Source organism: Streptomyces sp. NEAU-W12 (assembly GCF_026242095.1).
Classification (GTDB): Bacteria; Actinomycetota; Actinomycetes; order Streptomycetales; family Streptomycetaceae; genus Streptomyces.
The window spans coordinates 1-44,225 of the sequence record NZ_JAPJDM010000039.1 but is presented as its reverse complement, the minus strand read 5'-3'; the positions used below and the strand labels follow the sequence as shown (position 1 = coordinate 44,225).

Here is a 44,225-nt window from a genome sequence, read left to right as displayed (position 1 = left end):
CCGACCGGCCCCGCACCACCCGGAGCTGACGCGCCGCCCGCCCGTGCCCGAACCCGACGCAGCCGCCCCCGGAGGACGGCTGAAGCCCACGTCCGTCAGAGGTCCCATGATCAGTGACAACCCGGCCGCCCCGGAGCGGCACCGGCCGCACCCCCACACCCACTCGTCCGTGCCATCGGCGCTCGACGAGGACCAGGAGCTCGAAGTCGACGAGCCCCCGGGGTGGCAGCCGATCTGGAAGCGCCCCCGGAAGCCGAAGTCGAAGGCCGCGAAGAAGGCGGATGGGCGGCGGTGTTCTCGATCCACAGCAGCGTCCACTCGACACCGGAGCGCCACCCGGGCTCCGCGCTGTCGTAGCGACCTTCGGCGTCGGCGCGGGTGTTGGCGGCGAGGGCGCGCAGGTCCTTCTGCAGTCCCTGCCGCTTGGCCGTGTCCATGGCCTGGATCATTACGGCCCAAAGGGGGCGGGTCAGGAGTCGGTGATGTGGTCGAAGCAGCTCAGCGGCGGCGTCAGCTCCTGAGCGCACCCGCACAGCGTGCACAGCTGCGTCCCCGGGTTCTCCGCGACGTCCAGGGCCTGCTGCACATCGAGCAGCGGCGCTCCCTCGGGTGCCTCTTCGCAGTCCGGCGCGTGCAGCACGCCGCAGGTAGGGCCCCGGCCCTCACGCATCTTCGCCAGGACCCAGCCCGAAGGCCGGCGCTCCCCGAGGATCTTGCGAACCACCGACGTCGGCGGAGCCGGCGGAAGAGGCTCGGTGGGGACCTGGTCGTAGTCGACGCCGTCGACCGGCCGCACATGGTCGGGCGCCCGGACCCACACCCGGTACTCCGCCGCCTCCACCCCGCCGTCCTACTGGTGAAGGGGCAGTATCCGGCCCATGCACTATTCGCGCCCGGTAGATGGTGCATACATCCCGCGTGGCGCTGGTAGTGGGCTGCTGACGAGCCTGCTCAGCCCGCGCCCCTCGATCATGTTTCGGCGGGCCTCTTGACGTCAGGTTCCTTCCGTGAGCGCACGGGGACGTGGCGCCTGGCGAGGCTGTGCAGGAGAAGGCGTGCCGTCAAGATCGGCATCTGGGTGACCTGCCAGTAGCCACCCGAACGGGGGCGCTTCACTCGTAGTGAACCACCGGCGCGCTGTCCCCCGTGCGAGCTACACGCGGATGGCACTGTGAGGTGACGCCCCTCGGGGTCCGAATCCGTAGGATTTTCAGGTTCGCGGATGTTGACCGCGCTGATTGAGGGGGGACGTTCATGAGAAGACCCGGGTGGCTGACCGCGCTCGTCTTAGCAGTGACGCTGCTGACGGCAGGGATGGCGGAGCCGGCCGAGGCGGCGGGGGAGGCGTGTGCCACGGCTGGATCGAACTTCGCCAGCCAGACGATCGCGGAGAACACGGCGGCGTTGCGGATGGGATGCGCCCGCGACGCGGGAGCGCTGCGGTCGCTGGCGAACAGCGACACCGACATGGTGGCCGCCATCGACTTCAACACCGCGCAGCGGCCGGACGAGTGGCAGCGGCAGATGCGGCAGATGGTCGACACGGTGCGTGCCGACAAGGACAAGGGACTCACGCTCAGCGAGTCCTTCGACCTGCAGGCGCAGAAGAGCAACGTGGACTTCTACGACCGGCAGAGCGACGTCCGGTTCGACGGCAGCATCCGCGTCGTCGGCGACAGCCTCGTCATCGTCATACCCGCGGGCGAGGTGAACGCTTCGTCGAACTGGTGGCAGAAGATGATCGCCATCGCGGTCGGCTACGCGGTGTGGGCGGTGGCCCTTGAGGTGTGCGAACTCTCCTTCGGCCCCGCCGCGCCTTTCGCCGTACCGATCTGCGCGGCCGTCTCTGCCGGACTGGCCGGGCTCACCGGTGACCTGCTGAACTCCTACTTCGACGGGCGGTCGATGGGCGACGCGGAGGTCTGGAAGGAGGCGATCGCCGTATTCGTGGCGAGCGCGGTGGTCGGGTTGGGCTCGGCGGCCCGCGAGAGCCTGAAGGCATGGGCCGCGGAGGGGATGGCCTGGGTGGTCGAAGCGGTGGGGAAGACCGCGCGGAACATCAGTACCCGGCTCGGCTCGTGGTCGTCGACCCCGCTGGAGTACATCCGTAACCTGTTCACCCCCGACTTCGCGCAGAGCGTTAGGTTGGCCATCGAACGAGTGCTCCAGGGCCAGCGAGCCACCGCCTGGCCGTCGACGATCCGGGTGATGGTGGTCGGCGACTCGATCAGCCAGGGCCACGAGGGCGACTACACCTGGCGCTACCGGTTGTGGCAGTGGTTCCAGGAGAACAACGTCTCGGTCGACTTCGTCGGTCCCTACCACGGCACGTTCACCCCGGACCAGCCCTCCCCGCCGAAACCGCCGCCCTTCGTCGGTGAGAAGCCGGCGGACCAGGGCATCCGCGTCGACGGCGGTTACGCGGCCGGGGTCGCCTTCGACAGCGACCACTACGCGCACTGGGGCAGGCAGGCCGCCCAGATCAAGGACGACATCCGCCGGCAGGTCGAGACCTACCAGCCGGACCTCGTCCTGCTCGCGGCAGGCTTCAACGACATGGGCTGGTTCGTCAGCGACGAGAACGGCACCCTGGACAGCGTCGAGACCATCATCGACCAGGCCCGCGCGGCCCGGCCGGGGGTCGACTTCGCGGTGGCCACCGTGCCGCACCGGTCGAAGATCGGCGGCCGGGACGACCTGATCACCAAGACCGACAACTTCAACCGGCTGCTCGCGAACGCGGCCCCCCGGTGGAGCAAGGCCATCTCCCAGGTGGAGGTCGTCGACTGGCAGAAGGGGTACTCGTGTGCCCCCGCCGCCTGCCCGGCCGCTTACGACGGCCTGCACCCCAACGCCTTCGGCGAGTACCAGCTCGCCACCGCCTTCGAGCAGACCCTGCACGACCGGTACGACCTGGGCCGGGGGCCGATCCCCTTCCCGCCCGAGAACCTGCCGGTCCGTCCGACACCCGTGCCGGCCGGTCTGAAGGCCGAGTCCAGCCCCCAGGGCGTGACGGTCACCTGGGACCCGGTGTACGGGGCGTTCGGCTACGACGTGCGGTCGCGGATCGCCGGCCAGACGGCCTGGAGCGAGGGCCGCGTCAACAGCAACCGGACCGACACCACCTGGACCGTCGACGGCATCCGGTGGGAATACCAGGTGCGCACCGTCGGCGGTGACAACGTCAAGGGCCCCTGGTCCGGCACGGTCAGTGCGGTCGCCCACCCGAAGACGGCGCCGCCGCCGCGGATCCTCGCCAGCCGGCCCAGCGGCCAGGACGGCATCGAGCTCGAGATCGCGCCACCTGACTACCCCACCACCATCGACCGGTACGAAGTGATCCTCTTCGACAAGGACACGCCCGGTGCCTGGCTCACCGGCACCGGCTTCCGCGGCAACAGCGTCAAGGTCTACGGGCTGAAGCCGGGCCACCGCTACCTCGTCGCGGCGGCCACCTGGAACGCCGCCGGCGGCGGGCTGCCCGCACTGGCCCGGCCGGTGATGGTCGGCGGCGGCATCCCGGCCACCCCGACCGGCCTGCGGGTGACCACCGTCGATCCCACCACGGTGGAACTGGACTGGACCGGCGCGAAATCGGCGGCCGGCTACCGGCTGTGGGTCTCCAACGTCAAGGACGGCGGCACCACCCCGCCGGAGGCCGACGAGAACATCATCGAGGACACCCACCACGGCGTCGGCTTCCTGTTCCCGGGTGTGTGGAACTTCGAGTTCTGCGTGACGGCCGTCAACGGCTCCCTCGAGTCCGACAAGTCCAACTGCGTCATCCCGCCCCATCCCGACGGCAGCGCGCCGACCAACCCCGGCGACAGCGCGCTGAACCTCTCACCGAGCGCTCGCACCGCGGCGTCGGACGCGGTGGACATCGGTTCGCTCACCACCCTGAGGAACCCGGACGGCACGGGAAGTCCCGTCGCGGTCGGTGTCGGGGGCAACGGAGGTGACCGGTAACCCGGCCTCGGTGTCCCGTGGTGCTGTCGCGTGCGCGGCAGCACCACGGGACACCAGTGGCGAATCAGCAGACGGCGAGGAAGAAGACGTGCAACGCCACATGTCAAACGCCTGTGCGCGAACTGTTTTCGAGGTCCCGGTACGACGGCAGTCCCACGAGGTACACCCACCCCGTCTCGGTCTGCCGCCGTCTCCACAACCGCGCCACGACCTCCTGCTCCGAGTGTCCAAGCGCCGGGTCCCCGAGGCGAAGGCCGCCTTCCCCGTACCCGTGGCCCAGGCGGCCACCTTCGACGAGGCGCTCGCGGGCCGGATCGGGAAGGCCATCGCCACCGAGGGCCGGGCCAAGGGGTACAACAACGCCCTCGGTCCCACCATCGACCTGACCCGCACCTGGCACTTCGGCCGTCAGGCCGAGGCCATGGGCGAGGACCCGGTGCTAGCCGGACGGCTGGGCGCCGCCCTCACCGTGTCCATCCAGTCCCAGCACATGGCGGCCACCCTCAAGCACTTCGCCGCCTACACCCAGGAAGTCGACCGCTTCTTCATCGACACCAAGGTGTCCGACCGAGCGCTCCACGAGTACTACCAGGCGCCCTTCCGTCGCGTGATCGCCGCCGCCCCCGCCACCTCGGTGATGATGGCGTACCCGAAGATCAACGGCACGTTCGCGACACGGCACACCGGCCTGTTCGACGACCTGAAGAAGGGCATGGGCCTCCAGGGTTGCACCGTGCCCGACTTCTGGGCCGGGGACGACCAGGTCGCCGCCGCCCGGGCCGGCATGGACCTCGCCGGGCTCGGCCCCGGTGGTGTCCAGATCCCGGCGGGTTCCCTCACCGGCGGTGCGATACCGGCCGCCCGGCTCGACGACGCGGCCCGGCGCATCCTCGTCACCATGTTCGCGAACGGCCTCTTCGACCACCCCGCCCCCGCCCCGGCGGGCAACGTCAGCACCCAGGCGCACAAGGATCTCGCGCACGAGGCGGCCGTCGCCTCGACGGTACTCCTCGCCAACCGCTCCGCGGCCCTGCCGCTCACCAGCGCGGTGAAGTCGCTCGCCGTCATCGGCCCGGCCGGGTCCGACACCTTCACCGGCGTGTCCGGCTCCACATACGTGGACCCCGGGACCTGGACCACCCCGCTCGACGCGATCCGGGCCCGCGCCGGAAGCTCCCTCAAGGTCACACACGCCCAGGGAACCAAGGGCGACCTCCCCCTCACCACGGTCCCCTCCACCGTCCTGCGCACCCCCACCGGGGCGGCCGGCCTGAGGGCGAGCTACTACGCCAGTGCCGACGGCACCGGCACACCAGTCACGACCCGCACCGACACCACCGTCGACTTCACCACCGCCCCCGTCGAGGGCCTGCCGCAGGTGTGGTCGGCCAAGTGGACCGGCACGCTGACCCCGACCACCACCGGCCTGCACCGCTTCTCCCTGCTGCCGTCCGGGACAACCTCGCTGAAGATCGACGGCAGGACGGTCGTCTCCGGCACCCGCCAGATGGCCCGCTTCTTCCTCGGCCCCTACGACTACCCGCTCCAGGGAACCGCCGAACTGACCGCCGGACGCGCCGTCACCGTGGAGATCACCTACAACAACGTCACCGCGGAGCCCGGAACGTGCGGCCTGGCCTTCGGCCGGCAACCCGAGTCCCTCATCCCCGCCGCTGTGACAGCGGCCCGCGCGGCCGACGCCGCCGTCGTCTTCGTCAACCGGGTCGCCGGCGAGGGCATGGACCACGACGGATACGCACTGCCCGGAGACCAGGACCAGCTCATCGAGGCCGTCGCCGCCGCCAACCCCCGCACGATCGTCGTCCTCAACACCGACGGTCCCGTCGCCACCCCCTGGCTGAACGACGTGGAGGCCGTCGTGCAGGCGTGGTACGCGGGCCGCGGTGCCGGCACCGCCATCGCCGCCGTCCTCTTCGGCGACAGCGACCCGGCCGGCCGCCTCCCGGTGACCTTCCCCACCGACGCCACCCAGGGCCCCGGTACCACTCCCGCCAGCTACCCGGGCACGAACGGCACCGTCGCCTACGACGAGGGCATCGCCGTCGGCTACCGCTTCTACGACGCCAGGAAGCAGGAACCCCGCTTCCCCTTCGGTCACGGCCTTGTCCTACACGACCTTCGCGCACGGCTCCCTGGAGGCCACCTGCGACAAGGCCGCCCAGCAGGTCATCGTCGAGGTCACCGTGACCAACACCGGACGGCGCGAGGGCACCGAGGTCCTCCAGGTGTACGCCACCCTTCCCGCCTCGGCGGCGGCGGAGCCTCGCCGCCTGGTCGCGTTCCAGAAGGTCACCCTTCCAGCGGCCGGCTCCAAGCGACTGAGCCTGACGATCCCGGTCCAGGACCTCAGCGTCTGGTCGTCGGAAACAATGACGCTCACCCCGGGCGTCTACACCTTCGCGACGGCGTGTTCCTCCCGCGTCGTCACCGCACAGCGTGCCCTCACGCTCGGCTGACCACCGTCGGCCCCCTGGGTCGCGGGCGGCTCGTGTGACGGCTGCGCTGGTCTTCTGCGAGAACATCAGGAAGTAGGTGCCGTCGTGCTTGAGCATGGCCGGCGACTCGCCGCCAGGGGCGATCCCCTCGGCGACGAGCTCCTCGGCGGTGAGGTAGTCCTGGCTCAGGCGATAGACGTCCCCCTCGTGCAGCAGCAGGTAGCCGGTTCCGTCCTCGTCCTGGAAAGTGCCCACGTCCCACCTCCGGACGGAGTCGCCCCGGTGGGTCAGCTCGCCGAGGAAGGTGTACTCACCGTCGATGGTGTCGCTGACGGCCACGCAGATGCGGGGGTCCGCGTAGCCGGAATCGTCGGAGTGCATGTACATCATGTAGCGACCGGTGGAAGGGCACCGCATGACCTTGACGCGTTCACCGACGCGGCCGGGGCCCATCAGCCCATCAGCCCATCAGGCTGCATGGGGAGGACGATCCTCTCGAACCGCCGGTCCACCAGGTCGGCGGAGGAATAGCAGCTGAAGCCGGCGAACAGGTTGAGATCGTCGGTCTTGTACTCACCGAACAGGTAGTAGCGACCGTCTTGGTGCAGCAGGCAGGCCCTGTGGGCGTTCACCGTCTGCCCACGGTCGTCGAACCACGGTACCCCGCTCGTCACCAGTGGTTCGCTCACACCTTCTCCCCTGTGGACGCCGGACATCGACATTCGGCGACCGGCCCTTGCCGACACTGACGGTGTGCTGCCGTTCCGGACGACGCACCCCAACGCCTGAGCCATAAGCGGGCGTTGAGGGTTCGCCGCTTTGTCTTCGCTGACGATCGATGCTGACACGAACTGGCCGGTTAGGCCAGAGATGACGCATCGAGTACACGTAATGCCTTATTTGTCCCCCTTGGTGCGCACCTTGCGGCGGGAGTCCTGAAGCCAATGGACTCAACTCACACCGTTCTATTGACTTCCGCTCACTCACGGGTCGACAGTGCATTCCCATGGCGCCAGGGCTCGTCCCCCTACCGTGTTGCCCCGACCCTGCCGCCCCTCTGCGCGCCGCCCCGCCGCTCCCCGGCCTGGGGGCGCCAGCACCCCCACTCTCAGGGTGAGCCGGTCAACTCCACGTGGAAGCGCAGCGGTTCACCCGCATATCCAAAGGGACCTTCCATGGGAGATCGCGGCAGAACTCCAGAGGGAGAACGAGCGACGTCGTCTCGGTGACGGCCGCGTCGCCGGCGTGGGCGCTGTGTCCGCACGCGCCCAGGCCCCGCCGGTGGGGCCGAGTGTGACCGAGCGCGTCGTGGTGCCCGCACTGGGCACCTTCGACGGCTTCCATCCGACGGACGTCGCGAAACGGCGCGGGAAAGGCGCCCGTGCCGGAACGCAGGCACATCGGGTGGAGATGCGAGAGCCGCGCGGTCCGGTGGATCGCGCATCCCGATTCCCAAGGAGATGGCTGAGAAGCCAGGAGGTTTGTCATGTCACGCACACATCGGCGGCGAGTCCGCCGAGGGCCACTCGGCGCAGGTATCGCGGTCGCGACGCTGATCGCCAGCGCCGTGGTCCTGGTCCCCGCGTCGGCCGATCCCACGTCGGCCGACGGGACGTCCCCCGTCTCGACCGACGCGGTGCTCGCAGCGAGGCCGATGGAGAACCTCGGCCGTGGGATCGTGGCCGTCCGCTCCAGCGAGACCGAGGTTCTCGTCTCTTGGCGGCTGCTGGGCCTGGACCCGCAGGGCATCGGCTTCCACGTCGAGCGCTCGACTGGCAGCGGTGCCTGGACGCGGATCAACGACGAGGTCCTGACCGGCGGCACCAACTTTGTGGACGCCGAGGCGGACCTGAGCAAAGAGAATCGCTATCGGGTCGTTCCCGTCGTTGACGGCACGGCGCAGAAGGCCGACGGCGCGTTCACGCTGACCGCCGGCCACGCTGAGGAGCCGGTGATCCGCGTCCCGCTGCGCGACGGCGACGAGATCAAGTTCTCCTGGGTCGGCGACCTCACCGGCGACGGCGAGTACGACTACGTGGTCCTGCGCAGCGCACCCCGACCCGGGCAGAAGCTGGAGGCGTACGCCGGTGACGGCACGTTCCTGTGGGAGGCCGACATGGGGCCGAACAGCGCGGACCCCGGGTCGGCCACGCTGGGGACCGGCCACTGGGACGGTGTCACCGTCTACGACTTCGACAGCGACGGCACCGCCGAGGTCGCCGTGCGGGTCGCCGACGGGGTCACCTTCGGTGACGGCACCGTGCACTCCGAGGAGGACGACGTCCACCAGTCCATCGCCATCCTGGACGGTGAGACCGGTGCACCCGAGGCCACAGGGCCCGTGCCGGACGACTACATCGAGACAGGCCCGATGAATGCCCGCTTCGCGGTGGGCTACCTCGATGGTGTCACACCGAGCCTGGTCGCCCACCAGAAGAACCGTGAGGCGGACGGCCACTTCAACCTCGTCATCTCCACCTGGAACTTCGACGGGGACGACCTGACCCGGCAGTGGAAGTGGCTGCGCGGGGACCAGCAGGTCGGTGACGGCCACAACACCCGCGTCCTCGACGTCGACGGCGACGGCCGGGACGAGATCGCCGAGATCGGGTTCGTACTCGACGACGACGGCACCATGCTCTACTCCCTGGCCGACGAGGGCGTGCAGCACGGCGACCGCTTCCACATCGCCGACATGGACCCCAGGAAGCCGGGACTCGAGGGCTACGGCGTCCAGCAGAACCAGAAGGACGGCCTGCGGGAGTACTACTACAACGCCAGGAACGGCACCATGCGCTGGCAGCACGTCGAGGACGGCACCGAAGACGTCGGACGCGGCATGATCGGGGACATCGACTCCCGCCACCCCGGCATGGAAGCCTGGTCTTTCTCCGGTCTCTACAACGCTCCCACCAACGCGCTGATTCAGGACGCGGAAGACGCTCCGTGGCCCGAGCTGGGCATCTGGTGGGACGCCGATCCCATGCTGGAGTTGCTCAGCGACGGTAAGGTCGAGAACTGGACCCCGGACGGCACCCAGCGGCAGCTCACCACCTGGCACTACGGCGCGGTCAACGTGGGGCAGGGCAACCCCACGATGGTCGGTGACGTCTTCGGCGACTGGCGTGAGGAAGCTCTCTACGTCAACGCGGACTACAACGAACTGATCATCTTCACGACCGATCAGGCGACGGACACCCGCCTCTACACCCTGGCTCACAACCCGGCGTACCGCAACGACATGACGGTCAAGGGCTACATGCAGTCGCACCACGTCGACTATTTCATCGGCGCCGTCATGAAGCAGCCGCCCCGCCCGAACATCCGCTACGTGACAGCCTCGGCCGATCAGTAGGAGGTCGGCGGGCGTTTCGCCAGGACGGCAGTCCCGTGTACCCCTTCGGGTGCGAGGGTGGATGAACCTCGTATCCGAAGGGGTACCGTCCGTCGGCCTCCATCCTGCTCGGCCCAGTCGCGGGGGCAGAATATGTCTTACCGTGTGAAACAGCCCGACGTGACTGAGTACGGGTTGCCAGGCGCAACCGCTCTGCGCTTAACCGCTCAGCTTCCTTTAAGATGCTCAACATCTGTTCAGGGAGGGGCAATGGCGGAGATGCTCGTCGCCCAGCGGCGTGAGCAGCTGCTCAGCGAATTGAAGGCGTCGGGCGGCCTCAAGGTGGTCGATCTCGCCACGCGCCTGGGCGTCTCGCGTGCCACGGTGCGACGAGACCTGCTCGACCTGGAGGCGGAAGGGCGACTGAGTCGCGTGCGCGGTGGTGCCGTGGTGACCTCTTCGCACGATGCCACCGTCATGGAGATCGACGACGAGCCCGCTACCGCCGCGGGGGGCGCGCACGCTGGACCGCCCTCGCCCGAGCGCACGCTGGGGCTGTTGGTGCCGTCGGCTACGTACTATTACCCCCGCGTCGTGGCGGGCGTGCAGGCAGTGGCGGCCGAGCGGGGCGCTCGCGCGGTGATCAGTCTCAGTGACTACACACAAGGGGACGAAGCGGAGCGTATCGACGACCTCAGGGCCTCCGGCGCCTCAGGGCTGCTCGTCGCCTCCGCGGCGGGCCATGAACTGCCGGCCGAGACGCAAGGGCTCCTGGAGGCCACGGGACTGCCTTTTCTCCTCATGGAGCGCCAGCCGTCCGACCCGTTCGCCTCGTGCGAGTTCGTGGTCTCCGACCACCGGCAAGGTGCCTTCGCCGCGGTCGGCCACCTCGCCCGGCTGGGACACCGGGCCGTCGCGCTGTTCACCAACGGCAGCCCCACCGCCGATCAGGTGAGAGACGGCCACCGGGCGGCGGTGGAACGCCTGGCCCTGGCACCGGACGCGCCGTTCCACGACAGCGGTCGGCCCACCATGGGCTCGGCGGAGGCCGCCGAACACTATGAGCGGTTCATCGAGGCGTGCCTGGCGAGCGGGACCCGGGCGGCACTGGTGCACTCCGACCACGACGCGATCGAGCTGATGCGCCGCCTGCGTGTCCGCGGCCTGCGCACCCCGGACGACATGGCCCTGATCGCCTACGACGACGAGATCGCCTCGCTGGCGGATGTACCTCTCACCGCGGTGGCCCCGCCCAAGCAACAGCTCGGCGAGCAGGCCGCACAGCTCCTTCTCGACCGGATCGACGCGCCCGATCCCGCCGACGTCCCCGTGCGGCAGCTGTTCCTCCAGCCGCGCCTCGTCGTGAGGTCGTCCTGCGGAGCACAGGCGGCGCACCGAGGGAACTGAGCGGAGAACCGAGGGCAGGCGTCGATCCGTGAAACGGGGGCGGCCCCCGGACACGGGTCGGCCCGGACCGTGGCGGTCAGCGGGAGATCACCGGACGTAGCGCTCGGGGATCAGCCGCTGCGCCCGCAGGTCGTCCACCACGAGGCGCGCGAAGCGCGCGGCGCCGTACTCCGAGGTGTGCGTGTTGTCGCTGATGGTGTCACCGTGCAGGTACAGCGCCTTGGACGCCTCCATGCCCAACCCCTCCACCAGCTCCTTCGTCATGGCCGTCAGGTCGACGAGCGGCACCTCCAGCTCGGCGGCCAGGGCGCGCATCTCCACGGGCAGGTCGGCCTTCATGACATGCAGTGCCACGGAGTTGAGGGTGCCGTCCCTGTTGAACCGCCGCCGCACGATCGGGGTGACGAAGACCGGCTTGCCGTCCCGGGCGCGGACCCGTTCCGCCATCTCCGTGAGGTTGGCGCGGTACTGCTCGGCGGTGGTCGCCTTGTCGTTGTGGGCGAGCTGGATCAGGACGAGGTCACCACGGCGGATCTCGGCCTCCAGGGCGTCGAAGAACACCGGCTCGTCCAGGAAGGACTGGGTGCTCTCACCCCCGTCCGCGTAGTTGGCCACCGCCGCCCGGCCGCGCAGGAACTGGGGCAGCTCCTGACCCCACCCGGTGTACGGCTCGCTCCACTGGTCGCAGACGGTGGAGTCACCGGCCAGGAGGATCTGCGGTGCCCGGCGGGTGGGCGCCACGTGCAGGCCGGCGAGCTGGGGGGCGCTGCCGCCGAACGTCAGGTCGAGGCCCGGGCTCCCGGCAGGGCCGGTGGGCTGTCCTTCCGGTTCGCGCACGTTCACCGTGAAGCTGCGGAGGGCCTTCCGGCCGGCCTCGGTCGGCGTCTCGGCCAGCATGGTGCGCCGGGTCTCGGCCGTGATGTCGGTGCTGCCCGCCGTGTCACCGCCGAGCAGGGCGGTGACGGTGTAGTTGCCGGGCGGTACGTCGAAGTGGCAGACGACGGGCGCGTCCCCCGTGCACTGCCGAGGAAGGAAGTGCCGGGGCCCCGCGCTCGCCTGCCCGGGGGCGGCGAGCAGACCCACGACGGTCAGGGCGGCGCTGGTCAGCGCGGTGGCGCCGAGACGCGTCGTCGTACGACGGGTGGATGTCGACATGAGGTGGTATCCCTTCGGAGGTGAGGGTGCGTGGGTGGTGGCCGGAGAGGGCTGGCCGGACGCTCCACCGCACGACGTGAGCGCGGCTGCCGACCGACGGGGCCGCGCTCACGTCATGCCGTGTCAGCGGGGCCGGGCCCCGCGCTCGTGGGTCAGACCTCGTCGCCCACCAGAGCCAGGCACTGCATGACCGCCAGCCCGAACTGGGCGCTCGCGTTGGTGCCGAGTTCCGCCTCGTCGACCGGGTTCAGCACGGCCGGGCCCTCGATGCGCTCGGTGGTGAACGGATGGTCCTCGGGGTATCCGGCGTGCCCCCTGCGCAGTTCCTTCCAGGCGCGCTTGGCCAGCGTCTCGTCGCCGAGTTCCTTCGCGGCGTAGGCGGTGGCACGTGAGTACGCCTGCCGCAGGTTCTGACTGCCCCAGGAGGAACCGGTGGCCTCCTTCTGCTCGTCCCCGGTGGCGTTGTACAGCCGGCAGAACTGCACCCACTGGTCCTTCACTTCGGCGTCGTCGATCAGGTCGTTCAGTTCGGTCATGACCTCGATCAGTCCGAAGACGGAGCTGAGGGAACCGATGGACACGAGTTTCTCGGTGGGCCCGGTGAACGTGCCGTCGGCCAGGTTGTAGGTGACCGTCCCGCCCTGCGCCCAGCCGTTCGGCAGCGCGGCGATCGACCGGGCGCCGTTGATCAGCTTGGTGCGGGCGATCGCCTTCCCGCCCCGCTCCCACTCGGTGAGCCAGGCCATGGCCAGCGAGCCCCAGTCGGTGGTCTTGCCGACGAGGAGCGCCTTGGGGTCGGGGTCGAACTCGCCGTTGCTGCCGTTGACCTTGCGCCCGGGGTCGAGGACCAGGAAGCTCCGGTCGGAGTCGACCAGGTCGTGCAGCAGGTCGCCGACGCGTTCGTCGGCGGTGAGGAAGTAGTAGAAGCGCTTGTAGCCGGCGTTGCTGATGCGTACCTGTTTGGCGCTGTCCCCCCAGTGCATGACGCCGTGCCGGGTGCCCAGCCCCTGGTACTTGCCGATGTGGTACATGTCGGCCTCGCCCGTGTGCCGGGTCATGGCCTCGGCGAAGCGGAACGCCTTCGCGTCCCCGGTGCGCAGGTAGTGGTACCACAGCCACATGTCGGTGGAGAGCTCGGAGTTGTCCCAGGCATAGCCGCCGACGTCATAGCGCCACACGTGGCGGTCCGAGTCGTAAGCGTGCATGATGTCGCCGTAGTCCCAGAACCCGTACCAGGAACGCTGGTCCACCTGCTCCAGGTGGTACCGGTGCATGAAGTCGAGCTTGTCCTCCAGCTCCTTCTTCGCCGGGTTCGAACGGTCGACCGGCGCCCAGGACCCGAAGACACCGGTGCTGTGGTTGTGCTCGGGGCTGGAGACCAGCAGGGGCGGTGCGGTGTTCGCCTCCGCGAGGGCACTGAAGCGCTCGGCGGTCGGCGTGGCGTCCAGCGCCCAGAACATCAGCTCCGTGGTCCGGGCCACTCCGTAAGGGCTGCCGAAACCGGGCTCGTAGTCCTCGTAGGTGATCTCCAGCCCCTCGAGCTGCTCGGGGAAGGTGTCCTGCCCCATGCCGTCGTGGTAGAAGCGCAGGTCCATCGGGTTCGCTCGCGGCGACCACATCCAGGCGGTGGCCTGGGCCTCGTCGCCGGCCGCACCGGAGATCTCCAGCTCGGTCGGGTGCAGCTGCCAGAAGTTGCGCATGCCGAACGCGAGCCCGCCGGAGGGGGAGCCGACGTAGCCCAGCCCCTGGGCGCGCTTGCCGCCGTCGACCCGGATCCAGGAGCGACCCACCCCGGTCCGCTTGTTGATCTCGAAACCGTGGGCGTTGAGCTGACTCAGGCTGTAGTCGCCGAAAGCCGGGATGTACTGGAGGCGGGAGGTCACCCGGGTGTCCCAGGTGCTGGTGTCGGGGGTCTTCTTTCCTTCGTACTGGGCCTGGCGGACCGCCTCGCCGGGGTCGCGGCGCAGTCCTGTGACGCCGCGCACGGCTTCGGCCAGTACGCCCTTGCCGTCGCCGGCCAGGCGGATGTGCCGGTCGTGGAGTTCCCCACGCATGGGGACCGTGAACCGTATGCCGAGGCCGTTGACGAAGTCCTTCTTCTCGTTGCCGTCGAAGACGAAGGTGTGCACGACGCGGATGGCGTCCGATCCTGCGTACAGGTAGAAGCGGACGGCGAAGGGCAGCCAGGCGCGACGGCCCTTCCTGTGCTTGCCCTCGATCTTGACCACGGCCCGTACGGGACCGTCCTGTTCCACGGCGATGTCGCTCACGAAGCCGGTGAACGCCTCGGACTTGATGACGGGGGCGCCGTCGGTACCGGACCGGTCCTGCCGCGAGGCCACGAGCCGGCCGTCCTTGGCGATGACCGTGCGCCCGCGGCGGATCGCCGTGACGACCCGGTCCCCGCCGCGTCCGAACTCGACGTCGATCACCCCGGTGCTCACGGTGATCCGGTCACGCCCCCTGTGCACGCTCAGCGGTGACCGCGGAGCCGTCGCCTCGCCCGCCGTGAGCCGGTAGGACTCACTCCTCGGTGCCTGCGAACTCACCGAATGAGCCGTCCACTTCACCGAGCCGTCCGGCCACCAGCCGATGGGCCGGCTCTGCATCGGCACCGTCTCGCCGGACTCGGTGGTCAGGGCGAAACTCTGGTCGGAGGAGAAGGCGCCGCGAGGCCAGGGCACGCCCCAGGTGGTGCCACCCGCGACCTCCCGCGGTGCGGCGCCGTCGAGCCAGCGCACGGTGATGGGGTCGTGTCCGTCCGGATCGAGCGGCGCGGCCACGGGTCCGGACCGCGGCCGCGCGGCGGCCGGAGAAGCCGAGAGCAGCGCGGCTCCGCCGGCCGCTGCGGCGGTGGAGGCGAGCATGGAACGTCTGCTGAGTTGGCCCACGGTGTGCGGCTCCTTCCGAGAGGCGCAGAGAAGCTCTGCGTCGGCTGGCTGACTGTCAGGTGGACGTGTCCGGCCGCTCTGGCGCGGCAGGCGCGCACGACACAACGCCACGGAAGCGGCTGGTGACGACAGCCCTTGGTCACCGGAAGGTCGCGGCTCCGTCCCGGCGTGCGGCACATGCTTACACCAACCTGCACACGTGAACCAGGCTTTGAACAGAACTGAACGAGAGGACGTCACTACTCGTCATGACACGGCTCCCTGGGAGAGGGCCTTCGGGGGTGAACATTGCCTATTCGGTAGTAAGTCTCACCGCGACGCACCTTGTTGGCGCCCCCTGTGGCAGGCACAATGCTCGACACGTCAAGTTGCTTCAGAAGTGTTCGCCGCGGTGTGCGGCCGAGAGGAAGCCAGATGCCCATACCCATCGGTGACTCCGCCCTCCTGGTGTTCCAGGGAGACAGCATCACGGCCGCCGGGCGGGACACCGACGACCCCGCGGACCTCGGTAACGGCTTCGTCCGCATGGTCGCCGAGCGGCTTAGCGTGCTTCACCCCCGGGCCGGTGTCCTCAACCGGGGTGTCAGCGGCAACCGCGTCGCCGACCTGAGGGCCCGCTGGGCCACCGACGCCATCGACCTCCGCCCCGACCTGCTCTCCGTCATGATCGGGGTCAACGACACCTGGCACCGGTACACCCACGGCATCCGGACGCCGGTGGAGCGGTTCGACGCCGACTACCGTGGCCTCCTCCGGCAGGCCACGGCCGTCGGAGCGCGGCTGGTGCTGGTAGAACCCTTCCTTGTCCCTGTCCGGTCCGAGCAGTGGGACTGGCATGCGGACCTCGACGCGCGCATCCATGTAGTGCGCAGGCTGGCCGCCGAGTTCGACACGGTTCTCCTGTCGGCTGACGGTCTGCTCAACCAGGCGGCCCGGGAGGCCGGGGACCCCGCCAAGATCGCCGACGACGGAGTGCACCTGACGGTCGTGGGCCACTCCGTGCTCGCCGACGCGTGGATCCGTCTCATCCTCGAATGAGACAGCGCACTGCGCGACCTCGAATGAAACACCGTACACCGCGACTCGGACACCCCACCGTCTCCCCAGGAGGACATGTGCCCACCCCAGCTCCACCGCCCCGTCCGCGCGCCGCGACGGCTCTCGCTCCCGTGCTGCGCGAGGAGGTGTTCGGGCCCCGGGGAATGCGTGAACTGGCTGATGCAGTGGACGTCGTGGCGGAGGCCCCGGACGTCCGGACACTCCTGACCGACCCCCGTCGCGCGGAGGTCGAAGTGCTTGTCACATCGTGGGGCGCGCCCGCGCTGACACCGGACGTGCTGGACGAGCTGCCGGCCCTGCACACTGTGGCGCATGCCGCCGGCTCCGTCCGCAAGCTGGTCACCGATGCTGTCTGGGGCCGGGGGATCACCGTCATCTCAGCGGCCGAGGCGAACAACGAGCCCGTGGCGGAGTTCGTCTACGCCCACGTCGTACTGGCACTCAAGGACGTGTACCGCCGCTCGCGGCACATGGCCGCGGTGAAAGCGCTGCCGCCGGTCGACGACGTACCCGGAACCCTTCGGCAGACGGTAGGACTGGTCTCCTTCGGCTCAGTGGCGCGCAAGGTGGCCCAGCGGCTCCGGCGACTGGACACGCGGGTGCTGGCCTGGGACCCCTACCTTCCACCGGACGTCTTCGACGACTTCCAGGTGGCCAGGGCCTTCGACCTGAGCGAGGTCGTCGCCCGATCACGGGTGCTGAGCATCCACACCCCCCTCATCCCCGGAAGCACCGAGAAACTGGTCACGGGTGAGTTGCTGAGGCTGCTGCCCGCGGGCGCCACACTCATCAACACCGCCCGGGGAGCGGTGATCGACGAGCAGGCCATGATCGAGGTGCTGACCGAACGCCCCGACCTGTCCGCCGTGCTCGACGTGACGGCCGAAGAGCCACCGCCGGCCGATTCGGCCCTGTACACGCTGCCCAACGTGATGCTCACCGGACATGTGGCGGGGACGGTCGGCGGCGAACGCCGCGCGATGGGACGACTGGTCGTCGACGAACTGCGCCGTATCGGCGCGGGACTGTCCCCCCTGCATGCCGTCACCGCCGAGGCCGCGCCGCTGCGTGCCTGAGCGGTGTGAGCCGCCCCTGCATCGTGCACGCGAGATGTGTCGAACGTATTGACCCCATGTTGGAAACGTTTTAACTTCAGCCCACTCCAACCCGTAGCCGAGGAGGCTTCGTGGCCGCGTTGCTGCGTGAGCGCCCCGGGAAATCAGCGGTGAACCGCCCTTCCCGTCGTCCATCAGGCGCTTCAACCAAGCGAAAAAGTTTTCACAAACGCCGGGGCCGGGGCTTGTTCCTGCTCATGCTCCCGGGGGTCGCGTACTTCCTTGTCTTCCACTACGGCGCGCTGGTCGGGAACCTGATCGCTTTCAAGGAGTACGTGCCGTTCGACGGTATCTGGGCCAGCCCCTGGGTCGGCTTCGGCAACTTCGAGCGGATGTTCGCGGACGGTGCGTTCTGGGACGCGGTCCTCAACACCCTCTGGATCGCCGTCCTCCAGATTGTCTTCTACTTCCCCGTGCCGCTGGCCCTCGCGCTCCTCCTTCACAGCCTGACCTGGTCCTCCGTCCGCCGTTTCGTGCAGTCGGTGGCCTACCTTCCGCACTTCATCTCGTGGGTGATCGTGGTCGCCCTGTTCCAGCAGGTCCTCGGCGACACCGGCCTGGTGAACGGCCTTCTCGGTGACGGGGGCCTGAGCACGGTCGACATCATCGGCAACCCGGACGCCTTCAAGCCGCTCGTCGTGGCCCAGGTGATCTGGAAGGACGCCGGCTGGGGCACGATCATCTTCCTGGCCGCCCTCTCCCAGGTCGACGAGCAGCAGTACGAAGCCGCCGCGATCGACGGCGCCGGCCCCTGGCGCCGCTTCTGGCATGTCACCCTGCCCGCCATCCGCCCGGTCATCGTGCTGCTGCTCATCATGCGCCTCGGTGACATCCTCTCCGTCGGCTTTGAACAGATGCTGCTCCAGCGCGACGCCGTCGGCCCGCAGGCCGCCGAGATCATCGACACCTTCGTCTACTACCAGGGCGTCGTCGGCGGCGACTACGGATACGCCGCCGCCGCGGGGCTGTTCAAGGGCGTCATCGGCGCCCTCCTCGTCTATGCCGCCAACAAGGTCGCGCACCGCCTCGGCGAACAGGGGGTCTACAAGTGAGTTCCCAGGCAAGGCCCGGCTGGATGGAGAAGCCGAAGCCCGTCACCCAGGTCGCCAAGGCGATCGCCCTCGTCGTGGTCGTGCTGCTGGTGTGCGTGCCGTTCCTCGTCATCCTGTCGACCTCGCTCGCCTCCCAACAGGAGGTCGTCAACAACGGCGGCTGGGTCCTGTGGCCCACAGAGCCGACACTCCAGGCGTACCGGGACATCCTTAGCGGAGGTATCGTCACCCACGCCCTGGGCGTCAGCGCCGGCGTCACAGTGGTGGGTACCGTGCTCAGCCTCGCCTGCACCGTCACCCTCGCCTACGCCCTGTCCCGCCCCGGCGTCTTCGGCGGCAAACCGGTGCTGCTGCTCATCCTGTTCACCTTCCTCTTCCCGCCCGGCATGATTCCCAGCTACCTCCTGGTCAAGGAGCTGGGCATGCTGGACAGTTACTCGTCCCTGGTCCTGCCGGTTCTGGTAAACGTTTTCAACCTCGTCGTCCTGCGCGGCTTCTTCCAGGGCATCCCGGAGGAGCTGTACGAGGCGGCCCGCCTGGACGGCGCCGGCGACCTCCGCGTCCTGTGGACCATCGTGTTGCCCCTGTCGAAGGCCGCCCTCGCGGTCGTCGGCCTCTTTTACGCCGTGGCGTACTGGAACTCCTGGTTCTTCGCCTCGCTCTACCTGGAGAGCGACCACTGGCCGCTCCAGCAGGTGCTGCGCACCTACGTCGTCTCCGGTCTCGGCCTCACCGACACCACCACCGGTGAGGCGACCGTGACCGCACCCCAGACCATCCAGATGGCGGTCCTGGTCCTCGCCACCGTGCCGATCCTGCTCGTCTACCCCTTCCTGCAGAGGTACTTCACCAAGGGCGTGCTCACCGGCGCCATCAAAAGCTGACGGCGTCAACCCCGCACCCCCGATCTCGTCGCACGAACGCCTCAGAAGCCGCACCCGAAAGGGCCCACCGCCATGCCCAGCATGTCCCGACGCACCCTGTTGCGCTCCATGGCCGCCGCCGGAACCGCCATCTCCGTCCCGACCCTGCTCACCGCCTGCTCCAGCGAATCCACAGGCGGTGACGTCTCCAACTCCGGCAAGAAGCTCGCACCGTGGCCCGACTACAAGCCGGTCGCGGGAGCCAAGCCCGATCTCGCACCCACCGACTCGGGGGTCCAGGCCGGCTACACCACCTACCCCTCCGACCTGACAACCTCGGTGTCCCGCACGCCGGGTGACGGCTCCACCATCAAGGTCATGTCCGTCTCCTTCGGCGTCCCGCCCAAGAGCAGGGAGCAGAACAAGTACTGGCAGGCCGTCGAGAAGGCGCTGGGCGTCAAGATCGAGTACACCGTCGTCCCGCAGGGCGACTACGAGAAGAAGATGGCCACGGTGATGGCCAACGACCCGGACGCCTTGCCCGACATCATCAACCTCTTCTCCGGCTACGAACTGCCCCGCGAGGCGGAGTTCGTGCAGCGGCGTGCCGAGGACCTCACCCCGTTCCTGTCGGGTGACGCGGTCACCGACCACCCCAACCTCGCCAACATCCCGACGCACGCATGGCGCGACATGGGCCGCATCGGCGGACTGATCTACGGCATCCCGCTGGAACGACCGGTGCCCGGCTCCACGCTGTGGCTCAACCAGCGGATGTTCACCGACGCCGGCATGAAGGAGGGCTGGACCGCCGAGGGCTTCGCCACCGTCGCCAAGAAGGCCACCCGGGGCAAGGCGTACGCCCTGGGCGCGTCGAACGGGTCGACCTTCGGCAACGCGGTGCACGCCACGGCGTTCAACGCGCCGGTCGACTGGGCGGTGGACGACAAGGGCAACTTCCACTCCATGTACATCGACGAGCGCTTCAAAGCGGCCATGGCCTTCCAGGCCCGGCTGCGCAAGGAGGGCTCGTACCACCCCGACGCCACGTCCATGTCCACCCCGGATCTGCAGACGGCCTTCCTCAACGGCACCGCCGGCTCCATGCAGAACGGCTTCGGCTCGTACACGACCATCTACCGCGACGCCGAGGGCCTGATGACGCCGGCGCCCGCGCTGCCGTACAGGGTTGACGGCAACCCCGGGGGTATCAAGGCCGCCCGCCGGTCCTTCGGCTACACGATCCTGAAGAAGGCCAAGAAGGAGCGCATCCAGATGCTCCTGCGCATCCTCGACTACCTCGCCGCCCCCTTCGGCAGCAAGGAGTACGAGCTGGTGCACTGGGGGGTGGAGGGCACGCACTTCACCCGGGCCAAGGACGGCTCACCGGAGTACACCAAGGCCGGCGAAGTGGACAACGTCAGCAACCTTCCCTTCCGTTACCTGGCCGAGGGACCTCAGGTGCTCTTCGTCCCGGGCATGCCGGAGGTGGTCCGCTCCCTGCACGCCTGGCAGCAGAAGGTGATACCGGTCGCCATCCGCAACGCCTCCTACGGACTGCAGTCGGCCACCTGGTCCAAGCACGGGTCGACCCTGGAACGGATGATGGGCGACACGATCACTGCGATCATCGCCGGACGGGCGCCGATGTCCGAGTACGACTCGGTGATGAAGAAGTGGCGCTCCCAGGGGGGCGACAGAGTGGCCGAGGAATTCGCCAAGGAGCATGCCGCCAACGCGTGACGCGGTACCGGCGGCACAGACACGGCACAGGGAAGACGGGAACAGCATGACGCAGAAGAAGCGGGTCACGATCCGGGACGTCGCCGAGCGGGCGGGAGTCTCGGTGGCCACCGTCTCCCGCGTCCTGTCCGGCAACTACCCGGTGCCGCCCACCACCCGCACCCGCGTGACGCGCGCCGCCCGCGCCCTCGACTACGTCGCCAACGCACACGCCCGCGCCCTGGTCGGCGGCGGCCGCAAAACGGTCGCCGTCGTCCTGCGCCAGGTCACCAGCCCGTTCTACGCCCACGTCGCCGAGGGCGTGGAGGCCGAGGCCGCCGAACGCGGCTGGCTGTGCTTGGTCGGCACCACCGGTGGGAATCCCCAGCGCGAGCTCGACTTCGTCCAGCTCATGCGGGAGGAGGGCGCCGGTGTCGTCATCCTGGTGGGCGGCGTCGTCGAGGACGACTCCTACCGGGCACGCGTCGCCCACTACGCCCACGCCCTCAACGCCGTCGGCTCCCGCCTCGTGCTGTGCGGACGCCCGTCCTCCGATCCCGACCTGCCTGTCCTGGTCGTCGGATTCGACAACGAGGCAGGCGCCCGTGCCGCCACCAGCCACCTGCTGTCCGCAGGCCACCGGGACATCGTGTTCATCGGCGGCCTGCCCGGGAACACCGCCCTCGACGCACGCACCGCCGGCTACCGCACCGCTTTGGCCGAGCACGGACTGCCCCCGCACGCCGCGCACGTGGTGGACTGCGGGCTCGGCCGGTCCGCCGGACACCGCGCCATGACCGAAATACTCAAGCAAGGGCGGAAGTTCACCGCCGTCCTCGCCGGCGACGACATGGTGGCGGCCGGCGTCCTGCGCGCCGTCACCGACGCCGGACTACGCGTCCCCGACGACATCTCCGTCGTCGGCTACAACGACGCTCCCCTCGCGCAGGACCTCAACCCGCCCCTGACCACGGTGCGCACACCCGCCGAGGAACTGGGCCGCGCCGCGGTCCGCCTCGCCCTAGGCGATCGCAATGACGCCCTCGGCGTCCCGCACATCCTCGGCACCCACATCGTCGTACGCGACAGCGTGGGCCCGCCGCCCCGCCCGGGCGGCGCCCCCGACACAGGAGGAACCACCCCCGCATGACCACGCCCCACCTGTCGGCCGACCCCGGCCACCTGCCACCCTCCGACCTCACTCTGTCGCCGCTCACCGGCTACACCCGCGCCCACTGGGAGACCGCCGCCGACCACCTCCTGACGAGTCTGCGCCCCTACGCCTCACCCGGGCTGGCCCAGTACCGCCTCACCGGCCGCACCGGATACTCGGGAGCCTGGTCCGACGGCCTCGAAGGATACGCCCGCTCCTTCCTCCTGGCCGCCTTCCGCATCGCCGGAGCCCAGGGCATCGACCCGCCGGGCAGCGCCGTCATCAGCGAGCTCGTCGACCGCTACGCCACCGGCCTCGCCGCCGGCACCGATCCGGACCACCCCGAGCACTGGCCGCCGATCACGGACCATTCCCAGCCCATGGTCGAGGCCGCCTCGGTGGCCGTCGCGCTGCACGAGACCCGGCCGTGGCTGTGGGACCGGCTGCCCGACGCCGTACGGCAACGGACCGTCGACTGGCTCGGTGGCTTCGTCGGAGCGAAGGCCAACGAGTCCAACTGGCGCCTCTTCCAGGTCGTCACCGAGGAGTTCCTCGCCTCCGTGAACGCGCCGCACAGCCGCGCCGAGATCGACGCGGGCCTGGCCCGGCTGGAGGACTGGTACCGCGGCGACGGCTGGTACACCGACGGCGACGGCCGGAAGTTCGACTACTACAACGGCTGGGCACTGCACCTCTACCCGGTGCTGTGGTCACGCATCGCGGGCCCCCGCGCCGACCGCGGCCTGGTGCAGGAACACCGCGACCGACTGCGCACCTTCCTCGACACCCACCAGTACTTCTTCGGCTCGGACGGCGCCCCCCTGTACCAGGGTCGCTCCCTGACCTACCGCTACGCCACCACCGCTCCGCTGTGGGTCGGCGCCCTCGCCGACGCCACCCCTCTCCCGCCCGGCCGCACCCGCCGCCTCGCATCCGGCGCGCTGAAGCACTTCACCGACCATGGCGTCCCCGACGAGCGGGGCCTGCTGAGCCTGGGCTGGTACCGGCCGTTCCTCCCGGCCACCCAGCCCTACTCGGGACCGGCGTCCCCCTACTGGGCAGCCAAGGCGTTCCTCGGTCTGCTGCTCCCGGCCGATCACCCCGTGTGGACGGCGACCGAGGAACCGGGCCCTGTGGAGACCGCCGACCACCGGCTCGCCCTGCCCGCCCCCGGATGGCTGCTGCACTCCACCGCCGCCGACGGCATCGTACGTCTGGTCAACCACGGCAGCGACCGGCTCCCGCCCCCGCCGGCGACCGCCCAGGAGAACCCCCACTACGCGCGCCTGGCGTACTCCACCGCCACCGCGCCGGAGACCCCGCCCGACGACGGGCCCTTCGGTCACGACAACCACATCGCGCTGGTCGGGAACGCCGGGGCCACCTTCCGGACGCGCATCCACCCGCTTTACACGGACGGGCCCCGGGCCGCCTCCTGGCACACCCCCTGCCTGCGCGATGCCGATCCCCCCGCGGCCCGCATCGTAAGCGCGAGCGTGGTGCACGGTCCGTGGGAGGTACGTGTCCACCTGGTGGACGCCCCCGTCGGCCTCACCGTGCGCGAAGGCGGCTGGGCCGTCGCGGACGACGATGAACCCCCTACCGGGAGCAGCAGCCCCGGCCGGGCGGTGGCCGTCCGCCGGGACGGCCTCACCAGCACCCTGGTCGGATTGCTCGGCTGGGAGACCGGACCGGACGCCCGCCATGGCACGGTCGCCCACCGGACCGGACACAACGCCTACGGCACCCACTCGGCCACGCCCCTGCTGACCGTCGACCACCCCGGTGGCACCCTGCTCCTGGCCACCCTGGTGGTCCTCTCCGCCGACCCCGCTGTCCACAGCACCCTCCGGACGCCGGAGAGTGACGTCCAGGCCCGCGCGATGCCGGACGGGACTGTGGAGATCCGCTTCCCCGACGGACACCGTGATTTCGTACGGGCGGACGTTCCCGCAGGCAGGTGAACGGTGGGCCTCCGAACCGGCCCGGAGGCCCACCGCAGTCCCGTGCGCCACGGCAGACCAGGCGCACCGCCGTCACGTCGGAGCATCCACGGCACCGTCATCATCGCCCCGGTCCGAAACTTCAGCTCCGGCTCCGGCTCCGCCGACGCCCCGCCGGACCCCCCGGGGCCTGGTCGAGCAGGCCGGCCAGGCCGTCGGAGTGTAGGTCGAACCTGTCCGAAGGGAGGGCGGATCGTCCACGGGAGGGCCGACCCGCCCGGTACGCAGCCCGAGGGCCTGGGCACCGCGCAGACCCCAGGCGTGGGTGGCGACCATCAGGAACCCCTCGACGGTACTCCGGAAACGGTGACGGCCAGTCGGTGGATCGCAGGGTCCGGCTTGTAGGGGCGGATCTTCTCGGCGGACAGGGCATGGTGCCAGCACAGTCCGGCGTGGGCGTTGAGCCCCGGCAGCGCCGTCCGGTTCGCGTGGGAGGTCTGACCAGCGAGAACCGTTCGGCGAGCTGGGCGAGGCCGGTCACGGTGTCGGGCCATGGTGGGAGTCTGCGCTCCGACAGAGCCAGGGCCGCTACGGCGACCGGGGTGTCGACTCCGGCTGCGTCGGTGACGAGCCGGGCGGCTTCCCGGTCGAGAACGTTGCTGCGGGGGTAGGACCGGGCGCCGTCGAGGACGCGACGGTGCTCGCGGTCGATGTGCTGCTGCCACAGCGACAGGAAGCGCTCGATTCCGGGATCGTCGAGGCAGGGGGGCGAGTGCACGAATGTCGGCGCGGATACCGGTGGGCTCGTCGACGAGTGTGCCGAGCACGTCGAACACGACGGCGTCGATCTCCGGCTCTGACATGAGAGAAATCTCCTGATCGAAGCGGGGGAATGAGCGTGTCTGTCAGCCGAATGCAGCCGGCAGACACCCCGATTTCCGCACCTCACGGTCTGCGCGTCGACCCTGGTCGACGCCGTCGGCCACCGTGCCCGCCCCACCGTCGCGCCGTCTTCGCGGGGTGTCGGCACGTCCGCCGGTTACGGGCCGGGAGGTCACCGGTCGTCAGGTCGCACCAGCCGGGCGGTCAGCACGGGCACATAAAACTCGGTGATGGCGGTGATGTTGGGATGCGTGCCGCTGCCGTTGCTGGTCGGGAAGCCGTTGGCGTCGCGGCCGTTGAAGGTGTAGGCCACGCGCTGAGCGTCGATCCGGGTGTCAAGGGTCGTGTCCCCGAAGACGTCGGCGACCGTGACACCCCATTTCTCGGCCACCCGCAACGTGACCTCCCGCAGGGTCAACTGGGTCTGCCAGTCCCTGGAGACCAGTTTGTGGGTGGTCACGTACACGATCCGGGCAGTCGGCCACTTCTCCTTCATCGCGTGGATGGTCGCTTCGAGAGCTCCGGTGTAGGTACTGGTGTCGAGGTCGGCCGGATCCAGGGAATCGTCGACCTGCCCGATCTCGTAGGTCTGGTTGTCGTGAATCTCCAACGCGTCGTTCGTCCCACCGTCGAAAACGATGACGTCGGGCGCCTGGGCGACGGCCCGGCGCACCTGGGAGATGATCTGCCCGCCGTGGGCATCGGGCGCCGGACCCAGCGTGGCACCGTTCCTCGAGTACTTTGTCAGCGAGATCCTCTCGCGTTCGGCGACGAAGTCCACGAAGCCGCGTGCGTACCCATTGCCCTGGACGATGCTGTCGCCGAAGGCGTAGAGGGATGTGCCGACCAGGGAACCCTTGGCGGAGTGGGCGGGCCGTGACAGTCTGAAGTTGTCGATCGACTGCGTGCCGGTCCCGTAGTAGTTGCAGGCGACGAACTTCGCGAGGTTCGTCCCAGTGATGTCTCCCGTCCCGGAGGCCATCACTCTCGGGGCCGCCTCTCCGGTGGTGATCGCGTACTGGAGCGTGCCGACGGAGAAGTCCATGTGCAGGTCCACCGTGAACCACTTGCTGCTGTCGAAAGCGGTCCGGTTCCACACAGGGTTGAGGTCGTCCTCTGCGGAGGCGGAGGTGGAATCCGGTCCCGTCACCGCGTAACGGAGCTCGGTGGCGGTCGACGCGATCGCGAACACGAGGTGCCCGTCGTCGTCGCGCAGCTCCAGACCGGTCTTCATCGCCGAGCTGGCGATCGCCGTGCTCCAGTCGAACCGCAGGCCCAGGGTCTTCTCTTCCCGGATCGAAGACGGGAACCGTTTGACGGACGTCGTGTAGCTGCGCATACCGTCCGTGAGGTTCAGTACGCCGTCACTGCTCCCCGCGCCGATCGGGAAGCCGAAGTCGGCGGACTCGGTCGGGTCGTCGAAGTTCTCGCTGATCAGCGTGACCGGGGTGAGGTCGGTGGCCGAGGCGGTGCCGGGCAGGGCGAGCCCCGTGAGGAAAAGAGCCGCAGTGGCGAGCGCGGTGGTCCGTCTCCGTGTTCGCGGACCGGTTCTGATCTTGGAGGATCGCACGTCGAACTCCTTTGGTCTCGGGCTGCCGAGAACGGGCCTGAGTGGTGCGAGGGAGAGAGGGAGAAGATTTGGGAGGCCGGGGCTGCCGGATCGGCGCACGGCGGAGGCGGAACGTCCTCGGGCAACGTAGTGATCGTTCACTCCGGAGGGCAAGGCCCGCGCACGTGATCGATCACTTTTTGCATCCCGGCGGCTCCTGTGTCGACTGGTGCGGTGTCTCCCACCCGGTCCCCGGCCGGGCCCGGAAGGGGCGAGGGCCCTGGACCCCCCTCGTCCCGGGCTCCGCCGGGGGTGCACGGAACCGATGGACCGGCCCGGCCGCCGTTCTATGCTCGGAGCAATCGACTGCGCGGTCAGGGCGTCGGTTTCGCCCGTTTCAGGCGGATCGGCCGTCGCGCGGTTCAAGGGAAGGACGCATAGCGGCATGGTCGGCGGCTCAGGAACGGCAGAACCGAAGAAGAAGCGCGCGACCATCTGGGAGGTCGCCCGGCTGGCCGGCGTGTCGCACCAAACCGTCTCGCGATACCTGAAGAACGACGGCGGCATGAAGCCGACCACGAAGTCCAAGATCGACCGAGCCATCGCCGAACTGGACTACCACCCGAACCTCATCGCCCGGTCCATGCGGACACGGCGGACCAACCGGGTCGCGATCGTGCTGCCCGAGCTGACGAACTTCGTACCCATCCCCATGCTCCGGGGAGCTTCCGCCGCGGCGCACGAGGAGGGGTTCACCACCGATGTCATCGGACTGGAGGGCGGGGAGGGTCGACGCGCCGAGGGTGTCCTGAACCTCCTGGCCTCGGGGCAGGCGGAGGGCATCCTGTCCTTCACCCCGCTCGGCGACCTCAGTGAACGCATGAAGGGCGAGACGGCGCCCGTGATCGTGTTCGGCGAGTACGACGACGACATGCACTCACGAGGGAAACTGGCCGACGGAAGGCCGGCCGAGGACATCGTCCGTCACCTGGCCGACCTCGGACACCGCCGTTTCCTGCATGTCGCAGGACTGCGTGGCTGGGCGTCGGCCGACAACCGCCGTGCCGTGTACGCCGAGGCCGTCGCCAAGTACGGTCTGGAGTCGTACGGCATTTACGACGGGGACTGGTCGGTGGGCTCGGGCTATCAGGCCGCACAGGAACTCCCGGTGGACTCCGGCGTCACTGCGGTACTCGCGGCCAATGACTACGTGGCCATCGGGGTCATCAGAGGTTTTCAGGACCGAGGGATCCGGGTCCCAGAGGACGTCAGTGTCTTCGGGTGGGACGACGAACCGTTCGGTCTCTACCTGCGCCCGACGCTGTCCACCGTCAGGAGCGACGGGGAGGCTCTGGGACGGCAGGCGATGGCGTCCCTGCTTGCCGCAATCAGGGGAGAACAGCCTCCGCAAATTAGCGAAAGTAAGCTATATGAACTCGTCCCCCGAGGGTCCAGCGGCCCTTCCCGTGGTGAGTTGGGTCGGAATGCTAACTCGTAGGAGTTTGGTGCCCCTGGTGACTGGGAGCAGTAAAATTCACTAAAGCAAAAGTGATCGATCATCTGCAAGGGTATTGACGCAAAAAGTGATCGATCACTATCGTCGCTCCGACACCACGGCAGGTGCGACACGTGGTGGATCTCTTATCGATTCATCCCACTCAAGCAGACCGGGAGAGGCGGCGGCCCAAGCCGTTTTCCGCACGGAGGCCGGAGTGGCGAAAGGAAAACCCGTGACACAGCAAGGTGTTGCCAGGGGCGGACGAGCCCGGGCCTTCACAGGGGCCGCCGTTGCTCTGGCGGCGGCGTTGACCATCGCCGGATGCGGCGCGCCCGGAACCGATTCCTCGTCGGACGCGGACTCCCTGACCCCCAAGAAGCCGGCCAAGCCGATCAAGTTGACCGTCATGGACGGTGGCGGCAACCTGGCCGGCGGCGGCAAGGCCGCCATCGACGCCTTTGTGAAGGCGAACCCGGACCTGGTCTCGGGTGTCACCTACCAGACGGCGGCCGGCCCGGACGTTGCGGGCAAGGTCCGGGCGCAGCGCAGCGGCGGCAAGATGGACATCTCCCTCGTCCTGGGCGGCCCGGACGTGCTCGGCGCCGCCGAGAAGCAGGACCTCCTGCTGGAGCAGGTCGAGGCCAACGCCGAGTCGCTGCCGGACCTCTCCGCGATCCAGGACGCGCCGCGCGCCGAGCTGCAGAAGACCGCCCACGGTCTCGGTGTGCTGATCAACTACGACCCCAACGGGCCCTTCATCGACTACAACCCGGACAAGGTCGACGCTGGCGACGTCCCGGCCACTCCCGAGGAACTGCTGGAATGGGCCAAGGCGCACAAGGGCGAGTTCGCCTACGCGCAGCCCTCCGGATCCGGTTCCGGCCGCGCCTTCATCCAGGCCCTGCCCTACATGCTGGGTGACTCCGATCCGCAGGACCCCGTCAAGGGTTGGGACAAGACCTGGGACTACCTCGCCGAACTGGGCGAGTACGTCAACAGCTACCCGGCCAGCTCGACCATCCTGGCGCAGCAGTTCGGGGCCGGCCAGTTGGAGGTCATCCCGACGATCATCGCCCACGACGTGTCGAACCGTAAGACGAAGACCTGGCCCGCGGACACCGGAATCGCCCTGTTCGACAACCAGAACTGGATCAGCGACGGCCACTTCGCGATGGTGCCCAAGGGCGTCAGCGCCGAGACGCTGTACGTCGTCCTGAAGCTGGAGTCGTACCTGGTGGGCCGGGAGGCGCAGCAGGAGCGGCTGACCACCGGCGTGCTGACCACCGCCAACAAGGACGTCACCACCGAGAACTCGGGCTCGAAGGTGAGCGTCTTCGTGGAGGAGTGGGGCCGGCCCGACTTCTACCCGAAGGCCCTGAAGACCGGCGAGGTGCGTGTCGCGCTGGCGCCCGACAAGATGCAGGAGGCGTTCGACCTCTGGCAGCGCAACGTCGGTTCCAAGGTCGGTAGCTGACCATGGCGATGACAGGTACCAAGCCCGCGGTCACCTTCGAGAAGCTGTCGATGCGAGGGGTCACCCGCCAGTACGCCAAGGCCGGCGCTCCCGCCCTGGCCGAGCTCGACCTGGACCTGGAGCGAGGTGAGTTCGTCGCCCTGCTGGGCCCCTCCGGTTGCGGCAAGTCCACCGCGCTGGCCTGTCTGGCGGGTCTGCAGCCGCTCACCAGCGGCTCCATCTGGCTCGACGACACCCGGATCGACACCCTCCCGACGGAGAAGCGCGGCTTCGGGATGGTCTTCCAGAACTACGCCCTCTTCCCGCACATGAGCGTGCAGAGGAACGTCGAGTTCGGCCTGAGCATGCGGGGTCTCCCCAAGGCGCAGCGACAGGAGGGCGCCCTGCGCGCCCTCCGGCTGGTCCAGTTGCGCGAGCACGCGGCCAAACTGCCCTCGCAGCTGTCCGGCGGACAGCAGCAGCGCGTCGCCATCGCCCGCGCCCTGGCCATCGAGCCTGAGATCGTCCTCATGGACGAGCCGCTGTCCAACCTGGACGCGGCCCTGCGCATCGAGATGCGCACCGAGATCAAGCGCCTCTACCAGGAGCGCGGTCTCACCGTCCTCTACGTCACCCACGACCAGGAGGAAGCGCTCTCCCTCGCCACCCGCCTGGTGGTGCTGCGCAAGGGGGTCCTGGAGCAGACGGGCACGCCGCAGGAGGTGTACACCAACCCGGTCAGCGCGTATGTCGCCGGCTTCATGGGCTACCGCAACCTCTTCCCGGCGCAGGTCGATACCACCGGGCACGGGAACGCGGTCAGCGTGCGGGCCCACGGCACCGTCATCCACGGCAGCCACCGCTCCGGCGCCTCGCTGGAACCGGGAGCCGAGGTGACCGTGGCCATCCGGCCCGAGGACTTCGTGGTCGGCCCCGGCACCACCGGCAACTCCGTCAAGGCGGTCGCCGAAGTGGTCGAATACCACGGCCGGGAACTGTCGGTGCGGGCCCGTACGGGCGACGACACGGTACTGCACCTGAAAACCGACCAGCCGGTCGTGGCGGGCACCACCCTCCACTTGGGGGTCGTGCCCGAGCGGGTTCTGGTCTACGCCGAGTCCTCCGCGTCCGGAGCCCAAGCGGGGGAGGCTCCGCATGGCTGACGTGCTCGACCCGTCGCGGGGGAGCGCTGGCCGGCAGCCCCTGAAGCACCGGCTGGCCGAACGCGGCATCGACTGGTCGCTGATGTTGCTGCTGCCGGCCCTCGTCGTGATCGGCGCGCTGTTCCTCTACCCCTTCATCTACGGCATCTCCATCTCCTTCCAGCCCTTGGAAGGAGGCGGCCCGTTCGCCAACTACCAGGACTTCTTCGGCGACTCCTACCAGCGGGATGCCATCTTCAAGACGCTGCAGCTGGCCGTGCCCGTGGCCTTGGTCAGCGTCGGCCTCGCCACCCCCATCGCCTACCAGTGCCGACGCGACTTCCGTGGCCGGAAGCTGGTGACCCTGGCCCTGATGCTGCCCATCACTTTCGGCAGCATTCTCATCGCCCAGGGCATGCTGCGGGTGTTCTCCCCCTACGGGTGGGCCAACCTGGCGCTGGAGGCGATCGGCCTGCCCAAGGCCGACCTCCTCTACAACTACGAGGGCACCTTCATCGCCGCCGTCCTGACCACCCTGCCGCTGGCTTTCCTGCTGCTCATGGGCTTTTTCGGCGGCATCGACCCAGCCCTGGAGAATGCCGCCGCCACACTGGGGGCCGGCCGGGCCACCCGGTTCTGGAAGATCTCCCTGCCTCTGGCCATGCCCGGCATCCTCACCACGTTCATGCTCGCCCTGGTCGAAGCATTCGCGATCTTCCCCTCGGCGATCCTGGTGGGCCAACCCGACAACGAGACCCACGTCCTGACGATCCCCATCTACCAAGCCGCGTCCCAGCGGTCGGACTATGCGCAGGCATCCGCCATCGCCATCGTGCTCACTCTCATCGAGCTGCTGTTCCTCGCCCTGATGGTGCTGCTGCGCAACCGCCTGTACAAGGGACCCGCGGTAGGAGGCAAGGGCTGATGACCACCCTCGCCACCCCTCCGACCGCCGGCCCCCGCCCCACCGAGGCCACCCCGCCCAAGCGGACGTCCAAGCCACGCCCGACAGTGACCGCCGTGGTCACCTGGATCACGGCCGGCCTGTTCGTGGCGTTCCTGCTGGCGGTCCTCGCCTCCGTGATCGTCGCGTCCCTGGGCGCCTCCTGGGGCGCCAGCTGGCTGCCCAGCTCGGTGACCTCCGACTGGTTCCGCCAGGCGTGGGAGACCCCCGGTCTCTCCTCGTCGCTCGCCGTCACCTTCCAGGTGGCCGTGGCCGACGTTCTGCTGGCCCTCGTGATCGGCGTGCCCGCCGGCTACGTCCTGGCCCGCAAGTCATTCCCGGGCCGCTCGGCGATCATGCTGTTCGCCCTGTTCCCGGTGATCCTGCCGCCCCTCACCTACGCCGTGCAGCTCGCGGCGTTGATGTACCGCCTCGGCATCGGCGGCACCCTGCTGTCGGTGATCCTGGTCAACCTCGTACCGATCCTCCCGCTGGTCATCCTCATTACGGTGCCGTTCGTGGAGCAGATCTCACCGCAGGTCGAGGACGCCGCCCGGGTGTTCGGCGCGAACGACTTCAAGCTGTTCACGCGGGTCCTGGTGCCGCTGCTGATGCCAGGCATCGTCGCCGCCGGTGTGCTCTGCCTGGTACGCGTACTCGGTTCGTTCGAGCTGACGTTCTTCGTCTCCAGCGCCGAGACCCAGACCCTGGTCGTCACCATCTTCGGCGCCATGGCCGACCCCGGCGGCCCGCCGGCCGCCCTCACCGCCGCCATGACCGTCTTCTACATGGCCATCGCCCTCATCGGCCTCGCCATCAGCCTGCGCTTCTCCAACCCCGCCCAGGCACTGTCCGGCAGCGCACACCGCGCCGTCTGAACGCCTCCCTCAGAAAGAGACCCATGACTCACGCTCACCACCCCGTCCGGGTGGCGGTCGTCGGTGCCGGAAAAATCGCCGACGCCCACCTGAAGGCCCTGCGCGCCCGCGAGGACCAGGCGACCGTCGTCGCGGTCGTCGACCTGGACGCCGACCGGGCGGCCGCCTTCGCCTCCCGTTGGAACGTCCCCGCCGCCTATGAGGACCTCGCGGAGATGCTGGCGGCTGAACGGCTCGACCTCGTCGTCGTGTGTACCCCGCCGGCGGCGCACCACGACGCCGTGGTGGCCTGCCTGGACGCCGGCGTCTGGGTGTGGTGCGAGAAGCCCCCGACCGTGTCGGTCGCCGAGTACGACGCAATCGCCGCACACGAACGCGACGGCGGCCCCTACGTGTCGTACGTCTTCCAGCACCGCTTCGGCTCAGCGGCGCGCGCCCTGCGCGAGCAGATCCGCACCGGCGCCCTCGGCACCCCCCTTGTCGGTGTCTGCCACACCCTCTGGTACCGGGACGACGCCTACTACGACGTTCCGTGGCGGGGCACCTGGGAGAGCGAGGGCGGCGGCCCCGCCATGGGCCACGGCATCCACCAGATGGACCTCATGCTGTCCCTGCTCGGAGACTGGACCGAGGTCCGCGCCGCCGCCGGCACCCTGGCCCGCGACGTGGACACCGAGGACGTGTCCATGGCGATAGTACGGTTCGCCTCCGGCGCCATGGTCTCCATGATCAACAGCGTCCTCTCGCCCCGCGAGACCAGCTACCTCCGCTTCGACTTCACCGAGGCGACGGTCGAACTCAGCCACCTGTACGGCTACGACAACAGCCACTGGACCTGGACGCCCGCTCCGCACCGGGCGGACGACGGCCCGAGCGCCCTCGGCGCGCCCACCGACGACCTCGCCAGCTCGCACACCGCCCAGCTCGGCAACCTGCTGGCCGCCCTGCGCGAGGGGCGGCGCCCCGAGGCGAGCGGCGAGGACGGCCGCCGCACCCTCGCCTTCATCGCGGCGCTGTACGAGTCCGCGGCCACCGGCCGCCCCGTCACGCCCGCCGACCTGACCCCGGACAACCCGTACTACCACGCCATGAACGGCCCCGCCGCGACAGCGCCCTCCTCGGATGCCGACAAGGAGCACGCCAGTGCCTGACACGCCCTTCACCCTCCGCCACGACGACAACGGCACCGAGGCGGTCGTCAGCGTCGCCGGCACGGACGTCGCCCACTACGTCTACCGGCCCGACACCCCCGTCGAGGAATCCCCCAAGCCGTACCTGTACCCGCTGCGGACCCTGTCCGGGGCGCCGCTCGGTGTGTACCGCCCATGGGATCACCGTTGGCACAAGGGCCTGCAGATGACCTGGTCACACCTGTCCGGCGACAACTTCTGGGGCGGCCCCACCTTCGAGGACGGCGCCCCCGGGCACGGCTACGTGTGGCGGGAGAACCACGGCACCCAACTGCACCGCGCCTTCGACCAGAACACCACAACCGAGGACACGGAGCTCACCCTCCGCGAGCACCTCGACTGGGTCGCCTCCAACGACGACCGGTGGCTCACGGAAGTGCGCACCCTGCGCTTCCACAGCGCCGACCCGGCACGCGGCATCTGGGCCCTGGACTTCGGCAGCGACCTCACCAACGTCCACGACGGCGCCCTGCACATGGGCAGCCCTACCACCCATGGACGGCCCAACGCCGGTTACACCGGCCTCTTTTGGCGCGGCCCCCGCGCCTGGACCGACGGCGACGTCATCGGCGCCGACGACCACGAGGGCGAGGACCTCATGGGCGCACGCGTCCCTTGGGCGGCGATCGCCAGCGACCACGACGAGATCGACGGCGGAGCCACAGTCCTCGCCCTCGCAGGCACCTCGTCCGCGGACGTCCCCCTCACCTGGTTCGCCCGCAGCAAGCAGTTCGCCGCACTCAACCCCTCACCCGCCTTCGATACGGAGATCAAGCTTGCGCCCGGCGAAACCCTGCGCCTGCGCCACCGCTTCGTCTTCATCGACCGCAGGACCGCACGGCGCGAACTGGAGCCGCTGGCTGCGGAGTTCACCCTGTGAGCGACACCGGAGTCGACATCCCTCGTCGAGAAAGCCGGTCCGAGGGGCATCCTGTGCCCGATTTCCCCGGCGCGGTCGGCCTGAGCGCGCTGCGCGCCTACCCCTGGCCGACCGCGGACGACGAGCACGGCGGCTCACCGCATATGCACCTCACCTGCACGGAGGGCTACGTCGTCACGGCCGGCCGGGGCCGGCTCCAGACATTGAACGCCGAGGGGCCGAGGACGCACACCCTGGAGCCGGGGGACGTCGTCTGGTTCACCCCCGGGACCATCCACCGCGCCGTCAACGACGAGGACCTGCGCGTCACGGTCGTCATGCAGAACAGCGGACTCCCCGAAGCCGGGGACGCCGTCCTCACCTTCCCCCCCGACCACCTCACCCCCGACGCGTATCCCCGGGCCGTCTCCCTGCTCGACGGGACCGGCCGGCCAAGCCCGGAACGCGCGCGGGCCCGCCGGGACCTTGCCGTGGCCGGTTTTACCGAACTCGTGCGCCAATGGGAGAGCGGCAACACCCAGGCCCTGCACGACTTCTGCCGGGACGCGGCCCGCTTGGTCGCGCCCCGCCTGGGGGAGTGGACCGAGGTCGTGCGCCAGGGTCCGCTCGCCGCCGCCCGACGCACCTTGGAACAGATCGACGCCCTGCGTGCCGGAGAGATCGACCACCTCCTCGACGCAGAGTCCGCCCGCATCGCCCGCCCGGCCGAGGAGACCCTCGGCATGTGCGGCCACCTGCGGGCCTACGACCCGATCCGCCGCGCCGGCCCATCGGGCGAGTGAGCGGAAGCACGGGACGCTTCCCCACTCCGCAGCGGTGGCACCTGCACCGTTTCTCCCTTCACCGAACGGAAGGACACCCACCCATGTCCAGTCCGCACTGGGCACCACCCGTGGCCAGAGCCGCCCGCCGCCTGGGCGCAGTGGTCACGGCCGTCGCCCTCACCGCCGGAGCCGTGGTCATGCTCGCCGCACCCGCCGAGACCGCCGCCCGCACCTACTACGTCAACTCCTGCCAGGGCAGCGGCAAGGACACCGCCTCCGGCACGTCCTCCAACCACCCGTGGAAGAGCCTGGACAAGGTCAACGCCACCACTTTCAAACCCGGCGACCGCATCCTCTTCCGCAAGGGCTGCACCTGGGAGGGGCAGCTGTGGCCGAAGGGCTCCGGCACCGCGTCCGCCCCCATCACGATCGGGTCCTACGCCGGCGCCGACAACTCACCCCTGAAACCGGCCATCCAGGGCGGCGGCGAAGTCGCGGACGCCGTCAAGCTGCACAACCAGGAGTACTGGGAGATCCGGGACCTCGACGTCAGCAACGAGGCACCCGCCACCGACACCCCCGGCGAGAACCTGGCCGAGCTGCGCGGCATCCACATCTCCGGTGACAACTCCCAGACCCTGGACCACTTCGTCGTGGACGGCGTCGACGTCCACGACGTCACCGGTGAGGACAACTGGATCTCCGGCGATCCCGAGTCCGGCACCGAACCGGGCATCAACTTCGGCACCGGCTGGGACGGATCCAAGCGCACCGGCGGCATCGTCTTCGACACCACCGTGCCTGACGTCACCGCCCCGCCCGCCACCGCCACGGTCCTCAACGACATCACGGTGTCGGACTCCACCATCGTCAACACCTCGTTCGGCGGCATCATCGTCAAGCAGTACACCGGAGACGGGCCCGACGCCGTCGCCACCGGCTGGGGCACCCGCACCTCCGCCACCGACACCAAGTTCACCCCGCACACCGACGTCACCGTCCGCGGCAACTACATCTCCCAGGCCGGCACCGACTACGGCTGCAACGGCATCTACCTCACCGACGTCAGGGACGGGCAGATCGACCACAACGTGGTCGCGCACGCCGGCACCTCCGGTATCGAGACGTACTACTCCGACCGCATCACCATCGAGCACAACGAGGTGTACGGGACCAAGCGCAAGGCCGGCGGCGCCGACCACAACGCCATCGACCCCGACCGCGGCACCACCAACGTGCTCGTGCAGTACAACTACATGCACGACAACGGAGACGGCATCCTCTTCTGCCAGTTCGGCTTCGGCAGCGTCACGGCCCGCTACAACATCATCGTCAACAGCAGCCGCTACGCGATGTACCTGCACTCCAACACCAAGGCGACGGCACAGATCCACAACAACACCGTCTACAACGACAACGGCAGCAAGTACCTCGTCTACGGCTTCGGCTCCTACCTCAAGGGCACGTACACGCTCCGCAACAACGCCTTCTACTCCACGACGGACGGCGCCGTGTTGAGCAGCAGCGATACCATCACCTACGACACCAATTACTACGGCGGCGCCGACCTCCCCGTACCCGCAGGTGACACCAACGCCGTCACCGGCGACGCCAAGTTCGCCGACCCGGACGTCTCCGGCCCCTACGGTGACGTCACCAGCGGCCCCCGCCTGAGTACTGCCCTCGGCTACCGGCCTCTCGCCCGCTCCGCCCTCATCGACAACGGCCTCGCCATCACCGACAACGGTGGCGTCGACTACCGGGGCGCCGCGCTCTACGACGAGGAACCGGACATCGGCGCCGTGGAGTACTGAGCCTCTCTCTCCACTCGCCTCACCGGGCGGGCCGCCGCGGCGGCCCGCCCGGTGCCGACCCCTTACAGGAGGCGCCCATGGGCCGCCGCTACGCGATCATCGGCCTCGGCCACCGCGCGCAGTTGTACGTCGACGCCCTGCTCGGAGACTGGAGCGACACCGGGACCCTCGTTGCCTTCTGCGACACCAACGGCACCAGGATGGCGTACTACAACCGGCGCCTGCGGGCCGTCGGCCGGCCTGAAGCCCTCTGCCACACCCCGGACGACCTGGCCACCGTCCTCGCCATGGCCGATGCCGTGATCGTCACGACGGTGGACGCCGCACACGCCGACTACGTGTGTGCCGCCCTGGACGCGGGCCTCGACGTCATCGTCGAGAAGCCGATGACGACCACGGCCGACGACTGCGCCCGGATCGCCGCCGCCGCGGAACGCAGTAACGCACGACTGACCGTGACCTTCAACTACCGCTACTCGCCCCGCAACACCGCGGTCCGGGAGATCCTGACGTCCGGCCGCGTCGGCGAAGTGACAGCCGTCCACTTCGAATGGATGCTCGACACCGTCCACGGGGCGGACTACTTCCGCCGCTGGCACCGTGACCACGGTCAGTCCGGCGGGCTGCTCGTGCACAAGTCGACCCACCACTTCGACCTCGTCAACTGGTGGCTGGACAGCTCACCGGAACTCGTCTTCGCCCAGACCGGCCTGCGGTTCTACGGGGCCACGGGGGCGGGCACCCGTCAGTACACCAGCCCCCGGCCGACCCGTTCCCACGGCGCGGCGGCCCTCGGCAGGGACCCCTTCCTTCTAGACCTCGCCTTGGATGCGCGACTGAAGGCGCTGTACCTCGACGCCGAGCACGAGGACGGCTACCTGCGGGACCAGGACGTCTTCGCCGAGGGCGTCACCATCGACGACACCATGTCGGTCCTCGTCCGCTACACCGACCGGACCGTGCTGACCTACTCCCTGACGGCCTACGCCCCCCACGAGGGCTACCGGGTGTCGTTCACCGGTACCCGCGGCCGGCTCGACCTGGAAGTCCACGAACGGGGCTACACGCCCACGGGCGCAGAGATCGCCCCGACCTCGACCAGCCAAGCGCATGACGAGGGCCACGAGCGACTCACGGTCCAGGAGCACTGGAAGAGGCCGGAAGACATCGCCATCACCCAGGTGACCGGCGGCCACGGCGGCGGCGACCGACTGCTGCTCGACGACGTCTTCCGAGGAAGTGCGGCCGACCCGCTGGGCCGCCGGGCCGGGTGCCGGGACGGACTGCGCAGCGTTCTCACAGGGGTGGCGGCCGACCGGTCGGCCCGCACCGGCCGACCGGTCACGCTGACAGCCGACGGCACGCGTCTCGACTGACTCCGTCCAGGCATCGCCCTCCACCTTTCCCAGGAGCACACACATGGCCCTGTCCGACCTCCCACTCGACGAACTCCGGGAACACCGGAGCCGTTCGATCGAGCCCGACGACTTCGACACCTTCTGGTCCCGGACCCTGGGGGAGGCACGCAAGCACGATCTCAACGCTCGATTCGAACCCGTCAGCACCGCCCTGTCGACCGTGCAGGTCCACGACGTCACCTTCTCCGGATTCGGCGGCCATCGCGTCAAGGGGTGGCTGGTGCTCCCCGCAGACGCCACCGAACCGCTGCCCGTCGTGGTGCAGTTCATCGGCTACGGCGGCGGACGCGGCCTGTCGCACACCCACCTGCTGTGGGCGTCCACGGGACGGGCCCACTTCGTGATGGACACACGAGGCCAGGGCAGCGGAGGGACCGTTGGTGACACGCCCGACCCTGTGGGCAGCGGCCCCGCGCGCCCCGGCTTCATGACACGGGGCATCGAGGACCCGGAGACGTACTACTACCGGCGCCTCTTCACAGACGCCGTGCGCGCGGTGGAAGCGGCACGCTCCCATCCCCTGGTGGACCCCGCGCGCACCACCATCCTCGGCAACAGCCAGGGCGGCGGCATCACGATCGCGGCGGCCGGACTGATCCCGGATCTGGCGGCGGCCGTGCCCAACGTCCCCTTCCTGTGCGACTTCCCCCGGGCAATCACCCTCACCGACCGCCCGCCCTACCGAGAGATCGGCGACTACCTTAAGGCACACCGCGGACGCGTCGAACAAGCTCGACGCACGCTCGCCTACTTCGACGGCGTCCATTTCGCGGCCCGGGCGACCGCCCCCGCACTCTTCTCGACAGCACTGGAGGACCGTACCTGCCCGCCGTCGATGGTCTTCGCCGCCTTCAACGTGTGGGCTCACGAGGACAAGGAGATCGAGGTATACGACTTCAACGACCACGAGGGCGGCGGCCCCCACCACGAGCTAGCACAGATGAGGTGGCTGGTTAAAGCGGATCCTCACAGCTCATCCACCTCAGTCTTGCATAAATCGGACGCCTGATGGCTGGACTCTCCGAAGGCGGGCCCACCCCGGTCGACCACACCCTGCAGGGGGCGACCGGGCGATGACGACGCCAGCACCAAGTCCGCGTCAGTCACCCACAGCGCCGCCCGGGTCCGAGATGGGGAGTGTCCAATCAACGGCGGATCTGATGATCAAGGAGATGCCAGAAAAGACCGAGACCGTTGTCGAGCAGGAGTCCGTGGAGAAGCCGGCGGTCATGCCGGTGCCGACCGCGTCGGATGAGCAGTTGGTTGCGATGCTCGTGGACCGGGCCCGATCCGAGGGGCTGCAGCTGACCGGCGAGGGCGGCCTGTTGCAGATGCTGACCAAGCGGGTGCTGGAGTCCGCCCTGGCGCGGTTACCGGGGACGCGCTGAAGGCACCACACGGTACGTGGTGCCTTCAGCGCGCCTACGGCAGGCGCAAGGTGTGCCCGGTCGGGGTCAGGCGTTGGCGAGAAGCCTGCCGCCGAGGCCGCTGCACTGGTTCATGCTGCCCGTGGTGGCGCGGAACCCGGGCGGGATGGGCGAGGTGGGGCACACGTACAGGCCGGCGCGGGCGACCTTGTGGTACCAAGAGCCGATGCCGCCGCAGCCGTACTTGTCCCAGGCGGTCACCACGTACCCGGGCACGATCGGCGAACCCGCGCAGGTCCACATGCCGTCCTTGGCGAGCTTGTGGTACCAGGAGCCGATGCCGCCGCAGCCGTACTTGTCGTGGGCGGTGATGACGTAGCCGGGCACGATCGGCGAGCCCGAGCAGGTCCAGATGCCGTCCTTGGCGAGCTTGTGCTGCCAGGAGCCGATGCCGCTGCACCCCTGTTTGTTGTGGGCGCTGATGACGTACCCCGGCACGATCGGCGAGCCCGAGCAGGTCCAGATCCCGTCGCGGGCGGGTTCCTGGTACCAGGAACCCCTGCCGTTGCAGCCGGTTTTGTTGAGCTGGGAGATGACGTATCCGGGGGGAACCGGGTCCCCGCCGCAGGACCACCCGCCTGCCGCGGCCTGCGGGGCAGCGGCTTCGGCGGCGCTTGCCGTGGTGACGGTCGTGCCGGTGAGGACGGCCGCGAGCATCGCGACCGTTCCGACCATCGCGGCGAACCTGGTCCGGAGGACCGCGGTCGCCGTACGCGTGCGCAGGCGTAACTGACTGTTCACTTCACACCCATTCTGGACAGGCTCGCGTGCCCGGCCGCGACGGCCGAGAGCACCTAGCGGTGGAACAGGTGGGACCTTACTGAACTCCGGTGACAGGCTGTGCTGTTGTGGGGAAACCTGCGACCACGGTTGTCTGAAACAGGTGCCGGGCCGGGCTGGTTCCGGCACCTACGGGGCCGGGCGGGCGGTCAGGTGCGGGAGACGTTGCGCTCGTAGACGAGACGCAGGCCGATGAGGGTCAGCCAGGGCTCGTGCTCGTCGATCACCGAGGACTCGCCGAGCGCCATCGGCGCCAGGCCGCCGGTCGCGATGACGGTGACGTCGTCGGGATCGTCGTCGGGACCGGCGAGTTCCTTCGCCGTGCGTTCGGTGACGCCGTCCACCTGGCCCGCGAAGCCGTAGAGGATGCCGGACTGCATGGCCTCCACGGTGTTCTTGCCGATGACGCTGCGCGGGCGGGCCAGTTCGATCTTGCGCAACTGGGCGCTGCGCACCCCGAGCGCCTCCACCGAGGCTCACCTCTGCTCGCGCGGAGAGGACGGGCCCGGCAGTGCCCACGAACTCGTCGAGCACGGCTCACCTCCGCTCGCGCGGAGAGGACCCTTTTCGACCTGCTCTGTTGACAGGGCTTTGCCGTTACTTTACTGATGGGTCTTGGCAAGGGGTGTGCCTCCGATTTTGTCGGTTTCGGCTGACTCAGCCTACGCGGTATGGCTCGGCGGAATCAGGGCTGCGTGTTTCCCTTGTCGTCTCCGCTGCGATGCGGGCGGTTGTAGCTGCGGCCTGTGCGGCGTGATGGGTGACGGGCGGTTGAGCGAGGCCATCACCCCCCTGCCGGTGGCGGTCGAGTCCCGTGAGGGCTACGACCGGAACGCCGGCGGACCCGGGTGCCGTCGGCTGACTCGATGGTCATCCAGGCTTCGATGATCCGTACCTCGAGCCGTCCGTAACCGCGCCCGGCCTGGTATCTCCCGGCGCAGATGGTGGTCAGGTGGGAGCCGTCCGGCAGCGGGCGGCGTCCCGTCGGGCGCCGCTTGCGGGTCGAGCGCAGCAGGAAGGACGCGCCAGTAACGGCCACTGCCTCCAGGAAGTCGTAGGCGTCGGCCAGCAGCACCATCGCGGGCGCTGTCACATTATTGGGTGCGTGGGTCTCTGGCGGCGCGTCGGGGCGTGGTGGGGGCTGGGTTCCGGGCCGGTGTTCAAGCCGCGGCGGGCTGGCCGGCGGCGCCGGTGGTCTGCTCCCAGATGGCGAAGCGGAAGCGTACGGTCATCTCGGCTCGGTAGCCGGGGACGGTCACCAGGTGACGGCGGGGCCGGAAGGAGGGTGAGATGCCGCTGAACGCGGCCAGGAACCGCTGGGCTCCGCCGACGCTGCGGAAGCCTTTCATGGCGCGCTCACGCTGCCGGGTGGGCGGGTGGCTGTTCTCGGCCCGGTTGTTCAGGCCCTTGTGCGAGCGGTGCTCGACCGAGGGCATGACCTGGCGGTGGGCGGCACCGTAGGAGCGGAGCTTGTCGGTGACGATCACCCGTGGAACCGTGCGGGTCGTCTTCAGGAGCTTGCGGAAGAAGCGCCGGGCCGCGGCCTTGTCCCGCCGGTTCTGCACGAGGATGTCAAGGACGGTGCCGTCGGCGTCCACGGCCTGCCACAGGTACCTCGACTCACCGTTGATCCTCACGAAGACCTCGTCCAGGTGCCACTTGTCGCCCGGCCGGGGCCGTCGGCGGCGCAGGCCGTTCGCGTAGGTCTGCCCGAACTTCGCGCACCAGCGCCGGACCGTCTCGTGGGAGACGAGCACGCCGCGCTCGAGCATGAGCTCCTCGACCTTGATGGGGCTCCTTGAAAATCCCCAACCCCTGCTCGGGTGCCATCAGACCTGCTCGACGGATCTCCCCACCCATTCCGGGCCTGTCCTGGGACGGGACACCAATGGCGAGGGACCGCCCGATAGCCCGTCAGGGTCCGGGGGGTGTGTAGTTGCACATGCCGTAGCGGCATGTGGTGTCGTCGAGGGCACCACAGCACGAAAGGCCCTGTCTGCGATGTACCCCTCCGCCACGCCTCCCCGCGAGGTCAAGATCGGCGATGCCGCCGCCTTCGCCGGAACCACCCCGCGCGCCATTCGTCACTACCACCAGATCGGTCTGCTGCCGGAGCCCGAGCGAGGCGGAGACGGACGCCGCCGCTACGGCTACGACGACATGATCCGCCTGCTGTGGATCCGCAAGATGTCCGAGGCCGGCATCAGCCTGGACGACATGCGGGCCGCCTTCGACGAAGCCCGGGACGTTGAGGACGTCCTGGGCCGGCTGGAGGAGACCCTGGCCGCCCAGGAGGCCGACATCAAGCGTCAGCGCGCGGCAGTCCAGCGCCTGCGGGGCGTGGGCAGCCCGCTGGGCTTGCTCTCCCCGTTGGTCACGGACCGGCTCAGCCACCTGCCTTCTGGCGCACTGCGCCCCTCCGACCTGGACGCCCTGCTGGTCACGGAACGGATCTTCGGGCCGCTGGGAGCCGCAATCCAGGCCAGCGTGTTCATCACCCTGGCGACTCATCCCGGCCTACGGGCCGAGGCAGACCGCCTCGACGCGGCCGACGCCGCCCTCGATGACACCGTCGACCCCCACGACCCGCAGGTCGAGGAACTCGCCGCGCAGCACTGCGCCCACCACAAGGCCCTGCTCCAGGCCATTGAAGCGGCCGGACTCGACGTGGCCGAGGAGAAGCTCTTCGAGATCTACGACGCCGAGGCGAGCCGCGAGGAGGATGCCCAGATGAGTGCCTTCGAAGCGGTAACCAAGATGCCCTATGGCTTCTCCGCGGCCCGGACGCGGTGCATGGAACTCACGGCACGGCTCCTTGACGGGGCCCTCTCCGCAGGCAGCTGATCGCTGGTGTGGCCGTGCGTGAGGATCCCGGATTGGCCACCGCCACGAAGCCAGCGTCTCGACGTCTCGACACGGCCCGCACACTCCACGAGCGGGAAACCCAAGCCGCCGACCCGGGCCACGCTCCTTGAAACTCCCTACTTCGTTGAACACCAGAGCGAGTGATGCGAGGAGCATCCCTGGCCGTTTTCAAGAATCCCCATCAACCTCGCGGAAGCTGAGCGGGAACCGGAAGTAAAGCCACACGCAGTGCGCGATGACCTCGACCGGGTATCGGTGCCCCTTGTACGACGGCGACGCGGACGACACGAGCGAACCCCTCCCCGGCGCAACCAACTCCAAGATCATCCCAGGCCGGTCAGCCAACGTGACAACGCCCGCGGGAAGTGTTGTGGCGCTGATCGTGAAGACTCCAGATATCGAAGCGCTGAGATTCGCCAGGACCGACCGCGTAACGCCTGAGCCCATCATGACGAGGCACTGCGGATGGTCGGGGATCCGCTGGCTTCTGGAGTGACCCCCAAAATTCCGACACCTGGACGCTGGATGACTCGTCATCCAGGGGAAGTGATCCAAGGTGGCAAAGCGGAAGAACTACCCCGAAGAGTTCAAGCGGGACGCGGTGGCGCTGGCCCGGACCTCGA

The 44,225-nt window shown here is 69.2% G+C and carries 32 protein-coding genes and 6 pseudogenes; 26 read left to right on the top strand and 12 right to left on the bottom strand.

Annotated elements, in window-relative coordinates; translation table 11 throughout:
- Positions 1 to 469 precede the first annotated feature (469 nt).
- Positions 470 to 841: a DUF6233 domain-containing protein gene (locus ORI94_RS33000; protein ID WP_416237942.1), complete on the bottom strand. Its 372-nt coding sequence runs from the start codon at positions 839 to 841 to the stop codon at positions 470 to 472.
- 413 nt (positions 842 to 1,254) lie between these two features.
- On the opposite strand from ORI94_RS33000, the gene ORI94_RS32995 reads away from it, so the two are divergent.
- The 3 genes and pseudogenes from ORI94_RS32995 (at position 1,255) to ORI94_RS32985 (ending at position 6,446) form a co-directional block, all read left to right on the top strand.
- On the top strand, positions 1,255 to 3,969 hold the full coding sequence (locus ORI94_RS32995; protein WP_266082475.1) for a GDSL-type esterase/lipase family protein: 2,715 nt from the start codon (positions 1,255 to 1,257) through the stop codon (positions 3,967 to 3,969).
- A 100-nt stretch (positions 3,970 to 4,069) separates the two neighbouring features.
- Positions 4,070 to 5,980 (top strand): annotated as a pseudogene (locus ORI94_RS32990) (glycoside hydrolase family 3 protein); the annotation flags it as partial.
- Positions 5,981 to 6,173: 193 nt separating this feature from the next.
- The gene (locus ORI94_RS32985) at positions 6,174 to 6,446 is read left to right on the top strand and encodes a fibronectin type III-like domain-contianing protein (RefSeq protein WP_323056113.1); all 273 of its coding nucleotides are present in this window, start codon (positions 6,174 to 6,176) and stop codon (positions 6,444 to 6,446) included.
- Positions 6,447 to 6,506: 60 nt separating this feature from the next.
- On the opposite strand, the pseudogene ORI94_RS35660 reads toward ORI94_RS32985, so the two are convergent.
- Positions 6,507 to 6,815: pseudogene (locus ORI94_RS35660) on the bottom strand (family 43 glycosylhydrolase); the annotation flags it as partial.
- Between the two features lie 62 nt (positions 6,816 to 6,877).
- Positions 6,878 to 7,114, bottom strand: a complete 237-nt coding sequence (locus ORI94_RS32980; RefSeq protein ID WP_266082473.1) for a hypothetical protein — start codon at positions 7,112 to 7,114, stop codon at positions 6,878 to 6,880.
- A gap of 797 nt (positions 7,115 to 7,911) precedes the next feature.
- On the opposite strand from ORI94_RS32980, the gene ORI94_RS32975 reads away from it, so the two are divergent.
- A complete protein-coding gene (locus ORI94_RS32975; protein ID WP_266082471.1) occupies positions 7,912 to 9,780 on the top strand; it encodes a hypothetical protein in 1,869 nt (622 codons plus the stop codon).
- Positions 9,781 to 10,029: 249 nt separating this feature from the next.
- The gene (locus tag ORI94_RS32970) at positions 10,030 to 11,166 is read left to right on the top strand and encodes a substrate-binding domain-containing protein (protein ID WP_266082469.1); all 1,137 of its coding nucleotides are present in this window, start codon (positions 10,030 to 10,032) and stop codon (positions 11,164 to 11,166) included.
- Positions 11,167 to 11,253: 87 nt separating this feature from the next.
- On the opposite strand, the gene ORI94_RS32965 is transcribed toward ORI94_RS32970, so the two are convergent.
- The gene (locus ORI94_RS32965; RefSeq protein ID WP_266082467.1) at positions 11,254 to 12,321 is read right to left on the bottom strand and encodes a rhamnogalacturonan acetylesterase; all 1,068 of its coding nucleotides are present in this window, start codon (positions 12,319 to 12,321) and stop codon (positions 11,254 to 11,256) included.
- Positions 12,322 to 12,473: 152 nt separating this feature from the next.
- Positions 12,474 to 15,212 (bottom strand): Tat pathway signal sequence domain protein, encoded by a 2,739-nt coding sequence (locus tag ORI94_RS32960; RefSeq protein ID WP_266082465.1) that lies wholly within the window; start codon positions 15,210 to 15,212, stop codon positions 12,474 to 12,476.
- Positions 15,213 to 15,626: 414 nt separating this feature from the next.
- Between ORI94_RS32960 and ORI94_RS32955 the strand changes: the two genes are divergently transcribed.
- From ORI94_RS32955 to ORI94_RS32925, 7 genes are all read left to right on the top strand, one after another.
- Positions 15,627 to 16,250 (top strand): SGNH/GDSL hydrolase family protein, encoded by a 624-nt coding sequence (locus ORI94_RS32955; RefSeq protein ID WP_266082463.1) that lies wholly within the window; start codon positions 15,627 to 15,629, stop codon positions 16,248 to 16,250.
- A gap of 77 nt (positions 16,251 to 16,327) precedes the next feature.
- On the top strand, positions 16,328 to 17,347 hold the full coding sequence (locus ORI94_RS32950) for a hydroxyacid dehydrogenase (RefSeq protein WP_266082461.1): 1,020 nt from the start codon (positions 16,328 to 16,330) through the stop codon (positions 17,345 to 17,347).
- Positions 17,348 to 17,583: 236 nt separating this feature from the next.
- Positions 17,584 to 18,438 carry an ABC transporter permease gene (locus ORI94_RS32945; protein ID WP_266082459.1) on the top strand — a complete coding sequence of 285 codons (855 nt, stop codon included), beginning with the start codon at positions 17,584 to 17,586 and terminating at the stop codon, positions 18,436 to 18,438.
- A complete protein-coding gene (locus ORI94_RS32940; protein ID WP_266082457.1) occupies positions 18,435 to 19,322 on the top strand; it encodes a carbohydrate ABC transporter permease in 888 nt (295 codons plus the stop codon). The genes ORI94_RS32945 and ORI94_RS32940 overlap by 4 nt, the downstream gene beginning before the upstream one ends.
- 72 nt (positions 19,323 to 19,394) lie before the next feature.
- Positions 19,395 to 21,044 (top strand): extracellular solute-binding protein, encoded by a 1,650-nt coding sequence (locus tag ORI94_RS32935; protein WP_266082455.1) that lies wholly within the window; start codon positions 19,395 to 19,397, stop codon positions 21,042 to 21,044.
- Between the two features lie 46 nt (positions 21,045 to 21,090).
- A complete protein-coding gene (locus tag ORI94_RS32930; protein ID WP_266082453.1) occupies positions 21,091 to 22,173 on the top strand; it encodes a LacI family DNA-binding transcriptional regulator in 1,083 nt (360 codons plus the stop codon).
- Complete coding sequence (locus tag ORI94_RS32925; RefSeq protein WP_266082451.1) at positions 22,170 to 24,140, top strand: DUF2264 domain-containing protein; 1,971 nt, start codon at positions 22,170 to 22,172, stop codon at positions 24,138 to 24,140. Before ORI94_RS32930 ends, ORI94_RS32925 begins: the two co-directional genes overlap by 4 nt.
- Positions 24,141 to 24,261: 121 nt before the next feature.
- Here ORI94_RS32925 and ORI94_RS32920 read toward each other — a convergent pair.
- Positions 24,262 to 24,982, bottom strand: a pseudogene (locus ORI94_RS32920) (haloacid dehalogenase type II).
- 191 nt (positions 24,983 to 25,173) lie between these two features.
- Positions 25,174 to 26,571: an SGNH/GDSL hydrolase family protein gene (locus ORI94_RS32915; RefSeq protein WP_266082449.1), complete on the bottom strand. Its 1,398-nt coding sequence runs from the start codon at positions 26,569 to 26,571 to the stop codon at positions 25,174 to 25,176.
- Positions 26,572 to 26,995: 424 nt separating this feature from the next.
- Between ORI94_RS32915 and ORI94_RS32910 the strand changes: the two genes are divergently transcribed.
- The 12 genes and pseudogenes from ORI94_RS32910 to ORI94_RS32855 form a co-directional block, all read left to right on the top strand.
- On the top strand, positions 26,996 to 28,048 hold the full coding sequence (locus tag ORI94_RS32910; protein ID WP_266082447.1) for a LacI family DNA-binding transcriptional regulator: 1,053 nt from the start codon (positions 26,996 to 26,998) through the stop codon (positions 28,046 to 28,048).
- Between the two features lie 232 nt (positions 28,049 to 28,280).
- Positions 28,281 to 29,522 carry an extracellular solute-binding protein gene (locus ORI94_RS32905; RefSeq protein ID WP_266082445.1) on the top strand — a complete coding sequence of 414 codons (1,242 nt, stop codon included), beginning with the start codon at positions 28,281 to 28,283 and terminating at the stop codon, positions 29,520 to 29,522.
- A gap of 2 nt (positions 29,523 to 29,524) precedes the next feature.
- A complete protein-coding gene (locus ORI94_RS32900) occupies positions 29,525 to 30,664 on the top strand; it encodes an ABC transporter ATP-binding protein (RefSeq protein WP_266082443.1) in 1,140 nt (379 codons plus the stop codon).
- Complete coding sequence (locus tag ORI94_RS32895) at positions 30,657 to 31,568, top strand: ABC transporter permease (RefSeq protein ID WP_266082441.1); 912 nt, start codon at positions 30,657 to 30,659, stop codon at positions 31,566 to 31,568. Before ORI94_RS32900 ends, ORI94_RS32895 begins: the two co-directional genes overlap by 8 nt.
- On the top strand, positions 31,568 to 32,464 hold the full coding sequence (locus tag ORI94_RS32890; protein WP_266082439.1) for an ABC transporter permease: 897 nt from the start codon (positions 31,568 to 31,570) through the stop codon (positions 32,462 to 32,464). The genes ORI94_RS32895 and ORI94_RS32890 overlap by 1 nt, the downstream gene beginning before the upstream one ends.
- A 23-nt stretch (positions 32,465 to 32,487) precedes the next feature.
- Complete coding sequence (locus ORI94_RS32885) at positions 32,488 to 33,615, top strand: Gfo/Idh/MocA family protein (protein ID WP_266082437.1); 1,128 nt, start codon at positions 32,488 to 32,490, stop codon at positions 33,613 to 33,615.
- Entirely contained in the window at positions 33,608 to 34,534 is a 927-nt protein-coding gene (locus ORI94_RS32880; RefSeq protein WP_266082435.1) for a PmoA family protein, read from the top strand. The genes ORI94_RS32885 and ORI94_RS32880 overlap by 8 nt, the downstream gene beginning before the upstream one ends.
- A 53-nt stretch (positions 34,535 to 34,587) precedes the next feature.
- The gene (locus tag ORI94_RS32875) at positions 34,588 to 35,316 is read left to right on the top strand and encodes a cupin domain-containing protein (RefSeq protein WP_266082433.1); all 729 of its coding nucleotides are present in this window, start codon (positions 34,588 to 34,590) and stop codon (positions 35,314 to 35,316) included.
- 83 nt (positions 35,317 to 35,399) lie between these two features.
- Positions 35,400 to 37,112 (top strand): right-handed parallel beta-helix repeat-containing protein, encoded by a 1,713-nt coding sequence (locus ORI94_RS32870; protein ID WP_266082431.1) that lies wholly within the window; start codon positions 35,400 to 35,402, stop codon positions 37,110 to 37,112.
- A 77-nt stretch (positions 37,113 to 37,189) separates the two neighbouring features.
- Positions 37,190 to 38,488: a Gfo/Idh/MocA family protein gene (locus ORI94_RS32865; protein ID WP_266082429.1), complete on the top strand. Its 1,299-nt coding sequence runs from the start codon at positions 37,190 to 37,192 to the stop codon at positions 38,486 to 38,488.
- Positions 38,489 to 38,531: 43 nt separating this feature from the next.
- Positions 38,532 to 39,539 carry an acetylxylan esterase gene (locus ORI94_RS32860; RefSeq protein WP_266082427.1) on the top strand — a complete coding sequence of 336 codons (1,008 nt, stop codon included), beginning with the start codon at positions 38,532 to 38,534 and terminating at the stop codon, positions 39,537 to 39,539.
- Positions 39,540 to 39,759: 220 nt separating this feature from the next.
- Positions 39,760 to 39,894 (top strand): annotated as a pseudogene (locus tag ORI94_RS32855) (IS256 family transposase); the annotation flags it as partial.
- Between the two features lie 90 nt (positions 39,895 to 39,984).
- On the opposite strand, the gene ORI94_RS32850 reads toward ORI94_RS32855, so the two are convergent.
- The 4 genes and pseudogenes from ORI94_RS32850 to ORI94_RS32835 form a co-directional block, all read right to left on the bottom strand.
- On the bottom strand, positions 39,985 to 40,698 hold the full coding sequence (locus tag ORI94_RS32850) for a hypothetical protein (protein ID WP_266082425.1): 714 nt from the start codon (positions 40,696 to 40,698) through the stop codon (positions 39,985 to 39,987).
- 188 nt (positions 40,699 to 40,886) lie between these two features.
- A pseudogene (locus ORI94_RS32845) lies at positions 40,887 to 41,210 on the bottom strand (type III pantothenate kinase); the annotation flags it as partial.
- A gap of 311 nt (positions 41,211 to 41,521) precedes the next feature.
- Complete coding sequence (locus tag ORI94_RS32840) at positions 41,522 to 41,830, bottom strand: hypothetical protein (RefSeq protein WP_266082423.1); 309 nt, start codon at positions 41,828 to 41,830, stop codon at positions 41,522 to 41,524.
- Positions 41,831 to 41,897: 67 nt separating this feature from the next.
- On the bottom strand, positions 41,898 to 42,527 hold the full coding sequence (locus ORI94_RS32835; protein WP_266082477.1) for an IS6 family transposase: 630 nt from the start codon (positions 42,525 to 42,527) through the stop codon (positions 41,898 to 41,900).
- Between the two features lie 211 nt (positions 42,528 to 42,738).
- On the opposite strand from ORI94_RS32835, the gene ORI94_RS32830 reads away from it, so the two are divergent.
- Positions 42,739 to 43,581: a MerR family transcriptional regulator gene (locus ORI94_RS32830; RefSeq protein ID WP_266082421.1), complete on the top strand. Its 843-nt coding sequence runs from the start codon at positions 42,739 to 42,741 to the stop codon at positions 43,579 to 43,581.
- A gap of 201 nt (positions 43,582 to 43,782) precedes the next feature.
- Here the strand turns inward: ORI94_RS32830 and ORI94_RS32825 are convergent.
- Positions 43,783 to 43,890 (bottom strand): annotated as a pseudogene (locus ORI94_RS32825) (IS6 family transposase); the annotation flags it as partial.
- Between ORI94_RS32825 and ORI94_RS32820 the strand changes: the two are divergent.
- Positions 43,838 to 44,098: a hypothetical protein gene (locus tag ORI94_RS32820; RefSeq protein ID WP_266082481.1), complete on the top strand. Its 261-nt coding sequence runs from the start codon at positions 43,838 to 43,840 to the stop codon at positions 44,096 to 44,098. The pseudogene ORI94_RS32825 and the gene ORI94_RS32820 overlap by 53 nt on opposite strands.
- Positions 44,099 to 44,225: the final 127 nt, after the last annotated feature.

Bases quoted from the DNA above. Each gene is read 5' to 3' on its own strand.
- ORI94_RS32995 (WP_266082475.1), top strand. From the start codon at position 1,255: ATGAGAAGACCCGGGTGGCTGACCGCGCTCGTCTTAGCAGTGACGCTG.
- ORI94_RS32930 (WP_266082453.1), top strand. From the start codon at position 21,091: ATGACGCAGAAGAAGCGGGTCACGATCCGGGACGTCGCCGAGCGGGCG.
- ORI94_RS32955 (WP_266082463.1), top strand. From the start codon at position 15,627: ATGCCCATACCCATCGGTGACTCCGCCCTCCTGGTGTTCCAGGGAGAC.
- ORI94_RS32975 (WP_266082471.1), top strand. From the start codon at position 7,912: ATGTCACGCACACATCGGCGGCGAGTCCGCCGAGGGCCACTCGGCGCA.
- ORI94_RS32945 (WP_266082459.1), top strand. From the start codon at position 17,584: ATGCTCCCGGGGGTCGCGTACTTCCTTGTCTTCCACTACGGCGCGCTG.
- ORI94_RS32925 (WP_266082451.1), top strand. From the start codon at position 22,170: ATGACCACGCCCCACCTGTCGGCCGACCCCGGCCACCTGCCACCCTCC.
- ORI94_RS32910 (WP_266082447.1), top strand. From the start codon at position 26,996: ATGGTCGGCGGCTCAGGAACGGCAGAACCGAAGAAGAAGCGCGCGACC.
- ORI94_RS32820 (WP_266082481.1), top strand. From the start codon at position 43,838: ATGACCTCGACCGGGTATCGGTGCCCCTTGTACGACGGCGACGCGGAC.
- ORI94_RS32900 (WP_266082443.1), top strand. From the start codon at position 29,525: ATGGCGATGACAGGTACCAAGCCCGCGGTCACCTTCGAGAAGCTGTCG.
- ORI94_RS32890 (WP_266082439.1), top strand. From the start codon at position 31,568: ATGACCACCCTCGCCACCCCTCCGACCGCCGGCCCCCGCCCCACCGAG.
- ORI94_RS32885 (WP_266082437.1), top strand. From the start codon at position 32,488: ATGACTCACGCTCACCACCCCGTCCGGGTGGCGGTCGTCGGTGCCGGA.
- ORI94_RS32935 (WP_266082455.1), top strand. From the start codon at position 19,395: ATGCCCAGCATGTCCCGACGCACCCTGTTGCGCTCCATGGCCGCCGCC.
- ORI94_RS32830 (WP_266082421.1), top strand. From the start codon at position 42,739: ATGTACCCCTCCGCCACGCCTCCCCGCGAGGTCAAGATCGGCGATGCC.
- ORI94_RS32870 (WP_266082431.1), top strand. From the start codon at position 35,400: ATGTCCAGTCCGCACTGGGCACCACCCGTGGCCAGAGCCGCCCGCCGC.
- ORI94_RS32965 (WP_266082467.1), bottom strand. From the start codon at position 12,321: ATGTCGACATCCACCCGTCGTACGACGACGCGTCTCGGCGCCACCGCG.
- ORI94_RS32865 (WP_266082429.1), top strand. From the start codon at position 37,190: ATGGGCCGCCGCTACGCGATCATCGGCCTCGGCCACCGCGCGCAGTTG.
- ORI94_RS32970 (WP_266082469.1), top strand. From the start codon at position 10,030: ATGGCGGAGATGCTCGTCGCCCAGCGGCGTGAGCAGCTGCTCAGCGAA.
- ORI94_RS32860 (WP_266082427.1), top strand. From the start codon at position 38,532: ATGGCCCTGTCCGACCTCCCACTCGACGAACTCCGGGAACACCGGAGC.
- ORI94_RS32895 (WP_266082441.1), top strand. From the start codon at position 30,657: ATGGCTGACGTGCTCGACCCGTCGCGGGGGAGCGCTGGCCGGCAGCCC.